At 39.1% G+C, this 57,671-nt stretch carries 52 protein-coding genes and 1 pseudogene (2 of these 53 cut by a window edge); 1 reads left to right on the forward strand and 52 read right to left on the reverse strand.

Going from position 1 to position 57,671, the window contains the following annotated elements; all coding sequences use genetic code 11:
- The 39 genes from HMPREF1504_RS09300 to HMPREF1504_RS09490 form a co-directional block, all read right to left on the reverse strand.
- Nucleotides 1–440 carry the 5' portion of an HAD family hydrolase gene (locus tag HMPREF1504_RS09300; protein ID WP_005376638.1) on the reverse strand. Its footprint begins 82 nt before the window's first position, so the window shows 440 of its 522 coding nt (coding positions 1–440); its start codon is at nt 438–440; its stop codon lies off the left edge, out of view.
- Nucleotides 440–1,411: an SIS domain-containing protein gene (locus HMPREF1504_RS09305; protein ID WP_005376628.1), complete on the reverse strand. Its 972-nt coding sequence runs from the start codon at nt 1,409–1,411 to the stop codon at nt 440–442. Before HMPREF1504_RS09305 ends, HMPREF1504_RS09300 begins: the two co-directional genes overlap by 1 nt.
- A gap of 12 nt (nt 1,412–1,423) precedes the next feature.
- The gene (gene kdsA / locus HMPREF1504_RS09310) at nt 1,424–2,242 is read right to left on the reverse strand and encodes a 3-deoxy-8-phosphooctulonate synthase (protein ID WP_038125217.1); all 819 of its coding nucleotides are present in this window, start codon (nt 2,240–2,242) and stop codon (nt 1,424–1,426) included.
- Nucleotides 2,243–2,974, reverse strand: coding sequence for a 3-deoxy-manno-octulosonate cytidylyltransferase (gene kdsB / locus HMPREF1504_RS09315; RefSeq protein ID WP_038125218.1), 732 nt, complete (start codon nt 2,972–2,974; stop codon nt 2,243–2,245).
- Between the two features lie 44 nt (nt 2,975–3,018).
- Entirely contained in the window at nt 3,019–4,131 is a 1,113-nt protein-coding gene (lpxK, locus tag HMPREF1504_RS09320) for a tetraacyldisaccharide 4'-kinase (RefSeq protein ID WP_038125219.1), read from the reverse strand.
- Nucleotides 4,132–4,170: 39 nt separating this feature from the next.
- On the reverse strand, nt 4,171–5,475 hold the full coding sequence (locus HMPREF1504_RS09325; RefSeq protein ID WP_005376599.1) for a 3-deoxy-D-manno-octulosonic acid transferase: 1,305 nt from the start codon (nt 5,473–5,475) through the stop codon (nt 4,171–4,173).
- A 2-nt stretch (nt 5,476–5,477) separates the two neighbouring features.
- Nucleotides 5,478–7,208 carry a lipid A export permease/ATP-binding protein MsbA gene (msbA, locus tag HMPREF1504_RS09330; protein ID WP_005376614.1) on the reverse strand — a complete coding sequence of 577 codons (1,731 nt, stop codon included), beginning with the start codon at nt 7,206–7,208 and terminating at the stop codon, nt 5,478–5,480.
- On the reverse strand, nt 7,201–8,343 hold the full coding sequence (gene lpxB / locus HMPREF1504_RS09335) for a lipid-A-disaccharide synthase (protein ID WP_038125249.1): 1,143 nt from the start codon (nt 8,341–8,343) through the stop codon (nt 7,201–7,203). Before lpxB ends, msbA begins: the two co-directional genes overlap by 8 nt.
- Nucleotides 8,343–9,179: an LpxI family protein gene (locus tag HMPREF1504_RS09340; RefSeq protein WP_005381836.1), complete on the reverse strand. Its 837-nt coding sequence runs from the start codon at nt 9,177–9,179 to the stop codon at nt 8,343–8,345. The genes lpxB and HMPREF1504_RS09340 overlap by 1 nt, the downstream gene beginning before the upstream one ends.
- A gap of 258 nt (nt 9,180–9,437) precedes the next feature.
- Nucleotides 9,438–10,250 (reverse strand): acyl-ACP--UDP-N-acetylglucosamine O-acyltransferase, encoded by an 813-nt coding sequence (gene lpxA / locus HMPREF1504_RS09345; protein ID WP_005376607.1) that lies wholly within the window; start codon nt 10,248–10,250, stop codon nt 9,438–9,440.
- A gap of 21 nt (nt 10,251–10,271) precedes the next feature.
- Nucleotides 10,272–10,697 (reverse strand): 3-hydroxyacyl-ACP dehydratase FabZ, encoded by a 426-nt coding sequence (fabZ, locus tag HMPREF1504_RS09350; protein ID WP_005376579.1) that lies wholly within the window; start codon nt 10,695–10,697, stop codon nt 10,272–10,274.
- Nucleotides 10,694–11,533, reverse strand: a complete 840-nt coding sequence (gene lpxC, locus HMPREF1504_RS09355; protein ID WP_038125220.1) for a UDP-3-O-acyl-N-acetylglucosamine deacetylase — start codon at nt 11,531–11,533, stop codon at nt 10,694–10,696. Before lpxC ends, fabZ begins: the two co-directional genes overlap by 4 nt.
- Before the next feature lie 179 nt (nt 11,534–11,712).
- Nucleotides 11,713–12,615, reverse strand: coding sequence for a lysophospholipid acyltransferase family protein (locus HMPREF1504_RS09360; RefSeq protein ID WP_038125221.1), 903 nt, complete (start codon nt 12,613–12,615; stop codon nt 11,713–11,715).
- Nucleotides 12,616–12,622: 7 nt separating this feature from the next.
- On the reverse strand, nt 12,623–13,654 hold the full coding sequence (lpxD, locus tag HMPREF1504_RS09365; protein ID WP_005381785.1) for a UDP-3-O-(3-hydroxymyristoyl)glucosamine N-acyltransferase: 1,032 nt from the start codon (nt 13,652–13,654) through the stop codon (nt 12,623–12,625).
- A 29-nt stretch (nt 13,655–13,683) separates the two neighbouring features.
- The gene (locus tag HMPREF1504_RS09370) at nt 13,684–14,214 is read right to left on the reverse strand and encodes a hypothetical protein (protein WP_005381739.1); all 531 of its coding nucleotides are present in this window, start codon (nt 14,212–14,214) and stop codon (nt 13,684–13,686) included.
- Between the two features lie 10 nt (nt 14,215–14,224).
- Entirely contained in the window at nt 14,225–15,193 is a 969-nt protein-coding gene (locus HMPREF1504_RS09375; RefSeq protein WP_038125222.1) for a hypothetical protein, read from the reverse strand.
- A 36-nt stretch (nt 15,194–15,229) separates the two neighbouring features.
- Nucleotides 15,230–15,712 (reverse strand): OmpH family outer membrane protein, encoded by a 483-nt coding sequence (locus HMPREF1504_RS09380; RefSeq protein WP_038125223.1) that lies wholly within the window; start codon nt 15,710–15,712, stop codon nt 15,230–15,232.
- A 108-nt stretch (nt 15,713–15,820) separates the two neighbouring features.
- Nucleotides 15,821–17,998 (reverse strand): outer membrane protein assembly factor, encoded by a 2,178-nt coding sequence (locus tag HMPREF1504_RS09385; protein WP_038125224.1) that lies wholly within the window; start codon nt 17,996–17,998, stop codon nt 15,821–15,823.
- A gap of 156 nt (nt 17,999–18,154) precedes the next feature.
- Nucleotides 18,155–22,444 carry a translocation/assembly module TamB domain-containing protein gene (locus HMPREF1504_RS09390; RefSeq protein ID WP_038125225.1) on the reverse strand — a complete coding sequence of 1,430 codons (4,290 nt, stop codon included), beginning with the start codon at nt 22,442–22,444 and terminating at the stop codon, nt 18,155–18,157.
- A 188-nt stretch (nt 22,445–22,632) separates the two neighbouring features.
- Nucleotides 22,633–24,123 (reverse strand): TolC family protein, encoded by a 1,491-nt coding sequence (locus HMPREF1504_RS09395; protein WP_005381813.1) that lies wholly within the window; start codon nt 24,121–24,123, stop codon nt 22,633–22,635.
- 26 nt (nt 24,124–24,149) lie between these two features.
- A complete protein-coding gene (locus tag HMPREF1504_RS09400; protein ID WP_005381827.1) occupies nt 24,150–25,409 on the reverse strand; it encodes an MlaD family protein in 1,260 nt (419 codons plus the stop codon).
- Nucleotides 25,409–26,167 carry an ABC transporter ATP-binding protein gene (locus tag HMPREF1504_RS09405; RefSeq protein WP_009661471.1) on the reverse strand — a complete coding sequence of 253 codons (759 nt, stop codon included), beginning with the start codon at nt 26,165–26,167 and terminating at the stop codon, nt 25,409–25,411. Before HMPREF1504_RS09405 ends, HMPREF1504_RS09400 begins: the two co-directional genes overlap by 1 nt.
- 24 nt (nt 26,168–26,191) lie before the next feature.
- Complete coding sequence (locus tag HMPREF1504_RS09410; RefSeq protein WP_038125226.1) at nt 26,192–26,953, reverse strand: ABC transporter permease; 762 nt, start codon at nt 26,951–26,953, stop codon at nt 26,192–26,194.
- Nucleotides 26,954–26,989: 36 nt separating this feature from the next.
- A complete protein-coding gene (locus HMPREF1504_RS09415) occupies nt 26,990–29,017 on the reverse strand; it encodes a SpoIVB peptidase S55 domain-containing protein (RefSeq protein ID WP_038125227.1) in 2,028 nt (675 codons plus the stop codon).
- An 11-nt stretch (nt 29,018–29,028) separates the two neighbouring features.
- On the reverse strand, nt 29,029–29,313 hold the full coding sequence (locus tag HMPREF1504_RS09420) for a biotin/lipoyl-containing protein (protein WP_009661435.1): 285 nt from the start codon (nt 29,311–29,313) through the stop codon (nt 29,029–29,031).
- 85 nt (nt 29,314–29,398) lie between these two features.
- Nucleotides 29,399–30,739, reverse strand: coding sequence for a phosphodiester glycosidase family protein (locus HMPREF1504_RS09425; protein ID WP_038125228.1), 1,341 nt, complete (start codon nt 30,737–30,739; stop codon nt 29,399–29,401).
- A gap of 200 nt (nt 30,740–30,939) precedes the next feature.
- Nucleotides 30,940–32,169 carry a rod shape-determining protein gene (locus HMPREF1504_RS09430; protein ID WP_038125229.1) on the reverse strand — a complete coding sequence of 410 codons (1,230 nt, stop codon included), beginning with the start codon at nt 32,167–32,169 and terminating at the stop codon, nt 30,940–30,942.
- A gap of 49 nt (nt 32,170–32,218) precedes the next feature.
- Nucleotides 32,219–33,484 carry a UDP-N-acetylglucosamine 1-carboxyvinyltransferase gene (gene murA / locus HMPREF1504_RS09435; RefSeq protein WP_009661423.1) on the reverse strand — a complete coding sequence of 422 codons (1,266 nt, stop codon included), beginning with the start codon at nt 33,482–33,484 and terminating at the stop codon, nt 32,219–32,221.
- Between the two features lie 182 nt (nt 33,485–33,666).
- On the reverse strand, nt 33,667–34,629 hold the full coding sequence (gene glpX / locus HMPREF1504_RS09440; RefSeq protein WP_005376616.1) for a class II fructose-bisphosphatase: 963 nt from the start codon (nt 34,627–34,629) through the stop codon (nt 33,667–33,669).
- Nucleotides 34,630–34,662: 33 nt separating this feature from the next.
- Nucleotides 34,663–35,307 carry a fructose-6-phosphate aldolase gene (gene fsa, locus HMPREF1504_RS09445; RefSeq protein WP_038125230.1) on the reverse strand — a complete coding sequence of 215 codons (645 nt, stop codon included), beginning with the start codon at nt 35,305–35,307 and terminating at the stop codon, nt 34,663–34,665.
- A 9-nt stretch (nt 35,308–35,316) separates the two neighbouring features.
- Nucleotides 35,317–36,597, reverse strand: a complete 1,281-nt coding sequence (serS, locus tag HMPREF1504_RS09450; RefSeq protein ID WP_038125231.1) for a serine--tRNA ligase — start codon at nt 36,595–36,597, stop codon at nt 35,317–35,319.
- Between the two features lie 72 nt (nt 36,598–36,669).
- Complete coding sequence (locus HMPREF1504_RS09455; RefSeq protein WP_005379813.1) at nt 36,670–37,623, reverse strand: cation diffusion facilitator family transporter; 954 nt, start codon at nt 37,621–37,623, stop codon at nt 36,670–36,672.
- 166 nt (nt 37,624–37,789) lie between these two features.
- The gene (gene potE, locus HMPREF1504_RS09460; RefSeq protein WP_005379822.1) at nt 37,790–39,109 is read right to left on the reverse strand and encodes a putrescine-ornithine antiporter; all 1,320 of its coding nucleotides are present in this window, start codon (nt 39,107–39,109) and stop codon (nt 37,790–37,792) included.
- A gap of 63 nt (nt 39,110–39,172) precedes the next feature.
- On the reverse strand, nt 39,173–41,347 hold the full coding sequence (gene speF, locus HMPREF1504_RS09465) for an ornithine decarboxylase SpeF (RefSeq protein WP_009661457.1): 2,175 nt from the start codon (nt 41,345–41,347) through the stop codon (nt 39,173–39,175).
- Between the two features lie 399 nt (nt 41,348–41,746).
- On the reverse strand, nt 41,747–43,258 hold the full coding sequence (gene lysS / locus HMPREF1504_RS09470; RefSeq protein ID WP_038125232.1) for a lysine--tRNA ligase: 1,512 nt from the start codon (nt 43,256–43,258) through the stop codon (nt 41,747–41,749).
- 29 nt (nt 43,259–43,287) lie between these two features.
- Nucleotides 43,288–43,761, reverse strand: a complete 474-nt coding sequence (gene greA / locus HMPREF1504_RS09475) for a transcription elongation factor GreA (protein WP_005379802.1) — start codon at nt 43,759–43,761, stop codon at nt 43,288–43,290.
- 111 nt (nt 43,762–43,872) lie between these two features.
- The gene (dusB, locus tag HMPREF1504_RS09480; protein WP_038125233.1) at nt 43,873–44,865 is read right to left on the reverse strand and encodes a tRNA dihydrouridine synthase DusB; all 993 of its coding nucleotides are present in this window, start codon (nt 44,863–44,865) and stop codon (nt 43,873–43,875) included.
- Nucleotides 44,866–44,956: 91 nt separating this feature from the next.
- Nucleotides 44,957–45,724, reverse strand: coding sequence for a type III pantothenate kinase (locus HMPREF1504_RS09485; RefSeq protein ID WP_005376623.1), 768 nt, complete (start codon nt 45,722–45,724; stop codon nt 44,957–44,959).
- Nucleotides 45,725–45,733: 9 nt separating this feature from the next.
- Nucleotides 45,734–46,708: a biotin--[acetyl-CoA-carboxylase] ligase gene (locus tag HMPREF1504_RS09490; protein WP_005376606.1), complete on the reverse strand. Its 975-nt coding sequence runs from the start codon at nt 46,706–46,708 to the stop codon at nt 45,734–45,736.
- Nucleotides 46,709–46,923: 215 nt separating this feature from the next.
- Between HMPREF1504_RS09490 and HMPREF1504_RS09495 the strand changes: the two genes are divergently transcribed.
- On the forward strand, nt 46,924–48,267 hold the full coding sequence (locus HMPREF1504_RS09495; protein WP_005379810.1) for a threonine/serine exporter ThrE family protein: 1,344 nt from the start codon (nt 46,924–46,926) through the stop codon (nt 48,265–48,267).
- 75 nt (nt 48,268–48,342) lie between these two features.
- Here the strand turns inward: HMPREF1504_RS09495 and ftsH are convergent, their stop codons facing one another.
- The 13 genes and pseudogenes from ftsH to folE form a co-directional block, all read right to left on the reverse strand.
- Nucleotides 48,343–50,253, reverse strand: coding sequence for an ATP-dependent zinc metalloprotease FtsH (gene ftsH / locus HMPREF1504_RS09500; RefSeq protein ID WP_005379807.1), 1,911 nt, complete (start codon nt 50,251–50,253; stop codon nt 48,343–48,345).
- A 121-nt stretch (nt 50,254–50,374) separates the two neighbouring features.
- A complete protein-coding gene (gene hpt, locus HMPREF1504_RS09505) occupies nt 50,375–50,917 on the reverse strand; it encodes a hypoxanthine phosphoribosyltransferase (protein ID WP_005383106.1) in 543 nt (180 codons plus the stop codon).
- A 24-nt stretch (nt 50,918–50,941) separates the two neighbouring features.
- The gene (tilS, locus tag HMPREF1504_RS09510; protein WP_038125251.1) at nt 50,942–51,904 is read right to left on the reverse strand and encodes a tRNA lysidine(34) synthetase TilS; all 963 of its coding nucleotides are present in this window, start codon (nt 51,902–51,904) and stop codon (nt 50,942–50,944) included.
- A gap of 34 nt (nt 51,905–51,938) precedes the next feature.
- Nucleotides 51,939–52,841: a phosphatase gene (locus HMPREF1504_RS09515; protein ID WP_038125234.1), complete on the reverse strand. Its 903-nt coding sequence runs from the start codon at nt 52,839–52,841 to the stop codon at nt 51,939–51,941.
- Nucleotides 52,842–52,936: 95 nt separating this feature from the next.
- Nucleotides 52,937–53,338 (reverse strand): S1 domain-containing RNA-binding protein, encoded by a 402-nt coding sequence (locus tag HMPREF1504_RS09520; RefSeq protein WP_005379830.1) that lies wholly within the window; start codon nt 53,336–53,338, stop codon nt 52,937–52,939.
- Nucleotides 53,339–53,395: 57 nt separating this feature from the next.
- A complete protein-coding gene (locus HMPREF1504_RS09525; protein ID WP_005379832.1) occupies nt 53,396–53,722 on the reverse strand; it encodes a septum formation initiator family protein in 327 nt (108 codons plus the stop codon).
- A gap of 124 nt (nt 53,723–53,846) precedes the next feature.
- Entirely contained in the window at nt 53,847–54,794 is a 948-nt protein-coding gene (locus tag HMPREF1504_RS09530; protein ID WP_038125235.1) for an L-lactate dehydrogenase, read from the reverse strand.
- 88 nt (nt 54,795–54,882) lie between these two features.
- Nucleotides 54,883–54,981: pseudogene (locus tag HMPREF1504_RS10420) on the reverse strand (GlsB/YeaQ/YmgE family stress response membrane protein); the annotation flags it as partial.
- Nucleotides 54,975–55,781, reverse strand: coding sequence for a hypothetical protein (locus HMPREF1504_RS09535; protein WP_038125236.1), 807 nt, complete (start codon nt 55,779–55,781; stop codon nt 54,975–54,977). The pseudogene HMPREF1504_RS10420 and the gene HMPREF1504_RS09535, both read right to left, overlap by 7 nt.
- 29 nt (nt 55,782–55,810) lie before the next feature.
- Nucleotides 55,811–56,281: a 2-amino-4-hydroxy-6-hydroxymethyldihydropteridine diphosphokinase gene (folK, locus tag HMPREF1504_RS09540; RefSeq protein WP_038125237.1), complete on the reverse strand. Its 471-nt coding sequence runs from the start codon at nt 56,279–56,281 to the stop codon at nt 55,811–55,813.
- Nucleotides 56,281–56,643, reverse strand: coding sequence for a dihydroneopterin aldolase (gene folB / locus HMPREF1504_RS09545; RefSeq protein WP_005379804.1), 363 nt, complete (start codon nt 56,641–56,643; stop codon nt 56,281–56,283). The genes folK and folB overlap by 1 nt, the downstream gene beginning before the upstream one ends.
- Nucleotides 56,644–56,653: 10 nt before the next feature.
- Nucleotides 56,654–57,487: a dihydropteroate synthase gene (gene folP, locus HMPREF1504_RS09550; protein ID WP_038125238.1), complete on the reverse strand. Its 834-nt coding sequence runs from the start codon at nt 57,485–57,487 to the stop codon at nt 56,654–56,656.
- Nucleotides 57,480–57,671, reverse strand: the final stretch of a protein-coding gene (folE, locus tag HMPREF1504_RS09555) for a GTP cyclohydrolase I (RefSeq protein WP_005379821.1). Its footprint extends 372 nt past the window's final position; the window shows 192 of its 564 coding nt (coding positions 373–564); its start codon lies off the right edge, out of view — the gene reads right to left on this strand; the stop codon is at nt 57,480–57,482. The genes folP and folE overlap by 8 nt, the downstream gene beginning before the upstream one ends.

The raw sequence follows: 57,671 nt of genomic DNA on the forward strand, positions 1-57,671 counted from the left end.
ACAGCATCTCGCACGGCACCAGATCCACCATTGTGATTTGATACAAATTGAGCCAATTCCTTAACCTCAGCCGCCGCATCTTGAGGAGCCATCGGCAATCCTACGAGAGATAAAGCCCCTAGGTCATTTAAATCATCACCCATATAAGCTATATGCGCCAACTCAATATGATGGCTTTCACATAGAGAACGTAGAGCCTCCGTTTTATTAGCATGCCCCATCAATAAAGCATCAAATTTTAATTCCTTAGCACGCCGTTCCACCATAGGCGATGTGCGAGCCGTTATAATGCCTAGTGAAATCCCTGCTTTATGAGCAGCGGCTAGACCTAATCCGTCTCTTGCAGAGAAGGCCTTTATTTCTTCACCACTCGATGTATAGATTAATTTTCCATCTGTTAATACACCATCAACATCGAGGATAATCCACTTAATATTCATTACACGATGCCTCGACGAAGTAAGTCTGTAATGTGAACAATCCCCATTGCATGGCCTTCTTCATCTACTACAGGTAGTACTGTAATAGGACGAGGTTGATTTTTTTCCATTACATGAAGTGCTTCAGCAGCCAATTTATCCTTTGTAATAGTACGTGGCATATTCGTCATCATATCTTCAACTGGCCACTCTAAAAAGTTGCTACCAGAATCAAGACCGCGACGCACATCACCATCAGTTACAAGGCCGATTAAGTGACCATCTTCATCGATAACGCTAGTGGCACCAAGTCCTTTTTCCGTCATTACAAACAAAGCATCACGAACGGTTGCCCCTTTGTGTACAACTGGATTATCTTCACCACCATGCATAATATTTTCAACAGTCAACAATAAACGTCTTCCAAGTGAGCCACCTGGATGGAAAACAGCGAAGTTTTCCGGCGTAAAATGATGACGCTCTAGTAAACATACCGCCAAAGCATCGCCCAAGGCCAATGCTACTGTTGTACTTGTAGTTGGTGCCAATCCTAACGGACATGCTTCGCGTTCAACTTGCGCCAATAATACAACATCGGAATTTTTAGCCAATGTAGATTCAGGTTTTCCTACAACGCAAATCAATTTAGCACCTATGCGGCGCAATGAAGGCAAAATACCAATGATTTCACCTGTTTCCCCACTATTAGAAAAGGCAAGTACCACATCATCTTCAGTAATCATACCTAGATCGCCATGAACACCTTCCCCTGGGTGCATAAATAATGCTGGTGTACCTGTACTCGCTAATGTAGCAGCAATCTTACGACCAATATGTCCAGATTTACCCATGCCAGTACATACAACACGACCTTTACATGCAAGAATCATGTTAACAGCATTTACAAAACTTTGATCTAATGTTGTTATTAACTGTTCTATCGCTTGTGCTTCCTCATGAAGCACCTGAGCAGCCTGTTCTAAAATATCCAATACTATCGCCCCTTATCGTTTAACGATTTTATCAATAGCTACTAAGTCTTTTAATAAGTCTTCGAATTGATTTAAATATACCATGTTTGGACCATCGGAAAGCGCTTCTTCAGGATTATCATGTACTTCAAAGAATAAACCATCTACACCACTAGCAACAGCGGCACGTGCCAAATTTGGCACAAATTCTCGATTGCCACTGGATTTTGTACCAGCCCCACCTGGTAATTGCACACTATGAGTAGCATCAAAAATTACTGGATAATCAAAGGAACGCATAATAGGGAATGATCTCATATCTACAACGAGATTATTATAGCCAAAGCTAAAACCACGTTCTGTAAGCATAAGATTTTCATTGCCCGATTCTTTCATTTTATTAAGAACATTCTCCATATCTTTTGGAGCCATGAATTGACCTTTTTTTACATTTACGCATTTGCCCGTTTTAGCAGCACCGTAAACTAGGTCAGTTTGACGACATAAGAATGCAGGAATTTGAAGAATATCCAACACTTCTGCTGCTGGTTCAATTTGCTCAATAGAATGGATGTCGCTAACAACTGGTACATTCAATTCTTTTTTGATGGACGCTAAAATTTTTAGACCTTCTTCTAAGCCTGGACCACGAAAAGAATTGAAGCTAGAGCGATTAGCTTTATCAAAAGAAGCCTTAAATATATAAGGAATGCCTAGGCGTTCACAAATTGCTTTAGCCTCTTTGCCAATTGCCAATGTGCGGTCGTAATCTTCGATTACGCATGGGCCTGCTAATACAAACAGCCCTTTACCGCCACCAATTGTCATATTACCAACGTTTACTGTTTTCATTTATTTCTCCTCTTGCTCGAATATTTCATTTACACGAGCTAAGTCTTCTGGTGTATCAACACCAACAAATCGTTTATCTGTAGTAATGACGCGGATGGAAAATCCATTTTCCAACGCTCTCAATTGCTCTAACGACTCTGTTTGCTCTGCTGCAGTAGGCTCCATCTTTGCATAGTCTAATAAAAATTGACGACGATATGCATAAATGCCAATGTGCTTTAAAGGAGCATTAACAAAATCATGACGTGGATAGGGAATTAAGGAGCGGGAAAAATACATCGCATCATTTCGTTTATTAAGTATAACCTTCACCGCAGAAGGTTCATCATACTCTTCTTTTAATAAAGGGATTGCTACTGTAGCCATTTGTAGATGTGCATCATCTTCAAAAAGTTCTCCTAACTGATCGATTAAATGCGCATCAATCATAGGTTCATCACCTTGTACATTGATGATAACATCTAGGTCGGTATATTGTTGTGCTACTTCAGCTAATCGGTCAGTTCCAGTCGGATGATTGGCATCAGTCATAACAACCGTACCACCAAAAGATTTAACCGCATCATATACGCGTTGATCATCAGTAGCCACAATAACAACTTGTGGTCTCTTCGCCTGTGTAACACGTTCATAAACACGTTGAATCATAGGTTTACCCGCGATATCTGCCAAAGGTTTTCCTGGCAATCTCGTGGAACCAAATCGAGCTGGAATCACACAACCAATATTCACAATAAAACCCCATTTCTTTTATTTGCGTATCTTATTATTATACACTAAATCTCTAAATTTTCTATGAATTCTTGTTTTCCAGAGATGAATTCAATACCTATGGATAGCACTAGAATCGGTATTTTCAAGTCTTCAATTGTATGCAACTGACTTAATTTAACAGCATCTTTTTCAGTAATCATAATCGCCTTAGCTTGATGAGCAAAAGCTTGCTTCCAAATTTCTACCACATCATCATCCGAAAAATCATGATGATCACCAAAACCCATTGTATGTACTACGTCGTAGCCACAGCCTTCCAGCGTCTTCGTAAAGGATTTAGGATTACCGATACCACTTACGGCCATAATAGGTAAATCGCTATCAGTACCAATAGGATGTCCTTCATCACCATTAGCCCATGCCTCAAGTGTATAGACTGCACGTGGTTTATGAATGGTCTCATAAACAGGCTTTTGTGGCGCCATCCGAGCTAATCGTTTTCTAAGTGCTGCAACCAATCCTGGATCAACTTGATCTACTTTTGTAAGCACTATAATATCAGTTCTTGCTAGGCCCTCCATAGGCTCACGTAATAATCCTCTTGGCAATACATGTTCATAGCCAAAAGGATTCGATGCATCGATTAATACGATATCCTTATCTCGATGCAACGCTCGATGTTGAAAACCATCATCCATTACAAGATAATCAGCACCTAACTCTTCAATTGCTATACGTGCCGATTCTATACGATTACGACCAATAATCACACTAGATTTTGGTAGCACTTTCGCTAATAGCCAAGCCTCATCTCCACTTTCCTCAGGCTCTACTAAAATAGATCCATGCTTGGAAATAATTGTATTTTGACTATTATCTTTAGCTCTATAACCACGGCTCAATACAGTTGGATGAAAGCCTTTCTGTCCTAAAATATCACAGATAAGTCTAACCATTGGAGTTTTACCAGTTCCACCAGCTGTTATATTACCAACACTAATTACAGGTACCGATACTTTTACAACACCTTTATTTGCATCAAACTTTGCGTTACGCATAGTAACAGCTTTTTTATACCCCTTACTAAGAAGTGATAACCCAGCCCTGGCTACATCGCCTAAGATAGATTGATCTTCGCCGCTTACAATGCTCTTAAAAATATCTTCACCATTCATAGTAGGCACCTCCTTCCGTATCGATTACACCAATATTTCTTAAGGAATAATATGATGTGATTCAAATAGTTGACGTAATTCTTGCGTATTGCGACGCGTTGCACCACGATTTTCACGGATAATATCTAAGCAATTCTGCCCCATTTCTTTCGCTAATTCAGGGTGTTTACAGAGATGTAAAATCATAGTAGTTAAATCTTTTTGATTTTTAACTTGCTCACATGCATGTCTAGAATGTAAGAGATTAAAAATTTCCTTAAAATTAAACATATGCGGGCCCACAATAATAGGTTTTCCATGAGCAGCTGGTTCTAGAATATTGTGCCCCCCTGTTTTAACAAGAGAACCACCTACGAAAATGATATCGCCTAAGCTGTACAAACGACCAAGTTCCCCTATCGTATCAAGTACTACTACAGGAATTTCCTTATGCACCGGTTCGGTCATATCACTACGACAAATGGCTTCCAAACCATAACGTTTTGCTAAGGTCTGTACATCATGGCCTCTATAAATCTCACGAGGCGCAATAAGTAATCTTGCATTAGGATACTCTACTAAAACCTGTTTAAAAGATTCAAATACGGCTTCATCTTCACCCTTGTGTGTACTGCCTGCCACGATAATAGGATGATTATGACCAAATCCAAATTCGTCTAACAAGGCTTGCTTTTCTTCTTCGGATACTGTTGCATAGGTTTGATCATACTTCATATTACCAGTAACAGTGATTTCATCAGGGTTCGCACCAAGCTGTGCAATATATTCTGCATCAAAATTTGATTGCATACAGAATCGTTCGATAGAGCTCAACATTTCCCGCGTGAAAGCACTAATATAGCGATAGCGTTTCATACTGCGATCGGAAATACGACCATTCACCATCATAACTGGAATCTTTTCAGACTCTGCGATACGCAAGAAATTTGGCCAAATTTCTGTTTCTACTAATAAAATAGCAATCGGTTTAATGATATGCAAAATTTTACGTGTTAAGTACGGTAAATCTAAGGGGAAGAAAATTATGCCTTCAGCTTCCGGTATGATTCGGTGTGCCATCGCATGACCTGTAGCCGTAACGACAGATACAACGACTACCGCTTCTGGAAACTCTCGTTTAATTTCTTTTACAAGAGGACTCGTTGCAACAATCTCCCCAACTGATGCAGCATGAATCCATATCGCACGACGTCCTTCTATTTTTTTTAATAGTGTAGCAGGCATATATCCTGCACTTTGTTTTATACGCTCATAAAAACCATCTTCAAAAGCAAGACGATATAGGATAACCGGAATTAGGCCAATCCAGTAAAATATGAGCAATACATTATATATCCAGTACATGTTTATCCTTTATTAGAGAACTGAACGGAATAAAGATGGTTATATAAACCATTTTCCAAGGCTAATAGTTCTTGGTGAGTTCCCTTCTCTACCAACTTACCTTGATTTAATACAACAATTTGATGTGCATTTTGTACAGTGCTCAAACGATGGGCAATAACAAAGGCTGTACGACCTTCCATCAAGCGGTCTAACGCTTCTTGTACAAGTTTTTCACTTTCTGTATCAAGAGCAGACGTAGCTTCATCGAGAATTAAAATCTTAGGATTCTTCAAGATAGCACGTGCAATTGCAACGCGTTGACGTTGACCACCTGATAACGAACTACCTCGTTCACCTACAATAGTATCGAGACCATCAGGCATCTTATCCACAAACTCTAATACATTTGCCGCCTTAGCCGCTTCGTAAATTTCTTCATCACTCGCATCTAAGCGACCATATAAAATATTCTCTTTAATGGATGCATTAAATAAAACTGTTTCTTGTGGTACTAACCCAATTTGATTACGCAACGATTTAAAGGTTACGTCTTTAATATCTGTACCATCAATTGTTATAGATCCACTCGTAACATCATAAAAACGAGGTAATAGATTGGCTAATGTTGTCTTGCCTGCACCAGACGGACCTACTAAGGCTACGCTTTCACCAGCCTTAACAGACAAGTTAAAATCACATAATGCCATTTTTTCACCATCGTAGGAGAAACTAACGTGATTAAAATCTACATCGCCTTTAATATCAGGCAATTCTATAGCGTTTTCTTTTTCCACTACATCGGCTTTTGTATCTAAAATATCAAACACACGGTCAGCTGCAGCCAACGCTTTTTGGATATTACCATAGACTTGGCTCAAACGCTTAACAGGATTTGATAGGTTAATAGCATAAATCAAGAACGCAATTAAAGAACCAGCTGTAATTGTTCCTGTAACCACGGAATAACCACCATACCATAGGATAACAGCCACCGCAATCGCTGCAGAGAACTCAACCATAGGACTTAATAAGCTAGTCAATTTAGTGGCTTTAATAACGGCATTGAAGTTATTTTGATTTTCTACTTCAAAGCGCTTAACTTCAAAACCTTCGCGAGCAAAAGATTTTACGACGCGAATAGCGGAAATCACCTCTTGCAAAAGAGCTGTAATATCAGCGATACGACCTTGTACATCATGGCCAGCTAAACGCAACTTTTTACCAAATACATTTATGATGATCAGCACCATTGGTACCGTAATAAATGTAACCAGCGTTAACTTCCAATCGATGAGTAACATGGAAACTAAAGAACCAATTAAGGTAACGGACTCTGTAATGAGAGATATTAAGTTATCCACTACTGCTGATTGAAGAGCAGATACGTCATTTGTAAGATTACTCATGATGACGCCAGTTTTACGGCGATCAAAATAGGATAAGGACAATCGTTGTAAATGCTTAAAAATTGCTTCCCGTACATCGATGATAACCCGTTGACCGATATAGGACATATTGTAAGTTTGCCCATATGTGGCAAAGCCACGAATTAAAAATATCAAAATGATGGCCCCAACGATGAGATTGAGCATAAACATATTTTTATCTTGTAATACTTGGTCTACGACGTTTTTGATTAGCCATGGTACTACGAGATACGCTGCAGCTGCTACAATCATGCAAAATACAGCAAATATCATTCGTTTATAATAGGGTCTCACAAAATACAATAAACGTGAGTAACTATTCATTAGTTTTCTCCTTACCTAGGTCATAAATCAATTGAGCCACGCGATTAACAGCACCTGACTCACCTAGTTTTTCTTTAACGCTACGCAATTCGGAGCGCATATGTTGATTAACTTGCAAATCATCTAATAGAGGCAAGACGGTATTCACTATAGCATCTGCAGAAACATCATCTTGCAATAATTCAGGAATGACTTCCTTGCCGGCTACAATATTAGGCAACCCTACATGCGTAAGATTTACGACCATCTTACCGATTCCATATGTAATAGGCGATACCTTATATAATAATACAGTTGGCAACTCCATCATCGCTGTTTCTAGTGTAGCAGTGCCCGATGCAGCTAAACATACATCACAGATTTGCATCAAATCATAGGTGTGGTCTTCCGTAATCGTTACAGGGACATTTCGTTCATTGATGAAAGATTCTAATTCACTGCGATCAATCGTATGTGCACGTGGTAAAAAGAACTGCACATTTTCGTGAGACCGTAATAAGCGTTCCCCACTTTCAAGCATTACATCTAAGAGGGATAACACCTCTTGTTTTCGACTGCCCGGCATCAATAAAACGCGCTTTGCTTCTGGCTTAGCCCCAAAGTAGTCCATCGCCTCCTCCTTAGTCATGGATGGATGCACAATATCTACTAATGGGTGTCCCACAAATTCTACGTCACAATTAAACTTGCGATATGCTTCCGCTTCAAACGGAAAAATAGAGGCCACCTTTGTAACAAATTTCTTAATCGTCTTGCCACGGCTGCTATGCCAAGCCCAAATAGTAGGCGCTATATAGTACAATACAGGGATTCCTAACTGGTGAGCTACTTCAGCCAATTTCATGTTGAATCCCGGATAATCGATACATACAAGTACGTCCGGTTTTTCTTTCATCATAACCCGTTTTAAATAGGTGCGTAATTTAAAGAACTTTGGCAATGATTTTATGATTTCTACGATGCCAATAACGCCGAGATTTTTGATATCATATACGATACGAACGCCAGCTTGTTCCATCAAGGTGCCACCCATACCGAACATTTCTATATTGGAATCTATTTGTGAAAGCGCTTTGGCCACGCTAGCGCCATGTGTGTCTCCAGACGCTTCGCCAGCAGAAAACATAATTTTCATCATAGTTCCTTTCTAGCATCTACAAATGCTTGATCTACAGCACAAATAATAATATTATGGCGATTAGCCATTTCTAGTACATCTTCTTGTTGTACAAATATCGTCTTTTCAGCCTCTACAGCCAAAACATTACAACCACTATCAATCATGGACATTAATGTCTTAATACCTACAGCAGGCACATCAAAGCGAACATCTTGATTTGGTTTTTCAGTCTTAACAACTACGGCCTCACCTCTACCGAGTTCACCGCCGCGCAATATGCATTTATCAGTTCCTTCAATAGCCTCAATAGCCATTGCTGCTTTATGCTTTACTACTACAGTTTGACCAATATCAAGCTTGCCCATCTGTTTAGCCAATTCAAAGCCGAAACAAATATCCTGCCATTGTTCTTCTGTCGGTTGTCGTTTGGTCAATACCCCAACCTTAGGCATGAACGGTTTCAAATACACAGTTTGATCTAGAACAGAAAAACCTTCTCGTTCGATTTCATCAACAATAGCGAGCATAATAGTATCATCTTTACGATTTTTCAATCGTTTAAGGACACCCAAAGTTTTTAAATCAGGGAAGGATAAGCCTTTATATAAAATTTCCTTTGTTACCTTTCCGAGCATAGTAAGCTCAGTAACGCCCTCTTTTTTCAAGGTTTTAAATATTTTGCCTAACTTAGCCACACTAATGTTGTAAAAAGAATCCGCTTCTTTCTCTAATATGGGATCCGTATCAGGCACAACTCCGATGACTACAACTTGATGCCCCAACATATGAGCAGCCCGCATGAACTCAACAGGTAAAACGCCAATACCTGCAATTAAACCTACCTTTGCCACGACTATACCTCCTATGTGAAGCCTTATATGGTCCACAATTTTTCGTCAAATCATTTGTTTTGAGTATAATTTTAAGACATACTCATATACACTATATTGTACTATAAATCACGCCATTTTACTATAATTTCAACGCTTTTCTAGCTATAAACACACTGTATTTTCCTACATTCTTACTCAAAAAGGATGCGTCTAAAAAGAGTATAAAATAAGCACAAAAAAACTCTACATTATATAAACATAATGTAGAGTTTCATATTAATCACGACGGGTACGCATAATGCCACGATCAGCATTGCGTAAAAAGCGTAATAAGTTTTCAATTTCAACGGAAGAATCAAGTTGCATTTCCATCTCTTCAATCGCTCTAGACAAGCTAAAGCCTGAACGATAAATGATGCGGAACGCTTGCTTCAAGCTACGGCGTACCTCTTCCGAAATACCTGCACGAGACAGGCCAACAGAGTTCAATCCGATAACACGAGCTGGTTGACCATCGGCAATAACATAAGGCGGAATATCTTGTACCACCTTAGCCATACCACCAACCATAGCATTACGGCCAATTTTTACAAATTGATGAACACCAGCGAGGCCACCTATAACCACGCGATCTTCAACGATAGCATGACCAGCCAAGCCTGCACAGTTACTCATAATAACATTATTCCCCACAATGCAATTATGAGCTACATGCGTACACGCTTGTAATAAGCAGTTATTGCCAACACGTGTTTCTTCGCCTTCTCCAGTAGCGCGGCTAATGGTAACGAATTCACGGATAACCGTTTCATCACCTACGTAACAATAACTTTTCTCGCCTTTAAATTTTAAATCTTGCGGTTCCAAACCAATGGATGCACCTGGATAGATTTCACAACGTTTACCAATGGTTGTCCAACCACCAATAACTACATTGGCACCAATCTGAGTGCCATCCCCTATTTCTACATTTTCCCCAATGACAGCACCAGGTCCAATGACAACATCTTTGCCCAGTTTAGCATTCGGATGCACTATGGCCGTGTTATGAATGTTGGATTCCGCATTTTCCATGCCTACAACTATCACTACAATCACTCCTTAAGTCTATTATACAAGGGCAAACATGTATTCACCGCTAGCACAAAGTTTATCACCCACATAAGCGCGACCTTCAACCTTGCCCATACGGCCCTTAATTTTTACAATGTCCACTTCCATGCGTACAACATCACCAGGTTTTACAGGATGACGGAAACGTACTTTATCAATGCCTGTAAACATAGGTGTTAATCCACGATTTTCTTCAGGATACAACAAAGCAATGCCACCAACTTGGGCAATTGCTTCTGTTAATAGTACACCAGGCATAACTGGATTTCCAGGGAAATGACCTTGGAAGAACAATTCATTGAATGTAGCATTTTTAATGCCCACAGCACGTTTCATTGGTTCTAATTCAATAATACGATCTACCAATAGCATTGGGTAACGATGTGGTAAAATTTCTAAAATGTCTTCGTGGTTAAGAATCATTGCTGTGTCTCCCTTATTTCTTCCATTATACTATGAGCCAAACGAGAATTGAGTTCATGGCTCGATTTTAACGCAATTACATGTCCCTCAATAGGGCCTAATAAATATAAATCACCCATCACATCGAGGGCTTTATGACGAACTAATTCATCTTCAAACCGAGGAACAGATAAACATGTTGTATCATCATACACAAGAGCATTATCCGTACTGCCCCCCTTTGCCAAGCCCATGGCTTGCAATTGTTCTAATTCTTTTACAAATCCAATGGTTCTAGCTCGGGCAATATGTTCTTGAAAATACTCAGGTGTTACATCAAAATCACATTGTTGCGTACCAAGTAGCGGATGTGGATTAATCGATGTGAATGTAACGCGATATCCATCATAAGGTACGATAAGAATAAATCTATCGCCATCATAAATGGAATGACTACGTTTCACCTTATACACATGTCGTTCAGCTTGTTGTTCTTCAATTCCCGCCTGAAGGATTAAGTCAACAAATACGGCACTACTGCCATCGCCAACAGGTGGCTCAGGAGAGTCCATTTCAACAAAGCAGTTATCAATATTCATAGCACTGAATGCAGCCATTACGTGTTCAACAGTGAAAACCTTTGCTTCACCATGTTCCAAAGTAGTAGCGCGCATAGTGTTCGTCACATTATCAATGTGTGCTCGAACGGAGGGGTTTCCCTCTATATCTGAGCGCACAAACACAATTCCTGTATTTTCAGGTGCTGGCTTAAAAACCATGGTTACAGGTTCCCCGCTATGAAGGCCAATTCCCTTATATGAAACAGCCTGTTTAATTGTTTGTTGGGGCTTACTCATAAGAATGTCCTTTCATAATCTAATTCCATGTCTACTATACACCATACTGTATTATACCCTATTTGCATAGCTGTTACAAGAATATAGGACTATTTATCAACTGACTAGATGTAAAAAATCGGCATTGCAAAGCTTTATTTTAAGACATCTGCAACGCCGATTATACTTTTTATATTTTTTTAATGAAACACATCTGGTGGAGTATCAATCTTGTCACCGTAGTAACGACGAGTCCATTTCCAACGATTATGTAGCCAGAACCAATCTTCTGGATAACGACGAATATAATCCTCAATAAATTCATTGAGCTTAATCGTAGTAATTGCTACATCGCGTTTCTTATCATCTGTTTTTTCTACATATAATGGTGGATGTACTTCAAGTTCATGTTTTCCCGTATAAGGGCTATAGTGCATGGTCACAAAGATGATAGGTACATCTTGCATACGCCCTAATACAGCAGGACCATCTGCTGTTAGTGTTTCATAACCAAAGAATGGTACCAATACACCATTTTCTCCAGGATCCTGATCCATAATCAACCCTAAAAAAGCACCGTTTTTTAAAGCTTTCACCATATCGCGCACACTCGTCTTATACATTACATGTTGATGCATAAGCTCACGATATTCATTGATAAATTTATCTGCATCGCCGTTTTGTTTTAGCGCTACAGAAATTAGAGGGTACCCTTCAGAAGCCAGTACACCTCCAAGTAATTCCCAGTTACCGCTATGAAGGGCAGCCAGAATAGCCCCCTTGCCATCAGCTAAGACTTCATCCAAAATATCCTTATTGGTAAAGTTGACCATATCTTTATAGCCGCCGTCTTTAATTTCAGGGTATCTCAATACATCGATAATCATACGACCAAATCGAGTCGTACTCGCCTTAGCAATTCGCTTTGCTTCAACAGGATCATCAGTGATTTTACAAAACAAAATCTGCCCGATTGCCAACCGTTTTCGTTTAGGAGGCACTGCAAGCCAAGCAATTTCACCAAGTAATGTACCTAATGCATACTGCCAACTATGAGGCAACATACAAATAAAGGCACTAAACAACTTCATAAACCTATACATAAACGTATTAGCTCTCCTTAAGCTGCGCTTTTAAAGCATCGATTTCCTTCTGCAATTGTTTTACAGTTTTTACCATTTCTGGTAATCGATGTTCATAAGCAGACAGTTTTAACCATTCCTTATGAGGACGCATTGGATAACCAGCCATAACAGCATCTGCTGGTACATTACCAGTAATACCAGTTTTACCAGCAAATTTTGCATTGTCACCTATTGTAATATGCCCTGTACAACCGGTTTGTCCTGCAAAAATTACATTATTTCCACATTTCGTACTACCTGCAATTCCCACTTGTGCAATGAGGAAGCAGTTTTCACCAATTTCAACATTATGTCCCAAGTGAACTAGGTTGTCAATTTTTGTCCCTTTTCGAACTAATGTAGATCCCATAGTTGCATTATCGATGGTTGTACAGGATCCAATTTCTACATCATCCTCTAAAATGACATTACCTACTTGTGGAATATGCGTATGTACACCATTTTCAGTAGCAAAACCAAAGCCTTCACCACCGATTACCGCTTTGGCGCGTAATACGACACGATTTCCTAATATACAATTTTCATGGACAACGGCGCCAGTATATATATCACAATCATTACCAACACGAGTATTATGACCAATATAAACATATGGACGAATTGTAACATTATCACCAATCACTGCATTATCATTGATAACACAATAGGCACCAATAGCAACATTATCGCCTAGCTTAACATTCTCACCAATGATTGCAGTAGGATGGATTTCACGTGGTATTACAACAGGTGGATGAAATAATTGTAATACTTGTGCGAAGGCAACCTTTGCATTATCTACAATGATTTGTGTCATCGGTGCATTGGGCGCTTCTTGCTCTAAAATTACAGCACCAGCTTTACATAAGCCAATGTGTTCCACATATTCACCAATAGCAAATGTAATCGATTGAGGTGCCGCTTGTTCAAAGCCACGTGTTTCTGTGATTACTAACGATTCATTACCAACCACCTTACCACCAATAAGTTGAGCAAGCTCCAGTACGGTCTTTTCCACTATTAAGTCCCCCCCAAGTGTTAACTAAACTATTGCGCAGCTTCAGCAGGTTGCGCTTGTTGGGCTTCACCTTGTTGAGCATCACCTTGTTGCGCTTGTTGAGCTTCTTGTTGGTTCGCTTCATTTTCTGCAGCTTTAATATCTTCATCAGATGCTTTGCCCATTTTATTGATTAAATCATCAGTTACATCTACGCCGCCACCAACAACAGCACCTTTAAGCAATACTACATCTAGCTTTTTCTCTTTAGCTAATTCATTAACTTGTTGATCGATATATTGTTTCAACTCTTGATTTTTTGCAGTTGTGAAAGCATTAAAATCTTGTTTTGCATCAGTCGTAACTTGCGCTTTAGATGCTTCATCAGCAGCATCGATTTTGGCTTGAAGTTCTTTACCTTTTGCATTAATTTCTTTGTTAATCTCAATAGATTTCGCAGTTTGTGTCACAACTTTTTGGGAATCTACATAACCAATAGTATTGCTACCACAGCCACCAATAATTGGCAATGCCATAATCATTGTTGCACCTAAAATTAAAGATTTCATTTTCTTATTCATCGTATACTCCTTACTGAACTCGATATGACGCTTTCACAGCATCTGTTATATCTAGCCCTTTGATATTTCCACCATGATCAATCAAAACAAGGTCTAAATGACGTTCTTGAGCAATAATAGCAACGCGCATCCGCACGTCCTCTAAAATGGCCTCATGAAGTGCATTTACCTCTGCCTCTTTATCCGATAATTTCTTTGCCCAACTATCGTTCCACTCTTGAGGAACTGGCAAATTATTCGTCGATACAATCGCTTTAGCTTGATTTTGCATCATTGTATCGCGTTTCTTTGCTAGTTCAGCTTGTACAGATTCGGCATATTGTTTAAGTTCTTGTTCCCCTGCATCACGGATAGGTTTTAATTCTGCATCTACTTTAGCCCGTATAGCATCCATATCAAAATTGGATGGTTTACGTTTAGCCAGCAAGCTTTGAAGTCGGCTTTCCAATTCAGCTTTTTGTGCCTGAGCCGCTTCTTTCTGCGCATCATCGATATAAACACGGCTATCAAAAGCATATAGTTGTAATTGTAGATTTACAATCTCCAAGTCATATCCCTTGTTAGCAACTTTGAGCTCTTTCATGTATTTTTGTACCAGTTCAGCCCGTTTAGCATCTAGCTGTGCATTAAGTTGATTTTGTTTTGTAGCGATTCGCGTTTGTAATTCAATATTTAACGCATCCGACAATGTCGGGTCTAGAGACAAGGATTTAAGTTGTTCATTCTGCAAGTCAGACTTGGTATTCAACGCCTCCTGTTCTAAGGCATATTGAGCTTTAAGCTGTTCCAACTCTGCTTTCGCATTCTTATAATCTTCATAAGACGGATTAAACTCTAGTACATCATCAATTTGTACTACCCCAATAGATGGCCCTTCTGAAGATTGCCGATTAGTAATAAATCCATAGGCTCCATACATCGCAATCAGTGCAGCTGCTAAAAACAGAAATAATCCTATATACCGTTTATTTAGCTTCATACTGCTCACCCTTATCTGATTACCTTTGTATCGTTATTATTTTGCATCAGATGCTAGTTTTTTTAGTACTTGATCAGTAATATCTACACCACCATAAAGAACTGCATCTTTAGGAAGAACTACAGATAAACCCTTAGCATTACCAACAGCTTTAGCTGCTTCCATTGTTTGGTCAGCCATCTGTTTATTCATTTCTTCCATTTTCTTTTCTACATTAGCTTGTGCTTCTTGCTTAATTTTAGCTTTAGTAGCATCATCTTGAGCAGCATCTACCTTTGCTTGCATATCTGCTGCTACTTGACTACGATAATCGGTAAATTCCTTAGCAGCTTTTACATATACAGGGTTTTCAGGATTATCCAAACGGCTCATATCGATTACACCTACATTACTAGTAGCACTAGTACCAGGTGTAGCCATTTGAGTATAGGCTAACGCACCAATACCGATAATAAAAATTGCGGCAATAACAATGGAGAATATTTTCACATTCTTCTTGTTATTCATCATTCTCATCATAATGAACATTCCTCATTTCTGTTAATCTACGCACTATGAGTGCCATAATAGAGATATTGGTGAAAGCCCCCTCTATAGAAGGTGCTTTCACCATAATATGTCTCAATATTAGAATTGTGTACCGAAGCTGAAGTGGAATTTCTTCTTATCCTTGCCAATACCATAGTCGAGTTTAACAGGACCGATTGGTGTAGTGATTCGAACACCGGCACCAACGCCATAGTTAAAGCTCTTAGTATTTTTATACCAAGGAACATTAGGAGCATCCCAAGCATCACCGATATCTGTAAATAATACGCCACTTACCTTTTTCACGATAGGGAAACGGAATTCCAATGTCGCATTATACATATTTTTACCGCGGAATTGATCATCTTCGTAACCACGTAATGTATCTGCGCCACCTAATGTGAACAATTGGCTATATGGTGCATCACCTTGGATGAAACCACCGCGTGCACGGAAGGCCAATACATTTTTGGAACCTACTTTTTTGTATGCACGCATTTCAGCTGTGAATTTATAGAAATCAAAATCACCGCCTAAGCCATGACCAGCCCATTGTGCAGTGTAGGAAATACGACGACCACGAGTTGGTTCATAAATGTTATCGCGGGAGTCATATACCTTTTGCCATGAAATGGAATTGATGCGACCAAAGTTTTTACCTACATAATCCATGCCGGCAAAATCATATGAGCCGTTATTCCATCTATTATTAGGGCCTGCACCAGTACCCGCATCATAACGGAATCCCGAGCTATCGTCATTATCCCATTTGTATTTATCAGAGCGGGATTCAAGTGTTAAATAGTCGCGTGTATATTCGCCTGTTTGACGACCAAAGGAGATATTAAAGCCTTTGGATTTTTTGTTGTATTCTGCTACTTCGCTACCATCGCTATCATAGTCAGTGTATTCATCTTCACGGTTGAAGAAGGAGAATCCAAGAGAAGTACCTCTGTGGTCAATCCAAGGTTTCAAGTAAGAAATTTGGTAGTTTTTATATTTCTTCTTACCACCGATTTCCCAGTGAACTTTAAATTTATCACCTGTACCGCGAAGGTTATCTTCACCAAATTCAACGATACCCATCAAGCCATCGGATTTAGAATAACCTGCACCTAATGTGATTGTACCTGTTTTATGTTCCAATACGTCAATTTCAATAATTACATTGTTAGGATCTTTTTCACCTGGTAACATACGTACATTTACATCATCAAAGAAACCCAAGTTGTACACGCGTTCTACGGAACGACGAACTAAGAACTTGTTGAATGGTTTACCAGTTTTTTGTACGAACTCACGAGTGATAACTTTGTTACGAGTTTTCTTATTACCAGCTGGTACAATATCTTCTACAATGCCTTCCACGATATGGATATGAATCATACCATTGTCATCTACAGCAATACCATCTACATGAGATAACATATAACCATCACGAGCATACGCGGCATTGATACCTTGTACCTTTTGGCCTACATATACGGAGTTCATGATTTGGCCTTCAGGAATTGCCATATATTTAGTTAATACATCGGATGTGTATACAGAGTTACCTTCAAATACAACACCATGTACTACAGGGTTAGTCACAACAGCAAAGTCAATTTTCACGCCTTCCGGAACAGATGTAAAGACAGGGTTCACTTCTGAGAAATAGCCACTGTTACCCAAATTTTGTACATCTTTAAATACACCATCAACGGAAACAGCATCGCCTACCTTTTCAGATAACAATGTCATTAATTGCGCCGCTTGATCTGCAGGAATACCAGAGATAGATAAGCCTGTAATTGTTTTACCTACAAATGGGTTAACAGAATCAGCACTAACAGCAGTAACGTATTGAGCTTCAACAGATGTTACAGCTTGTGCCTGACCGTTTTCTGCAACCTTATCCAAGTCTGTACCTGCTGTAGTTTTGGAAACCATTTTAACTTGTTTATCGTCTGTTTTTAAAGCCCCGTTATTAACGGTAACTGTGCCATCAGAACCTTGCACAACAGTACCATCAGTGGATAATGTAGTGTCACCACGAGCAGCTAAAATTGCCGCATCAGTATTATCTTGTGTATTAGCACCCTTTTCTGTACCCGCATTGTATACAGCTGCTTTAGTCGTTGTATCATCAGTAGTTGCAGTATCTGCTGTAGCAGTTGCATTCATATCTGGTGTATAGCCTGTTTGTACTTCTGCAGCAAACACACTGCCAGTACCCATAACAGCAGTCAACACAGATGCTGCTAGCATACGTTTATAGGCTTTGCTTGTTAACATAAAATCCTCCTAAAATTATCCCTCTTTAAAGAGTATTAAATCTTTATTATTATATCATATAATACTGGGAATTAGTACTACTATAATTCAATTTTATGAAATTAAAATGACTATAATGAAGGTCCTTATTCAGATTCTTCATTATAGTCATCATTGCTAGAACTCTCGTGTCCAACGTCCACCAATATAGGTACTACCTTGTGATGTATGCCAAGCATTAAACTTAACATTTCGCCGTAACGAGTATTCAATACCATATTTATTTTGTTTATTATTGATACCTTGCGTATAGGTAATCATCGTTCTCGGCAAGACATATTTGCCGATTTCGATATTATAATTTCCCGATGTTTCCCTACTAGTAGGTTCATTCGGATCTATGGAGCCTGTCGTAATATTAACACGATCTAAACCCAATGCATTTTGCACTGCATCTTGTACATAACCAAAAGCAAACATTTGTGCACCAGCTACAGCTAATGCATTGGCATCTTCATTGGTAATTGTACTACTATTCGATGGTTCACCACGACCAAAGGTCAACATAGAAATGATTTGCTTACGCGATAAGCTTGGTTCGGATTTAAGCGTTAAATCCATATGGTCCACAGTACCTTTCACGCCAAGATAAATATTATAAGTACCTACATTTGTTTCCGCATCTAGTTGAAGCATAGGCAAATACGTTCCAGATGTAAAAGTTGCAGTCCCCTTTGTAATATCAAAGGTATGGCTTAGATATTTAAACGTACCACTCACCACGTTAAACTGTCCACTAGAGGTAGGATTAAATACAGAGCCCCCAAAATGAACATCTCCACTAATACGCATATTATACAAGGTTCTATCGTAGAGTCGTACATTTTTACCAGCATGTACGTTAACATCAATCCCCAAATCACGCGTGCTTTCACTAGTTTCTAAGGAAAGTGGAATTTTGAACTTCATATTCTCTAGATTTAGATTCCCCATAAGTGTAGGGATTCCCTCTTTTTCAGCTATATAGAGTTCTCCCTTTAATGGACCTGAAATATACTCGTTAGATAAATCTAACCCATCCAATTGAATGGCTGCACGGTAACTAGTCATGGTATGACCTGTCCAATTAACCTTCGCTGCTAAGCCAGCGGTCCCTTTGCCCGCAGATATGCGAGATTGAAAATCTGCTTGTTGACCTGAGAAAATTAAATCCCCATCAATATTCTTAAGCTCATTCCCTACAGTCTTTATCTTTATGGTACCATTTCGAACAGATACTGTACCGTACGCTTCTGGTTGATCAATAGTTCCTGTTACATGAACAACACCTTTTAATGCCCCGGTTGCGTCTTTCACCGTAGGAGTAATCAAAGGGATAACAGCCATATCAGCCTCATTAAAGTCAACAGTCATATCCATCGCTTTAGAATCATTCGCATCTAGATATCCAGTCGTATACAACGCGGCTAAAGGAATCTTGCCATATGCACTTAGCTTATAGTCTTCTTTAACCCCTTGAATACGTTGAACGTTAATAACATGATTTTCCATGGTTGCCAATACAAAGCCTTGATCAATATCGATACCGTTATAAGAACCATTGGCAAGGCTCGCGGACAATTCAACCTTAGGATTTTGTGTAGCCCCTGTCATATTGATAACACCGGTAACGGAACCAGTTGCATTAATATTATCACCAATAAGCGGTAAGAATGGTTCTATATCAACATCGCGAACTGCAATTTGTAAATCTGCATCACCATCTAAATCAACAGTACCACCAGCAGCAATAAGTCCATCATCAACAGGTAATTTTAATGTTCGAATTTTAAACTTACGATTTTCTAGACTGGCATCTATCTTTGCATCGCCCACTACCTTAGTATCAATAGTTACATCCTTAATTGAACCCACCACATTAAGGCTTGGATTGCCATAGGTACCACCTAAATCAACTGTACCACTCAAAGAACCATCTAATTTATCCACCGGTTTTCCCAGTAGGGATAATAGATTGCTTACACGACCATTTGTCACCTGTAATGTACCAAACAATCGCTTATCGCCCACAGTAGACATACCTGCACGGGCCATATAATGGCCACCTTGTTCTTCATCAAATTCAAATTTTTCTAAATTAACAACGGTTTTATCTGCATATAATGTACCAGAAATATTGGTGATACCTTCGCCATTAATGGTTAAGAAGTTAGATGTAACAGATCCATTAAAATTAGGATTGTATAAAGAGCCTCCAATATGCCCCTTAGCTTGTACATAGCCTTTTACATCATAATCAGTATTGACTAATAACCTACCAATATCTATATCTTTACCTTCTAAATCGATATTTAGAGCATCTTCTGACATAGTACCAGCCCCTTGAATGACAGCACCATATCCTTGAATAGTAAACTTAGGTAGTGTAAGAGTCTTATTTTCTAATGTATAATCTGCCTTTGCATCACTAATCAATTTACCATTATAAGAACCGTCATATAAGTGAACATGGCCCTGAACATAAGGATTATCTAAAGTACCACGAATTTCATTTTCAGATTCAAACCACCCAGTAAGCGGAACATCAGAAAACGGCCGAATCAAGTTCTCTATCCGGACAGCTTTAGCACGCGCCCGCATATTAAGTGCATTAGAATTTAAATCAAATGTACCCCCTATAGTAATGGCACCATCTCCATCACCTATAGATGTATTTGTTAATTCTAATATATGATTTTTAATAGTAAAGCCTGCATTAATGGAATTAAAATGAGCCCCACTATAGACAATCTCAGGACTTGTAACACTACCTGTCACAGATGGATTATCTAAATTTCCTGTAATAGAAGCATGGCCTGTAATATTGCCAGATATACTATTACCAACAAGACTTGAAAAATTAGATGCATCTAATGAATCCGCCGACAAGGATAGATTCAATAGATTATTATCAATCGTTCCATATCCACTAAGTTGGCCATTCCCTATCGCCCCCGTAACGGCTATATTTGTCAAGGCGCCTACATTATTAAAGCTTACGCGAGCAGAATCAATAGATATACCACGCACGGATAGACTCGTTCCCACTATATTACCTTCTATGGAGGTAATATCACTATTTTTTCCTTTTACAGAAAATTCTCCATTCACAATACCAGATGCCGGTGTAGATAAATTTTGTGTAAATGGAGCTATTTCTGCATTATGAATCGTACCACCAATGGAAAATTCACCACTATCAATACCGTATTGTCCTTTGGCTTTTACGCTACCATTACCAATGTACAATGAAGCATCGTGAATATCCACTGTGCCATCGGAATAACTAAAATTAGCCTCTCCACTATCGATATGATAGCTATCATACGAGATGGCATCACTCTTTATAGAACCAGATACATAGGGATTAACACTAGTACCGCCGATATGAACACGGGCACCTACGTTACCAGTAATTTGATTTTTGGTGAAAGCCTCTAAAGCTACGGAATCAGCAACAGCATTTAAGTTTAAACCAACCTCATCCCCTAATGTTACCAACCCATTCACCTTAACGGCTTGATCGTTTACATACCAGCCACTATGAGTGATTAAAACAGTATTATTTTGGAAGAAAATCTTACCATTACCCTGTCCAATTTGGTATGTAGTAGACCCGTTTTTATAGGTACCACCAACGCCATCAAAGGCTAAATTACCAGACATAGAATACTTGCCATCACGCCCCGTAATCTGCGCTTTTACATCATGTAATATACCAGATGTTATAGAGAAATTTTTATTGGATGGAACCATATTCATAATGCCTGATATATCAACAGACTCGGCTCGAACAAACAAATCAAAATCATCCATTTTATTCATGTCGATAGAGCCATTAACAGCGATTGAATGGTCATCTAAAAGTCCATTTAATGCCCCTTTTGTCATACCATCAACATTTAAGGCTATATTTCCATCTAGATTGGATAGCCTATGTACATTACCATCTTTAAATCGAACAGCACCTGTAGCATCATTAATGACGATATTGCCATCAAATGATTTCTTATCATTTTTTGAGGATGACTCCAATAAAGAATTTACATTCCAAGATTCATCAGCTAGTTGCCACACATGGACGTCCGGTTTTTCTAAAGTAATGGTAGAAACGATGGCTGCACCACTTGAATTCCCCATCAAAATAGATGGAGCAGATGTCCATTTCATTGATACATTCATAGTCGGAACGGCCGCTACCAAATGGTCATTTTCATCCCTTAATGATACATTTTGCAGTACTACATCCCCATTCCAAGCGATGTGCATAGAATCATACTGAATTGTACCTCTAACTGTATTATGTAGTTGTTCCTGTACCATGGGCGCCACATATCGCTCTGCAATTGGATTGATGGAAGTAGCTATTCCAGCTACACCCAATCCTAAAACTGCTGCACCAATTAGGCACCATTTTTTCCTTGTCATAGGAAACCCCACACCTAAAAAAATTACGCTTATTTATACATCAATATTACCATACTCTATGATATTTCAATAGTATATGATGTATAAATTTTATGAAATCAAAATGTAATACAGTTCATTCAACGATAAAAAAATGACGACCGCCGAAGCAATCGTCATTTTAAATAGAGTGTATATTATCTCTATGATTATTTTTTTGCAGGTGTAGCTGTCGCTAATGCTGCTAATTGTTCTACAGCACCACTATTAGCAATAATACTTGCCCCTTGACCTACAGGAGTATCCAAAGGGATACCTGTTGCTTGTTCAAGAGCAGAAATACTTACATTGTAATTATATAAAGCATCTACATAATTATTGCGAGATTCAGTCAATTTAGTTTCTGCATCGAGTACATCAAGGTTTGTACCTACGCCAGCGCGGTAACGAAGTGTTGCAATACGGAAGTTTTCTTGACCTTGATGTACTGCCGTTTGCGTACTTTGAATTGTTTGTTCTGCAGAACGCAAGTTAAGGTATGCTTGTTGCACAGCAAGATTTACCTTATCAACAGCTGCTAAATTAGCTTCCTTAGCCTTTTCTAATGTATCTTGAGCAACCTTAATTTTATTTTGTGTTTGGCCCCCATCCCACAAACTCCATGTAGCGGATGCGCCAATATGCCAAGATTTACTGCTTGTACCAAAGTAGCCATCTGGATCAGCATAGCCACGGCCAGCTTCGACACCTACTGTTGGTAAATAACCAGCTTTCTCAGCTTTTAAACCCTCTTCAGCTTGTTTTACAGCCATCGCAGATTGTACAAGAGCAGAACGATGAAGCATAGCATACGCTTTTGCTTGTTCTAATGTAACAGCATATGGTTTGTATTGCAAATCATGTTCTGCTGTTGTAATAGACGTTTGTGTTGGATATGCAATCACCAAATTCAAGTTTGCTTCCGCTAAATTCGCTGCATTTTGCGCTTTTACAAGGTTTGTTTGAGAGTCAGCCAAATTAGTATCCGCAGCCAATACATCAGAATTAGCTACAAGACCTACATTATATTGAGCCTTTACATTATCCACATGACCTTGGTAATCCTTAACAGCTTGGTTTGCTACGTCTACCTTGTTACGATACATAATCAATGTGTAGTATCCATTGATAGCATCATATTTAGCTTGTTGTAAAGCTTCTTCATAAGCAGCACCACTACCTTCACGAGCAAAGCGAGACTTATCAATATTAGCATCTAACTCAGGGCTAAATACAGGGGCCTTAATAGTGAAGCTATGTTGACCAGTCTTACTAGTAACAGTTCTCCCCGTCATAGTATTGGCACCGTGATTACGAGCACCTTGCCATGCATAGGATACATTAGGATTTTTTCCTGCTGCTGTAGCACTTACTGTGGCTTTTGCAGCTTGATAATCCCACAAGGATTGTTTTGCAGTACGGTTATTAGCCAGTGCAAGAGAAACTGTGCTATCTTCATTTAGGTTCAATGCGACTTCATATTGTTGTGCATCTTGAGAAGCTTTTTGAGCTAATTGTTGTTGAGTTAATTGAATAGCTTCTTTTTGAAGTTTTGTGAGTTTATCACCATTATTGACAGATGTAGAAACAACGTCACTTGCGAATGCACCTGTTGTAGCCATCGATAATATTATGGCTAAAGAAAAGGCCTTCTTATTCATACGTATACCTCCACACGATATGTGTTTTAAAAGACTTGTTTAATACCAAAGTAGGTGCCTCCATTTGAAGAACCAAATGGGCGTGTCATTTGCACAACACCGTACGTATTATTATGTAAGCGTATATCAGAACGTAGTCGATATTTAGGATGATTCAAATCATACATAGCTGCAGAAACACCAAAAGACCCACGTGGATTATAGTCAATGCCAAATCCGAGCTTGCTTTCAAAAATACCACCGCGTACTAACCATTTATTTGCGATAAATTTACCGCCATTCAAATCAAAATCGGTATCATCACCAATATTAGAAAGTCCAAATTCACCCATGCCTTTATCTGTGTAAACGCGAGCACGACCATTGATACGGACCTCTTCTTGATTTGTATTATAAAGTAAATCCACAGAAGGTTCTACTTTAATAGATGACTTTTTTTCAGAACCATTAGCCTCCGAGGAACCATTAACGGTTTCAGATGCATATGGTTTGCCACCTAACAATTTATTGACACGAGCAGAAATTTGCTCCGTATTATGCAATGTTGCTTTAATATTTTCTTGTGCTTTTGGATCCGTTACGGTTCCTTCCATGGAACGCGCCATGTGATCAACACGATCCGTAGTTTGTTTAATATTCGTCAAGATAGCACGCATGTCATTACCAGCATTACCATCGGCATTAAATTGTTGAGCAGCTTGATTTAGCTGAGCCGTCACATCTGCCATATTTTGTGTAACCGCTACCGCATTGTCAGCCATGACAGCCGTAGATTGCAACGAATGTTTTAATGCGTCTTGTGTTTTAGGGTCGCCAATAATATTATTAATGGATTGCAACATTTGTTCTGTACCAGCCATTAATTTTTGAGCACTTTGCATGGCTTTATCCATCGCATCGACCCCTTCACCTTTAACGGAATCACCATCATGTAAATATACGGTTGATTTGCCAGGTGAAATTTGAATAAATTTATCCCCTAAGAATCCATCAGATCCTAAGGTAAATGTTGAATCGCTTGGTATTTGAGTTTTATCATCGACTTTCATCTTCACCAAAACACCAGATGGTGTAATTTCAATATCAGAAACCGTACCAATTGCGACACCAGAAAATTTAACCTGATTACCATTTTTTAACCCATTAACTTGAGCAAAATCACCGGTAATCGTCATCTGAGGTTTTGCAAATACGTCTATACGCCCCACAAATATGATGCCCAGCACGAACAACACAACACCTACAATTGTGAAAGCCCCTACTTTAGCTTCCGTCGTCCACTTCATTATCTGTCTCTCCTTGTTCCGATATCGATAGCCTCCGCCTCACCATGAATAAATTGTTGTACTTTAGGATTAGGTGAGTTTTTAAAATCCTCTGTTTTAGATACTTCTATAAATTTTCCCTTATCAAGTAATGCAATTCTGTCAGCCACATAAAAAGCAGATTGCATATCATGAGTTACTACGATAGATGTACAGCCCAACCGTTCTTGCATACCTCGGATGAGCATGCTAATCGTTCCCGATGTAATGGGGTCTAGACCAGACGAAGGTTCATCGTATAAGATGAGCGTCGGATCAAGAGCGATAGCCCGAGCAAGACTAACCCGTTTCTTCATCCCCCCAGATAACTCATTAGGCATGTAAGACTCATATCCGCTCAACCCAACCCAACCGAGTCGCTCATCAACAATATGTTGAATTTTATCATCACTTAGATTGGTATGTTCCCTTAGTCCAAAGGCGACATTCTCCCCCACTGACATAGAGTCAAATAATGCGGAGTATTGAAATACCATGCCCATCTTTTGACGTACCTTATTAAATTCTTCTTCAGATAATGTAGTAATATCTACACCATCAACAATAATTTGGCCTGATGTGGGGCGTTGTAAACCTATAATCAAGCGTAATAGCGTACTTTTACCACTACCACTACCACCCAAAATAACAAGCGTCTCCCCATCTTCAATGGTCAGATTAACAGAATCTAATATTACACGCGTGTCATAGGCTACAACCACATCACGTAATTCAATCATAAAGTCCTCGTTCGAGATAATCGATTAAAAGAGTAGAGTTGATAAAAAATAATTTAATACAAATACTAAGATAATACTTGTTACTACAGAACTAGTAGTGGAGAAACCAACAGCTTCAGCCCCCATCTTGGTATGCATTCCCTTATAGCACCCTACAAGAGCGATGACAGCACCAAAAACACTAGATTTAATTAACCCTAATGTAAAATCAGAAATGGTTGAAAACATTTGTATCGAATCTAAATAGGTGGCTGGTGCTAACCCCTTAATAGTAGTAGCTACAAAATAACCACCTGCAATACCAATGACAACGCCATAAAATGCGAGGATTGGTACCATAATCATGCAGGCTACAACGCGAGGTACAACGAGATAGCCGATTGGATTTACAGCCATAACGCGTAATGCATCGATTTGCTCTGTAACCTTCATCGTACCAATTTCAGCCGTAATAGCAGCCCCTACACGGCCTGCTAATACAACGCCTACAAGAATAGGTCCTAATTCACGGCCCATCGCAACGGCCATGAGTCCGCCTACCGTACCTTGTGCACCATAGGTAATTAACACATCTGTTATTTGTAATGTCATTACACCACCTGCAAATAATAGTGTCAGACTAATAATCGGTAGTGAGTCTACGCCAAGATGAGCCATCTGTTGCAGCACGTGCCATGCATTGAGCATTTTTAATTGTTTTATGGTCTGCCATACAAGTAGCATGGCAGTACCCACATTCGATAAGCCGGCCATTACATTGCGACCTATCGTCTCAAGCCAATTCACAACAGTCCCCCTTACTATTTGCTTATATTTCAAATTTTACTCTACTTGATCATTTGAAGGTTTATCATTAGATGGTTTCTCATTCGAAGGTGCATCACCTGCTGGTTTATCCTTGGATGGTTTTTCCTTAGATGGTTTATTAACAGACTTGTCTTTTTTATTTTGAGATGCTTTGGAATCTTTTTTATTACCTTGATCTTCTAATTCCAATTTATGTTCCATCTTAACCTGTTCTTTAGCTTCTTTAGCACGTTTAGCTAATGCTTTGTCACGGTCTTTAACACTCATAACTTGGATTGTAAATTGACCGTCCCCTTGAACAATATACTCTGTGTCGATAGCAGTTTTTTCATTTTTCTTTTCATCATCTTTGCCATCGCTAAGGTCTTCACTACCTTTTTTCTTTTTAAGATCTCCAGGGCTAGGTTTATCTTCTACACCTTGAAGTTTTGCCTTTTTCACAGAGCTTGTAGAAGCCTCTTCATTTACAAGACTAACGCCATCTTCTAAGATTTCTACAACAATTTGATTATTCGTATCAGTCTTTTGTAATTCATCAAACAAATCGTTAAAGTCTTTGTAAACTTTTAAACGGCGTAGAACTTCATCAGTCAAATTATATTTTTGTTTTTCCAATACATAAGGCAATGGGATTTCGCCACCACCACGAACCTCTAAGGTGTATTTACCTAAAGGTTGGTCTTTAGGTACTGTGAAGAATACCTCTTTATTGACTTTTTCCCCACGATATGGTTCCAATGTAACGTCAACTACGATTGTATCCCCTGGAGATACAACTGTCGATGATGCAGCTGCATCTACAAGTTTTGCCGTTTTCTTATCTTGTGTTACCTCTGTTTCCACATTGATATCCGCAATTTCATAGTTAATAAAGCGATTGTTCATCAATACATCGATAACATTGTAAAATTCATCAACCGTTTTTTCACTAATAGATTCAGAACTGTAGAACATATTGGTTCGCGTTAATGATTTTTGTTCACCATTACGTGGTGAAATCGTATAGGTAATTTTAGCAGTACCGGCACCACTGCGATCTAATGTCTTATTCAACATATTATACAGTGCTGTAGCCGCCAATGTAGGTGTCATATCCTTATCTTCAATAACCTTTACATTAGACTGCTTATCACGGCCCATATCGATATCTTTTAAATGAAAGCGAACTGGAATCCCACTAGAAATAGTACCAGAGACACCGGCAATACCTGCGCCACGGTCCTCAGTAACGGTACCGATTTCACGTCCCATAGAACCTAGTTTAAAGGCGGATTCATAACTTTTAACAACCGTAAAAATATTGGCATTATGCATAAAATAATTAGCGGAACCATGTTTCAAGAACGGATGCCCGAAGGCCACCATTTGTTTGCCATCAACATAGGTAACGGTACCAATAGCACCGAGTTTTAAATCGCCATCAACCAATAACGCTGCTACAGAACCACCAGCCTCTAACGGCTTTGCAATATCATCACTACTAGAACTAGCTGTATCATAGGTTTCGTAATTGTATTGTGGTAATTTTGATTTAAAATACTCCATAGATGTACTATCAAATCCATAGGCCATCAAAGGAGTTTTCATTGGAATTAATTGTTTGTCTGACCAAGTATTTGTCAAATTCTTTTCATACGGTATATTCCATAATTTCACCATATCTTCGATAGGCGTTATCATGCCAATCGTGCCATCAGCAAAGCCCCAACCATATGCTACGGCACCTACAAGTTTCCCATTAATATATACAGGACTACCACTCATACCATGCGCAATGCCACCGGTCTGTTCCATAACAGGGCCAGAAAACTTTGCAAGAATTAAATGTCCAGATGGGCCTTTATCCTTCATAACGCCCAATACCTTAACATTAAAATTCGATATCGTATCCCCTACTATTACTGTTTTTGCTATACCTTCCATACCAGTCTGTACATCTTGAACAGGCATAAAATCAACTGCCTGTGCCGATGATAGAGCACTACAGAAGAAAAGCGCCAGTATCGTTTTTCTATACCGACGCCAAGAATGAGAAAACTTCATTCCTATCTCCTTTATTTGCTTTCTACAGTGACAACGACTTGATCACGAGAAATATCTGAACCTACTGTAACATCAACTGCAGTCACAGTGCCATTCACCGTGGATTTAGCTGCCGCCATAGGGCCTGCCAATGTTTCTACAGTCACCAATGTTTGACCTTCTGTAACAGAAGTGCCAACAGCAACAGTAGAAGCAACTTTACCTGTTAATACACTTTGGTATGATACAGGGGCCGCCATTACAGAAGTAATACCTAATGCTGTTAAAGCAGCTAAGGCTAAAAGTGTCTTTTTCATAACGATCCCTCCTTTTACAATAGAATACATAAAGATATTATACTAAATCTCTAGCTTTTTTTCAAACAAAATTGTATGCAACTCATTACTTGATTATAAGTATTTTTTCATAAGTACTAGGCGTTTCATTACCTTTGTGAGTATAATGGCCATCAACCTCTACATCAACACTGCCTTGATTAGATAATTCAAATCCATTGATAGCCCCTAAAGAGGTCAATAGATTAGCCCCTTCTTCTAGTGTAACACCTACAGAAGAAGCATTATGTTTATCTACAGTGGCTACAACGAGCTTTTCATCCTTTGTTGTGCCGATGAAACTTCGACTACGATTCGCAGAATTTTTAGGGCCCACATAACTACCATTATGTAAAACCAGTGTGCCCCCTTCAACCATAGCGCCACCAGCAGTTTCTACCTTCGCAAGTTCCTGACGTGGTTGTAATACAACAGGCGTGCCCACTTTTAAAGATTTTAATGAAGCTATGGCCGCACCATGAGCAGACAATACAAATTGATTGTTCCCTAATGCGGAATTGCCATTTCCCACCTTAAGAACCTTCCCATTACTTACTGTCACTTCATAACCGAATTCATTTGTATTTGTACTTTCACCAAAACTAGATGTATATAGCGTAAGAGCATTATTTCTACGTGGACCATTTACAGTGGTAATCACCAACGTAGATTTAGGTGTCTTAGCCTGCAACAATGGTTTCTTCTCTTCTATAAAATACCCTCTACTTGGCGTATAGCGAAGAACGCCAATGGATTGAATGCGATTTAAATCTACCTCACCAGATGCACTAACCGAATACGGTTTATCAAAGCTCTTTCCCGGAACGGATAAACCGACAGCAGCAATGTGTTGCTGTGAAATCGAGGACAAAGGCTTTCCACCGGGCACACTTGCTACCACCATTGGTGCATCATTGCTAACTGTCATCGCATAAGCGCGAATTAATCCCTCGTTAACTGCTGTTTTTATGTTAGCAGTCTGAATCGATGCACCTACACTTTTCGTTGTCTTCTGACTGTAATCTGAAAATAAATCAACAACCACACGATTGGGATTTGATAGGGTGAAAGCATGGTAATTAATCGATTGATTGGCAGATAGTCTCACTTGTAAACCATCATTAGTAGGTTGAAAGGACATACCTTTCAACACACCGATCTTATGTGTTGTACGTTCTGCGGCATTGGAAATTTTATTAGTTGTATTGGCTAAGTTCAAGGTAACCGTATTTTGGTTTGCGTTATATGACTTAGTCCAGGATAAAGGTAATTCAGTCATATCAAAAACAATACGGCTTGCACCATCATAATCGGATACTCGCACGGCTGTCAAATCACCGGCACAAACAGTAACAGTAGTTGTTACCATAATAGATGCTATTATAGCGGCTGTTTTAAGGCGTATCATCATCGAACTCCTTTACAATATATAGAGTTTATAAATTCTGTATGTTAACGTATTCTGTTATAAATCAGAACTAGATATAACAACTCAAATTAGATTATACTTTATTATTAATTTTATACAATCTATTCACTTGTAGTATACACTATTTCTCGCAATAATACAAAAAGCTGAGACGGTTTCCCACCTCAGCTTTTCTAATTCTATTGTAAGTCTTCTAATGTATCTCGCAATGATGACATTTCATCTAATGTTTTTGCTACCCCTTTAATTACCGCATACCTTGGTAATTCGACTAAATAAGCAGCTATGCCAACAGATCGAGAAATAACACGGTCAAGCCCACTAATCAACGCCCCACCACCGGTGAGAATAATACCATGATCGCCTATAGCAGCCACCAATTCAGGTGGCGTTTTTTCCAATATAGACTTGATTGCCTCAAGAATACTCATAACTTGAGACTCTAATGCACGCTGTATTTCTAGCGAATGTAATGTAACTATCTTAGGCAAACCGCTAATAACATCACGCCCCCGAATTTCTACCTCTCGCTCTTCAGAACGCCGGTCTACAGTGCCTGCAGATATCTTTATTTCTTCCGCCGTTAGAGGACCAATGACAAGCTTTTTCTTGCGCCGTACATATTGAATAATAGCCTCATTAAAAGAATCTCCGCCAATACGCAACGATTCACTCACTACGACACCTGTATCACAAAGGACGGCAATATCCGTAGTGCCACCGCCTATATCTACGACCATAGCACCAACCTTATCCGCTTCATTTAAATTTGTGCCCATAGCCGCTGCTAAAGGCTCTTCAATAAGAACCGTCTTCTTAGCCCCAGTTCGTAGTAATGCTTCAAGAATAGCACGTTTTTCAACGGGAGTAATCCCCGATGGAACGCAAACAACGATACGTGTTTTCATGAGACGAGATGCAGGAACAACAGAACGAATAAAATACTTGAGCATAAATTCTGTCATGTCATAATCCGCTATTACACCTGCTTGCACCGGTCGTATGACCTCAATCCCCGTCGGTGTTCGCCCAATCATGCGACGTGCGCTTTCACCTACTGCTAATACATCGCCAGTCCGAGTATCTTTCGCTACACAAGCAGGTTCATCTAGAACAAGTCCTTTGCCCTTGACATAGATTAAAACATTGGCTGTACCTAAATCGATACCCAAATCAAATGTAAGGGAACGACCAAATTTAAACACCGTTTCTCCTACATTCTGAGGGGATACAATACGCTTCAATGTCATAGCTGGAGTGGTCTTTGCTATAGGCTTAGTCCGTTTTTGACGGCGTTCTTTGCGACGTAATTCCGTTACCTTGACCATAGCAGCTCGTGAAGTGCGCTCTACAACCGACTCTTTTTTAGCTTTTCCATCATTATCTTGACTGCGACGCAAAGCCGGCACTTGTTTACGCCGGCTTCGTTTCTTTGTATTCTGTTTTGGCCTTTTGTTCTTATTCGTCAACCCGAACAATATCGGCACCTAACCTTTTCAATTTACCCACTAAATCATCATAACCGCGATCGATATGATGTAAACGACCTATTTCTGTTGTACCTTCCGCAGCTAAGCCTGCACAAACTAAAGCCGCCCCAGCACGTAAATCAGTTGCATTCACAACAGCGCCATGTAAGGATTGCATCCCTTCTACGATAGCTTGTCGATTATCAATATCTATATGAGCCCCCATCTTACGCAATTCAGCAACATGCATAAAACGATTTTCAAATACAGTTTCCGTTACTGTACTTGTGCCTTCCGCAATAGTAGTAAACGCCATGAATTGAGCTTGCATATCTGTAGGGAATCCAGGATATGGTAATGTTTTAATATCTACAGCTTTTAAGCCTTTGCCTGTGCTAATAACACGAATACCGTCAATATCTTCTTCTACGGTAACGCCTGCTTCTTTCAATTTAGCCACTACGGGTTTCAAATGTTCAGGTAATGCATTTTCTACGAATACATCACCGCCAGCCATAGCCGCAGCAATTAAATATGTACCAGCTTCAATACGATCTGGAATAACGGTATGGATAGCACCATGCAAGGATTCTACACCTTCAATACGAATCACATTCGTACCCGCACCGCGAATATTGGCCCCCATCGCATTCAAGAATGTAGCTAAATCAACGATTTCTGGTTCTTCTGCAGCATTTTCAATAACTGTTTTACCCTTAGCCATAGAAGCAGCCATGATTACATTTTCAGTAGCCCCTACACTTGGGAAATCCAAGTAAATTTGAGTGCCTTGTAAGCCCTCTGGAGCATGTGCATATACATAATCTTCTGTGATTTCAATTTTTGCACCCAATGCTTCAAACGCTTTTAAATGTAAATCGATAGGGCGCGCACCAATAGCACAACCACCAGGCATAGAAATCTTAGCTTCCCCTTTGCGAGCCAATAATGGTCCCATCACAAGGAAGGATGCTCTCATTTTGCGTACCAATTCATAAGGAGCTTCGGTAGCCGTCAACATGGATGCATCGAAGATAATTTCATCATCAGCTTCGTTTCGTGTAATCTTAACGCCCAAAGACTCAATAACTTGGGAGATGGTACCAACATCCTCTAAATTTGGAATTTCCAATAATTTACTCGGTGTTGATGCTAATAAAGTAGCTGCAATAATAGGCAACACCGCATTTTTCGCACTACTAACGCGCACGCGACCATTCAGCTGATTACCGCCTTTAATAACGAGCTTTTCCAAAAGAATTCCTCCTACATTTCTTATATCAAAATGGTTATGTTCATGTATAACCATATTCGTCACACTGTTATATACTAACGATTATTATACTATTTTTTAGGCTTTCTCATCAAGTAAAAACCCCTAAGATTATCAATCTAATCTTAGGGGTCTACACAGACTATTTACTGAAAGCAAAGAAATTAACGAGCTTTCAATGTTGTTAATTTTTCATCTCTATGAATCGTATCTAGGAATCGTACAGTGCCTGTTTTAGAGCGCATTACAATAGTATGCGTACGAGCACCGCCTGGGAAGTATTGAATAGGATTCAATAAGTTACCACGTGTAATCGCTGTAGCAGCAAAGATTACATCGTCAGTACGAACTAAATCATCAAGTGTCAATACTTGGTTAACATCTTTGACACCCATTTCATGACAACGACGAATTTCTTCTTCATTTCCTGGTTTCAAACGGGCTTGCATATCGCCACCTGCACATTTAAGTGCTGCTGCGGCTAATACGCCTTCTGGTGCACCACCAGTACCGACAACCATATGTACGCCAGAACCTTCGATACAGCATTCCATTGCAGGGTTAACATCACCATCAGAAATAAGCATAATACGAGCTCCTAAATCACGAGCTTCCTTCATTAAACCATAATGACGTTCACGATCTAGCATTACCAAGTTGATTTCATCAACCTTACGGCCCATCTTTGCAGCTACGTTTTGAATATTTTCTGTCAAAGATTTTGTAATATCAATAGCGCCAGCACCACGAGGACCTACACAAATCTTTTCCATGTACATGTCTGGTGCATGTAACAAGCCACCCTTTTCAGCAATCGCCATAACAGCAATAGCACCATTTTGGCCTTTGGCAATCAAATTCGTTCCTTCGATTGGATCTACTGCAATATCTACTTCTGGACCGCCTGCACCAACATGTTCACCAATATATAACATAGGAGCTTCGTCAATTTCACCTTCACCGATAACAACGGTACCGGAAATACGGACCGAGTCAAATGCTTGACGCATTGCATCAACTGCTAAGCCATCGGCTTCGTCTTTTTGACCACGACCTAACAAACGACCACTACGAAGTGCAGCTGCTTCGACTACACGAGCAAATTCTAAAGATAAAGTACGATCCATTTTAGGGCCTCCTTAAAAAGATGTTTATATTACTTATTGATTAGCTTGTTTCCAATCAGCCATGAATTTTTCTAAACCTGCATCGGTCAATGGATGTTTCATAGCTTGTAACAACACTTTATATGGCACTGTTGCAATATGGGCACCAGCTTTCGCACATTGTAAAATATGCAATGGTGTACGTACGCTAGCAGCGATAATTTCAGTATTAATACCGTGAATAGCAAAGATATCCGCAATGTCTTGAATTAAGGTCAATCCATCCATGCTAATATCGTCGATACGCCCTACAAAAGGGCTCACATATGTAGCACCAGCGCGAGCCGCCAATAATGCTTGATTAGCAGAAAAAATCAATGTTACATTTGTCTTAATGCCTTCTTTTGAAAGCACTGCAACGGCTTTCAAGCCTTCTGGAGTCATTGGAATTTTAACAACCACATTAGATCCCAGTTTTACAAGCTCATGTGCTTCTTCAATCATACCCGGTGCATCACTAGCAATGACCTCTGCACTCACAGGGCCATCTACAAGATCCGCGATTTCTTTAATTACTTGTTTTAAATCGCGTTTAGCTTTCACAATTAGGGATGGGTTTGTCGTTACCCCGTCGATAAAGCCATAAGAGTAAGCATCTTTAATTTCACTAAATTCGGCTGTATCTATAAAGAATTTCATGGGACCTCCTTATTTGGCAGGCGTAATTTTTTCTACGCCACCCATGTATGGAACCAACACCTTAGGAATCACAACGGAACCATCTGGTTGTTGATTATTTTCCAAAATTGCCGCTACGGTACGACCTACTGCAAGGCCAGAACCATTCAATGTATGAACGAATTCAGGTTTGCCTTTAGGACCACGACGGAATTTAATATTTGCACGACGAGCTTGGAAGTCCGTCATATTGGAGCAAGAAGAAATTTCTCTATATTTATTTTGTGCAGGCATCCATACTTCTACGTCATACGTTTTAGCAGAACCAAAGCCGATATCACCAGTACACAATGTAATAACACGGAATGGCAATTCTAATAGACGTAATACCTCTTCTGCATTATCTGTCAATTTTTCTAATTCATTCCAAGAATCTTCTGGTTTTGAAAGTTTTACCATTTCTACCTTATTAAATTGATGTTGACGAATCAAGCCACGTGTATCACGGCCAGCTGAACCTGCTTCAGCACGGAAACAGGCAGTAAATGCAGTGTAATATTTAGGCAATTCATCTTCACTCAAGATTTCACCGCTGTGATAATTTGTTAATGTAACCTCAGCAGTAGGAATCAAAAAGTATTCTGTATTCTCAACGTGGTACATATCTTCAGCAAATTTAGGCAATTGACCTGTACCTGTCAACGTTTCACGAGTTACCATATATGGTGTCATCATTTCTGTATAGCCTTGCTTATCAACATGAAGATCAACCATGAAGTTAATAAGAGCACGTTCTAAACGAGCACCTAAGCCCTTATATACGGTAAAGCGAGCACCGGACATTTTTACAGCACGGTTAAAATCAAGAATATCTAATTCTTCGCCGATATCCCAATGCGCTTTTGGTTCAAAATTAAATTGACGTGGTTCGCCCCATTTGCGTTGTTCTACATTTTCATCTTCATCAGCACCAACAGGAACAGATGCATCACACATATTTGGCAACATCAACGCAGCATTGCGCAAAGATTCTTCTACTTCGCGAATGCGACCATCTAATTCAGAAATTTCATCACCAACGCGTTTCATTTCTGCAATTTTATCATCTGCATTTTCTTTATTGCGTTTTAATTGGCTGATTTTTTCTGTTACAGAATTACGTAATGCCTTTAATTCTTCAACCTTTTGAATCAATTGTTTTCGTTCATCATACGCAGCAACAAAGGTATCAAGATCACCCTTTGTATGACGATTATCCAAATTTTGTTTTACTAATTCGAGATTTTCTCGGACAAATTTCAAATCTAACATAGTATCAGCCTCTTCTATTATGTCGTACAATTTAGTATTTTAATACATTTAAGTATACCATAAAATATAGCATTATTCATCATCTTCTTCATCGAGAAGATAATCCTTAGCCATCCATTTACGTGTGGCAGTGAAGGAAATAGTGACCCATTTCTCTGTGGGATTACCGCCGATTTCTTCATCTATTTCATTTCGAATACGATCAAGTTCTGCTATTGTTTGATAAGGAAACTTCTTTGGCACTAGAATATCAATCTCTATGATGCGCGAGTTACCATAAGCCTGTACACTCGTCACATAATCCTTAAATGAATATTTTTCCATAAAACGATCCATGATTTCTTGTACCTCATCATGCAAGGATGAAGGCGCCCATCCCAAGATTTGTTTTGTAGAAGGTACAATAATCTTAATAACAGATGGTGTCATTTGCAATGCTAGTACAATCAAAACGATAGGGTCAATATATACCGCCCAATAACTGTATGATGTATCCTCTAACAAGATAGCAGCTATAAAGCTGATGAGGATGGCTGCCTCAAGCCACGCGTCAACAGACCAGCTCACATTATCAAACTTGATTAGATTCGATTGTAAACTTTTATTAATGCGATGTACATAAAAATAATATGCTGTATCGGCTATAGTAAAGAAAATAGCATAGTAAATAGCTATACCGAAATCAACATGGCGACCACCATTTAGTAAATCCCCTATACCACTAATCAATGCGTATAATACAATCAATAGGATAAAAAATCCTTCCACAACGAGCACAAGAGGCTCAAATTGCCAATATCCAAACTGGAACCGTTTACTTGTTTCGCGCGCTACCAATTTGGCCGTCATAAGCATCATAATCTTAATGATTACATCGATGAATGAAAATATACCATCTAATAATACGGCACTAGAACCAGTAATTACACCCATAATAGTACCACTAACGGCCACCAACGACATTAATGCAACGGATTGCTTTAGTAATCGTTGTTCTATGGAACGCCTTGCAGCTAATATATCCATAATTACCCCCTTTTATACCTATATTATTTTATTATACCCTAATATTGAGTATTTTTAAAATTACACAAAATAGCCCCCCACTATTAGAATTCTATACTTCTAATAGCAGAGGACTATTCAAAGGAGATAGTATCGCCAAAGTTCTTATAACAATAGCTTAATGGTACTATTTACCAATATTATGTTCTAAATCAAAACGATCGGATACGAAACCGTATAATGTCCAACCTGCAAAGGTTACAATAGAACCGTATGTCATAGCTTCAAAACCAGATGCATACAATGCATATAAGCTATATAAGGAACCGATAAAGGCGATGAATGTCGTACCTTTAAGTTCACTACCAGCACGTTTTGCAGCTTTCATCAATACGATAACGGCACCCATGGATAATAGATAAGGAATAATATTCGTTACAACGGCCAAGTTAACCAATGTTTCGAATTGTTCACTTAAGGAAGGACTAATTGTCATCAAACTCATAAAAGATTGCAAGATAGTAATTGTTACCATACCAACTACTGGCGCATCTTTAGATGTAATTTTACTGAACAATTTAGGGAAGTAACCTTCGTCAGCAGCGCCTTTAAATACGTTCGCAATCGTGAACTGCCAACCAAGCAAGGAACCGAAGCAAGACATAACCATAAGGCCCATAACGATCTTACCAACTGTACCATTGAACATGGATGCGAACGCTAGACCGAATGGTGCGTTACTATTAACGAGTTCGCTAGCTGGTACGATACCAAACATCATATTAGTAGAAACGATATAAATCGCAGCAGCGCCTAATGTGCCACCAAGAACGGCTTTTGGTACATTCTTTTCTGGATTATCTACAGCATCAGCATTAGCACATGCGGATTCTAGGCCAAGGAAAGCCCACAATGTCATGGCGATGGAGTTTGTAGCCGCTTCGCCAAATGGCATGTTGTTGACATTCCAGTTTGCCACATACATATCTGCGGAGAAATATGCCCAACCTACAGTACTAATTACAAGTACTGGTGCAATAACGCCCCATACAGTAAAGCTAGATACACGACCTGTAATACTAGCACCACCAAAGTTCAATACTGTTGCAAGCCATAACGTGAAAATTGTATAAATACCAGTCATTAATGGTGTTAATGTTGCATCAGCAAAGGTTGCTGCATACCCTACAGCGGAAATAGCAATTGCAATATTAGCAATCAAAAGAGATACACCATAGGTATAGTTTGCCATAAAGTTCCCTGCTTTACCGAAGGAATATTCAGCATAACCACCCATGCCGCCACCTTTGCGTCCATACATACCACATTTAGCAAATGCGTATGCCAAACACATGGAGCCTACGGCTGTGATCAACCAAGATACGATTGAAAGAGCACCTACCTGTGCCAACTTTGTTGGCAACATGATAATACCGGAGCCCATCATATTTACAGCTGTTAAAATTGTCAGCTGCAATACGGACATTTTATTTTTGCCTGTACTCATAGTTTTACCACCTTTTTATTGATTGTGGCGCCGTCAGAGAAGCTCTGACGGCACACAATAATGTTATTTTTCAAATTCTTTTTTCAATACATAGCCATAAGCTTTTTTAGTTCCATCTGGTTGTGGTGTAATGTATACGCCTTGGATTTCAGGAGCAAAGCCAGGTAACTTATTGATGCCTTCTTGCAATGCTAAGAAGTAATCACAAGCTGTTTTGGACCAGCGTTCGCCAGGTTGTACACACAATACTCCAGGAGGATATGGAAGAGCGCCTTCAAGAGCAATGCGACCTTCAGCTTCATCCAATGGTACGAGCTCACCTTTACCACGTTGGAATTCAAAGTTCGCTTCTTGAGGATTCATTACATATTCTGGAAGGTAGTCATGTAAGAATAAGCGTTCTTGCAATGTACTAACTTGTCTATCCTTGTAGAAATCATGCATTTCTTGGCATAATTGACGGATATGATAGCCTTTATATTTGTCGATATTAGCATAGTAAATCGATGGTAAAACATCTTGCATAGGTGCATCAGCTTCAATTAATTCTTCAAAGCGAATCAATTGTGCCACTAAATCGTCCATCTTAGTTTTGGATTCTGCTGGTGTCATCAAGAATAAAATAGTATTCAAGTCACATTTTTCAGGAATGATACCATTTTCACGTAAGTAGTTTGCAAGAATATTGGCATGAATACCGAAGTCTTCGTATTCACCAGTTTCTACGTTGATACCAGGTGTAATCAATTGGAACTTGCAAGGATCGATAAAGTATTGACCTTTACCATAACCTTTGAAGGAGTGCCATTTAGCATTTGGTTCAAATGCGAAGTAGTCCACATCTTGAGCCATTTCTTTAGTATCCCCATCTTCCCATTTCTTACCATGTACAACAGGAGGTACTAATGGACGAAGATATTTACAATGTTTCAATACAGATTTACGAGCATCAATAACTGTTTCTACACAGTCAATCCATAGTTTTTTACCAGCTTCGCCTTCATGCATCTTAGCATTTACGTCAAGTGCTGCAAATAATGGATAGAATGGAGATGTAGACGCATGCATCATAAATGCATTGTTAAGACGTTTATGGTTTACATAACGATCTTGACCTTTAACGTGTTTATCTTTTTTGTGGATTTGAGATGTTTGAGAGAAACCAGCTTGTTGTTTATGAACGGATTGAGTTACCAATACACCTGGGTCATTAGGGCCTAATTCCAAGAGCAATGGACTGCAGTCTTTCATCATAGGGATAAATTGTTCGTAACCAACCCATGCGGAGTCGAAGAAGATGTAATCACAAAGGTGACCGATTTTATCAACAACTTGACGCGCATTATAGATAGTACCATCGTATGTACCTAATTGGATAACTGCTAAGCGGATAGGACGTTCTGCTTTTGCTTTTTCAGGATCTTTTTCAGCAATCAATTCACGAATGTATTTTTCGTCGAAGCAGTGTTCCAAAATACCACCGATAGAACCGAATGGATTACGCGCTGTTTCAAGGTATACAGGAGTTGCACCAGCCATTACAAGAGCACCATGGCAAATGGATTTATGGTTGTTACGATCATATAGAATGATATCGCCAGGTGTTAATAGGGCATTCAATACAACCTTATTAGATGAAGATGTACCATTTAATACGAAATATGTTTTATCTGCATTATATACTTGCGCCGCATGTTGTTGAGCCGCACATGCTGGACCTTCATGGATTAAAAGGTCGCCTAACGCAACGTCCGCATTACAAAGGTCAGAACGGAACACATTTTCGCCGTAGAAATCGTAGAATGCACGGCCAGCTGGATGTTTACAATAGAATTGACCACCTTGGTGACCTGGACAGTCAAATTGAGAGTTACCTTCTTCTACATAATCAGCCAACGCTCTAAAGAATGGAGGCAACATAGATTCTTCATATTTGTCAGCAGCAGCTTCGATTTGACGTTTATATAAGTCGAAGTTTGTACTAGAACCATCAATTACACGTTCCACTTTCCCCATGAATTGATCGATATCAACAGAATTATCAAAAACAACTAAGAATACAGGGATGCCAAAAGATTTTACAGTTTCATTATCTAAGATAGCTGTATCACTTTCACTAATAACGATGGCTCCTATATCAGTAAAATCGGTTTGACTTAAATCTACACTTTCATGGCCGTCTAAAGGTCCAAAGTAATATTGTGCCTTATGAGAAAATGCAACCTTCATGTGTTTCATAATACGTTCCTCCTAAAGTAAGAGTTGTAATTAAAATTAATGGAACTTATGTACATAAATATAAGATGTATACCCCTTTAGTAATTGATAGCTATCTCATTTAGTTAGGTGTATTCTTTATCTTTATGTATATTCTAACATTTATACAATTTAATTTATAGCGTTTAATAATACGAATTACACATGCACACATAGCAATTATGAGTTTTACGCAAGATGAATATTATATTAAATTATAGAATATAGTTGTATAAACTTTTTCATATGTTGATAACCATTATTAATATGTAAAGTAATATATACCAACCACTTCATGCATATCTACTTACTGGCACACAAAAAAAAGGCTGTAATAGAACACAGTTTCACCGCATTCTATTACAGCCTTTAATTTAAAAATTATTCAGTTATTTCTTCTTGAACTTGAGATGTTTCAGGTTTCATTAATGGGAACAACAATACATCGCGAATAGATGCAGAGTCTGTCAAGAACATAACAAGACGGTCGATACCAACGCCCAAACCTGCTGTTGGTGGTAAACCGTATTCAAGAGCATTGACGAAGTCTTCATCCATACGGTGAGCTTCATCATCACCAGCTTCACGTTCTTTCAATTGATCCAAGAAACGTTGTTTTTGGTCAATTGGGTCATTTAACTCGGAGAAGCCATTTGCCAATTCACGGCCATAGATAAACGCTTCAAAACGTTCTGTAGCCAATGGATTTTCACGACTTGCTTTGGCAAGTGGAGAAATTTCTTTTGGATGACCATACACGATAGTTGGTTGAATCAAGTTTTCTTCTACATAATCTTCGAAGCAAGCATTCAAGATTTTACCAATACCATCATTATTTGTGTATTCTACATTCAAACGATCTGCAATAGCACGCGCTTCTTCTACAGTAGTTACTGCATCAAAGTCTTCGCCAGTGTATTTTTTTACACCTTCTGCCATTGTGATGCGGTTCCAAGGTGGAGTTAAATTGATTTCAGTACCTTGGTATGTAATTTCTTGTGTACCTAGTACTTCTTGAGCACAGTAGGATACAAGATTTTCTGTTAAACGAATTGCATCTTCTACATCACCATATGCTTGGTAGGATTCGATGGTTGTGAATTCTGGGTTATGACGATTATCGATACCTTCATTACGGAAACAACGGTTCATTTCGAATACGCGTTCCATACCGCCAACAATTAAACGTTTTAAGTATAATTCAGGTGCAATACGCATATAGATATCAATATCAAGCGCATTATGATGCGTAATGAATGGACGAGCAGCAGCACCACCTGGAATTGGATGCATCATAGGTGTTTCCACTTCCATGAAGCCATCGTTCATCATGTATTCGCGAATCTTCGCAACGATTTTAGAACGTTTAACAAATGTATCCCGTACTTCTGGATTTACGATTAAATCTACATAACGTTGACGATAACGAAGTTCAGTATCCTTTAAACCATGCCATTTTTCAGGTAATGGACGCAATGCTTTGGATAACAATGTCAATTTGTCGACTTTAATCGTAACTTCACCACTGTGAGTTCTAAATACATGGCCTTCAAGGCCTACAATATCGCCAATATCAAGCATTTTTACATATTTGTAATTATCTTCGCCCAATACATCTTTACGAAAATACACTTGGATATCACCAGACAAATCGCGAATATTGGCAAATGCTGTTTTACCATGGGAACGCATCGTCATCAAACGACCTGCGATGACTACAGGTTGGTCTTCGTAGTTCAAGAAGTCATTTTTAATATCTTTTGCATGATCTTTAACAACAAACCGTTGGCCGAATGGATAAATACCATCAGCTTCGTATTCAGCCAATTTGTCGCGGCGAATTTGCATTTGATCATTTAATTCTTCTTGTAAATTTTTAATTTCTTCACTCATGTTATCGCCTCTTTTGTTAAAATGAAAAATTATTGAATTGCTAACACTTTGAATGTAACAGGACCATCTGGTGTGGATACCTCTACTTCATCGCCCTTACGTTTACCCAAAATAGCTTTACCTACAGGTGATTCGTTGGAAATACGATTGTTGAAAGGATCTGCTTCGGAAGAACCAACAATAACATATTCCAATTCATCATTGTACATTGTATCTAATACGGTAACCTTGCTACCTACGGATACTACATCACCCTTAATGGATTCATCAATGATTTTTGCTGTATTAATTTTATTTTCTAACTCAGAAATATAACCTTCAATGAAAGCTTGTTCATTTTTAGCATCATCATATTCAGAGTTTTCGCTGATATCGCCGTATTCAATAGCTGTTTTAATACGTTGTGACACCTCAATGCGGCGCACAGATTTATAATATGCTAATTCATCCTCAAGTTTTTTCAAACCTTCGGCTGTAAGTAATGTTTCTTTTACGTCTGCCATGGATTCTCCTAATCTTTCTACATATAAATAATAGAAAAAGTGTCATAGTCGATGACACCTTATCTTTCATCTTTAATTTTTAATCAATTATACTAAGAACCCCTGTATTTGTCAATGTGAGCCCCAGTTTTCCAATACATCTCTATAGGTTGAAAGCTCTGTTTTAAAGCTTTCAACAGTGTGAATTGTATTCACACGATTACGCCAATAAGCTGCTTCAGGCATTCCCCTCATATACCATCCCGCATGTGTTCGGATTTCTCTTACCCCTAGAGCCGCCCCTTTATACCGACAGAGTAGTTCAAAATGTTTGAGCAACATATCTAGTCGCTCTAAATAGGTAGGTTCTGGCCTTAATTCACCTGTCGTTAAATAGTGATTAGTGCGCTCAAAAATCCATGGATTGCCTTGTGCACCACGACCAATCATAACCGCATCACAACCTGTTTCTTGCATCATACGAAGTGCATCTTCAGGAGTCCATACATCACCATTCCCTATTACGGGGATTGATAAGGAATCTTTAACCGCTTTTATATAGGACCAATCAGCTCGCCCCATATACATCTGTTCCCGTGTGCGCCCATGAACAGCAACAGCTGCAACACCAGTACTTTCGATACGTTTGGCAAAGTCGACCACATTGATATGATCATCGTCCCAACCGATACGCATTTTGACCGTCACCGGCACATCAACAGCTTTTACTGCGGCTTCTGCTACGCGAGCCGCCAAGTCAGGTGTTTTCATCAACGCCGAACCGTCACCGCTAGAGACGACCTTTTTAACAGGGCACCCCATGTTGATATCTACAATATCTGCACCAGCAGCTGCTACCACCTTTGCACCCAATGCTATTGCTTCTGGATTGGAACCAAAAATTTGCATCGATACAGGATGCTCGACCGCTTCCATACGCAATAACTCATGCGTGCGCTCATTTTTATATTTGATACCCATAGCACTGACCATTTCGGTACAAACCATGGAGGCACCATGTTCTTTGGCCAATAGTCGATATGCTATATCGCTAACCCCTGCCATAGGAGCTAAAATAGCCATACCTTGGATAGGTACATTGCCAATGGTCCATGTTTCTATCATTATAATTCACCTAATAAAACAGGTACAGCCTAAGCCGTACCTGTTGTTATACATTCATACTATAATTACAACCAACTCTATTATAGTACCATTATTTATTTCGTTCGTAAATAAGACGGAGACCTTCCAATGTAAGCATTGGCTCTACATGGTCGATACAATCGGTAGCACTGCTGATGAGCTGTGCCAAGCCACCTGTTGCCACCACAGTTACATCACCACCCATTTCAGCTTTCATACGTGTCACTAGGCCCTCTACCTGTCCTACATAGCCATAGAACATACCGGATTGCATAGATGATACCGTATTACGATTAATAACCTGACCTGGGTCCTTTACCTCAATACGAGGCAATTTTGCAGCGCGTTGGAACAGAGCCTCTGCTGAAATCGTTACGCCTGGCGTAATAACGCCACCAATATAATCACCATTTCCAAGGACTGCACAATAAGTTGTAGCAGTGCCAAAATCAATGATAATCAATGGCCCCTTATATACAGCATTGGCCGCTACGGCATTGACGATGCGATCAGCACCTACCTCACGAGGATTATCATATTTAATAGCGATACCTGTTTTTGTGCCAGGACCTACAATGATAGGATTTACATTAAAGTAACGCAAGCATACACGTTCTAATGTTGGCATCAATGGCGGTACTACAGAGGAAATAATGATAGCCTTGATATCCTTTGCGTTAACCTTGCGATCATGAAAAAACAAATTCATCATCAACATGCCATATTCGTCCGTGGTACGCACACGATCTGTAGAAATTCTCCAGTGTCCTACTAAATTTTTCTTATCGTAAACACCGAGAACAATATTCGTGTTTCCCACATCAATTACTAATAACATGCATTCCTCCTATTTTCGCGGACGTATAGAAACATCGCCTGCAACAATTCGTTTAACTTCTCCATTAGTCGTTTTCACCAATAAATTTCCATCGTCATCGATATCAGTTGCCACACCTTCATATGTATTCCCCGGTGCTCTAACCTCAATTTCTTGATTCAAAGTAACGCTCAACTTACGCCATTCATTTAGGGTATCCTCAAATCCACTATCTAGCACATCGTAATATTGGTGTTCTAATTCTTCTAAGATGATTTTGAAAGCTTCTGTCCGTTCAATATCAACGCCTTCCATTAAGAGAGATGTGGCGATTTGTTTTATTTCTTCCGGTAGCTCTTCTTGTTTCGTCTTAACATTGACCCCTATGCCCATAACGATATAGGAAATTTCCTCCATCGATCCAGACATTTCCGTCAATATACCAACAAGCTTACGACCATTTACCAAAATATCATTCGGCCATTTAATACCTGCATCAGCAAGCCCCATTTTGTGAAACGCCTTGGTAAGCGCCACAGCAGCCATCAACGTACATTTAGGAGCCTCCGCAGGGGGGAAATCAGGTCGGAGAATAAGGCTAAACCACAAGCCTTTTCCAAAGGGAGAATACCAACCACGAGACAAGCGACCACGACCAGCAGCCTGTTCCTCTGTAACGACTACGGTGCCTTCCTCAGCGCCTTGTTGCGCCAATCTACGAGCTTCTAAATTCGTTGATTCAGTTGTATCCATATATACATATCGTTTACCAAAAATATCGGTATTCAATATTTGTTTCATTGCTAATGGGCTTAACAAATCCGGTTCCTCCAACAAACGATAACCACGCTTTGTATAGGACTCAATTTTATAGCCCTTTTGTCTTAGTGCTTTTATATGCTTCCAAATGGCAGTTCGTGATACATGACATGCTTCAGACATATCTTGACCTGAAACAAAGTCACCTTGATTCTGTCTTAAGAATTCTAGTACTTCATCACGCATGATAAGGCCCCTTTCTCCTGTCGGTTTACAATTCGATTGTACAAGTGGGCCCTTGAAAAAGCAAGTGTTATTTATCAATTTAATAAATAATCATTCAAAAAAATGCAAAAAATCTAGATTTTTATACCCCATTAGGTAGACAAATAGATTAATGAATGATATTACAGGCCATTAATAGTATAATGAGTAAAGGATGATGAAATTAAGGAGTATCAATGAAACAATTTACATTAGAAGAAAAAAATGAGGTCCTAGAGACCCCCTTTATCCATATTCATCGAAAATTGGATGTATTATTAAATATCGCTAAACTCCTAATGGAATGTGGTGCTGACACGGTACGTATGGTATCTGAGATTCAACAAGCTGCTACATTTATGGGGATTCCACACAATTATTTAAATATCCACATTAGTTATACAACGATTATGATTAATATATTTCATGAAGAACGCTCTATAACAGTGTTTCGAAAAACGCCGATTCATATACCGAATATGGCTATGATTAATGCCGTATCAAAACTAACTTGGAGAGCTTTTGAACGCCATTATTCTTTAACTACCTATGAACGTTTAGTTGGAAAACTACAACAAACGATTCCCGTCTATCCAGTCTGGGCAAAAGGCATTGCTTGCGCATTAGGCTCTGCTGGTTTAGCTTACTTATACAGTGCGGATATTATTGCATTAGTAGTAACATTCATCTGTTCATTATGTGGCTATTTTATGAGGGTCGTATCTCAGCGCCTTGGATTTAATGAATATTTAGGCAACGCTATCTGCGCCTTTACGGCCATGTTTATTGCCTATGGTTTCTATACCTTCATCGAGTTAGGATCACTGGTATATGTCCTCGTCTGTTGTACACTCTTCATGATTCCAGGTGTGCCACTTATCAATTCGGTTATCGATACTATAAACAACCACATTTTATCCGGCATAACACGAGCTATTAGAACCTTACTCATCGTGGGCAGCATGACACTCGGCATGGCGATGGCGCTTTACTTCAGTCCATTGCCGGCATTTAACTTTGTGGATATTAAGCCTCATATTTTTTCTATAGCACAGATTATTGGTTCCTTTGTTTCCGCCGCCTCATTTGCTGTACTATTTAATTCACCAGCTCGACTATTACCCTATATCGGGCTAGGCGGTGTCGTTTGCGTAGCAATTCGTAATCTAATGCTTTTAGAATATGGATTTGCCTTACCCGGTGCTACATTCATTGGTGCAGCCGTAATGAGCGTCATCTTTGTCAAACTCTCCACATGGCTACGAACATCTGGTCCGGTACTAGTCGTACCATCAGCTATCGCACTGATGCCCGGCATTTTGCTCTATCGTTTTCTATTTGATATATTACACATAAATTCACTAAACGAATCAGGTCTATTGTATATGGCACAAAACGGGACTACTGGCATTCTATCTATTGTAGGTATCGCAGTCGGTGTGGCTGTGCCAAATGTACTAGCCCAACGATACCTTCAAAAACGTAAGATTCAACGCACTCAAGAATTGATGGCTACGAGACATGCCTGTGATGGACAATAAAAGGATTTGTCATAACAGAAACATTTCACATACAGTAAAAGGGGCTACCTAAAGGTAGCCCCTTTTAATTATGTATTAAGATTGTACATCAGATTCTGTAGAGCTTGTCTTAGTTTCTTCAGTAGCATTAGGCATGGAAATCACCGCATCCATATGACTTGCTGTAGGCGCTTCTGTTTCATCAGGAGCCTTAGTAGTACCATATTTATGAAGGTTTTCAACAGCCTTAGCATCAATAGTTTCTTCTTCTAATAAAGCCTTTGCCATATTGTGTAAGAAATCCATGTTATCTGTTAAAAGTTGTTCTACATCGCGATATGCTTCATCTACAATATGATGAATTTCAACATCGATCTTACTTGCAACTTCTTCACTATAGTTGCGTTCATGACCAATATTTTTGCCGAGGAATACTTGCTCTTGTTGTTCACCAAATACAATTGGTCCCAACGTATCGCTCATCCCCCAACGAGTAACCATAGAACGTGCCGTATTCGTTACACTTTGTAAATCACCAGATGCGCCCGTACTGATATCGCCAAGTACAAGAGCCTCTGCAATACGACCACCAAGTGCTACGCGTATGTCCGCCAATAGTTGTGCTTTAGTCTTATAATCATGTTCCTCTTTAGGTAACATCATTGTATAACCACCAGCATAACCGCGTGGAATAATCGTTACTTTATGAACAGGGTTTGCATGTGGCAATAAATGAGCCACGATAGCATGACCAGATTCATGATAAGCGGTCAATTTGCGATCCTTTTCGCTCACAATGTGACTGCGGCGTTCAGGGCCCATGCTAACCTTTTCACTGGCTTCTTCCAATTCAGCCATGGTGATAACCTTTTTATTTAAGCGCGCAGCTAACAATGCAGCTTCGTTTAACAAATTGCTCAAATCAGCACCAGTAAAGCCAGGTGTCTTTTTCGCAATCGTTTTTAAGTCTACATCATCTGCTAAAGGTTTATTACGTGCATGAACCTTAAGGATTGCTTCACGACCATGAAGATCTGGACGTCCAACAACAACTTGTCTATCAAAGCGACCTGGACGCAATAATGCTGGGTCCAAGATATCTGGTCGATTAGTCGCTGCAAGGGTAATGATGCCTTCATTGGCACCAAAGCCATCCATTTCAACGAGTAATTGGTTTAGCGTTTGTTCACGTTCATCGTGACCGCCACCAAGACCAGCACCACGTTGACGACCTACCGCATCAATTTCATCGATAAAAATGATACAAGGCGCATTTTTCTTCGCTTGGCCAAATAAATCACGCACACGAGATGCACCGACACCGACAAACATTTCTACGAAATCGGAACCGGAAATGGTAAAGAATGGAACACCGGCTTCACCGGCTACAGCCTTAGCTAATAAGGTTTTACCTGTGCCTGGAGGTCCTGCTAACAAGACACCTTTCGGAATGGTTGCACCAATACTTGTAAATTTACCTGGGTCCTTCAAGAATTCAACAACCTCTGTCAATTCTTGTTTTGCCTCTTCGGCACCAGCTACATCGCTAAATTTAACCTTTACATTACCATCGCCCATCATCTTAGCACGACTTTTGCCAAAGTTCATTACGCGACCGCCACCACCTTGGGTTTGTTGCATAATAAAGAAGAACACAACCACAAGGATGATAATAGGAATCGCGGAACCTAATAAACTAACCCACCAAGAAGGTTGTTCAGGTGGTGCAGCAGTAATTTCAACACCATTATCTGTCAACGTTTTGATCAACGTATCATCAGATGGTGCATAGGATACAAAATCTGTACCATTTTTTAGTTTTCCTTTGATTCCATGGTCATTTGTAATCGTTACAGATTCAACCTTTTTTTGTTGTACCTGTTGAACAAAACCGGTATAACTCATTTCGGCCTTATTAGTATTCTGCCCTGCAAGGGAATCTATAGCGAAAACGGCAATTGCAATGATAAGTAAGTAAAGGACGAGTTTTTTACTAAATTGACTCAAAAAATTACTCCTTTCACATGTAATGTATAACCTAATAATGCATAATGATATGCATTATTATATTATACCATATAAGGCGAACAAATACTCGCCATTATTTAGTTATAAATATATTACACCCTTATTGGTAAACAGATTCTTTCAAAATACCAATATATGGTAATTGACGATATTGCTCTGCATAATCAAGGCCATAACCAACAACAAAATAATCTGGAACTGTAAAGCCTACATAATCGACATCTACATCCATTTTACGGCGTTCCGGTTTATTAAGAAGGGCAGCAAGTCGAACACTCTTAGCGCCACGAGCCTTCAAATTATCCAATAAATAATGAAGAGTTGTGCCCGTATCTACGATATCTTCTACAACGAGTACATTTTTACCTTCTACGGAGCGATCTAAATCTTTTAAAATACGGACCACACCAGTACTTGTTGTACCATCACCGTAACTAGAGCAAGAAATAAAATCGAATGATACATCTACTGAATCATCGATGGTGCGAGCTAAATCGGTATAGAAAACAATAGCACCTTTCAAAACGCCGACTAATACAACAGATTCATTAGCATAATCTTTGCTAATCTCAGCACCTAACTCACGAATGCGAGTTGCTAATTGTTCTTGAGAGTATAAAATTTCTTTTACATCTTGATGCATATATAAGACCTCCCGGATCTATATCTAATGTTTGCAATACACATGTATTGTATCACATTGCGCGTTAATTGTAACTTTTTGAATGGTGAAAGTTTTAGCTTCCCCCGTACGTATGATATGGGCCAATTGTTCTTGATGCGCTAGGGATAGTGAAACACTGGGTATCATCAATTGCCACAATCGCCGTTGCATAGCGAGCGGTAATGCACGCATACGACGCCTTGATACCTGAAATCCATTATCTACAGATTGTACTAATTGTATAAACAAGCGCTGGCTTTCACCATTAAGATACGCCTCATCAACTTGAGCAATATCACCCAATCTACATAAGGCATCTACTACATTAGGATTAATGGTTTGTAGCGTAGGAATTACCTCATGACGAATACGATTTCTATTATATTTCACATCTTCATTAGATGCATCCACACAATATTCAATATCCTGTAAACGAGCATATTCTAATATTTCATCTTTTGTAACCGACAATAGCGGTCTAACTATAGGAACAGTGTAATCATGACTTATCACAGACATGCCGGTAATACCTTTGATACCAGACCCGCGCAATATGTGTGCTAAAATGGTTTCCCCTTGATCATCCTTATGATGAGCAGTGACAATATAATCATAATGTTCACGGTCAGCTAATTCATTGAACCACTTATAGCGCTCACATCGGCCAACAGTCTCTAACGACTCCTTTCGCTCCCCGGCTATAGTAGGAATATCCTTTTTAACACCCCAAAATGGCAAATTGTTCTTATTACAATAGGATGCAACCATTTGCAATTCACTTAGGCTTTCTCTGCGAATAGAATGATCCATAGTAGTAACGCCAATAGTCCACCGTGCTTTTCTATGTACCTTTACATATTGCAAAACATTTAATAAGACCATAGAATCTGGGCCCCCTGAACAAGCAACTAAGATTCGTGCCTCATGAGGAAATAAACTAAAATCTTTTAAGGTCTTATTAACCATTCTATGGAGTTGTTTGATTTGTTTAGGCGTCGATTTACTGTGCTGTCTCATCATAACTTGTAATCAATTCTTGTTGTAATGCTTCCATACCATCTTGTTCACTTACAAAAATATGAGGCACCTCATAAGCATCCATAAATGATGTTAGTATTTCTGCACCACTTACAATAATATCTGCACGCCCAGGCTGTAGTCCTGGTACATGTAAACGCTCATCACGGCTCATATAGCGCAGTTGTAAGATAATGCCTTCTATACATTCTCTAGAAAGCTTATGACCTTGAATTTTATGGCCATCATATTCTGTCATTTTTAAATCAATAGCCGCTAAGGTTGTAATAGTACCTCCGATACCAATGAAATCACCGAACGTACCTTCTATCATCATAGGGTCCCATAAAAACCGTGTTTCTTCCCATACTCGTTGAGGGCCTTCATCCGAAAGAGGTCTAAGGCGTACCGCACCAACCGGATAGGAGCGACTCCAATAGATGCTATCTTTAGAACCGAGCGCCAACTCAGTACTACCACCGCCAATATCAATGGTTGCATAATGTAATCCGTCAGCTAAACGATCTTGTAAAGCGCCTTTAAATCCATAAACTGCTTCTTCATCACCACTTAAGATACGATACGTCATGGAGCAATATGTCATGGCTTGCTCCATAAACGCAATGCCATTTGATGCTTCTCGAACGGCACTCGTTGCAAATGCAAGACAATGGTCTACACCATAATCTTTCGCTAGAGTGGCTATTTCAGAAAAGGCTTTATAAGATGCATCCATCGATTCTTTCGTTAACAATCCATCTTCATTTCGTTTGCCTAATCGCGTTGTCCATAACCGCTTTGGTTCGTTATGCCATTGACCATCTATATAAGTTCCTAGTAATAATCGAATAGAATTAGAACCTACATCGATAATAGCAGCTTTCATAGTCGCCCCTCCTTATTATCCCTCTATGAATTACCCACTATAATTGCAATTTTAAAGTATATGCACAAAGAGATGGCCGAAACCATCTCTTTATTTTAATCGCGACGACCGCCACGGCCACCACGTTTACCTTCTGTATTACGTTTTAAATCATGTAATCGCTCGTTGCTATCACGCAAGAATGATTTCATCTTTGCCTCAAAAGACTCTGCACTTTGTCGACTTTGTACACGGCGCTCTGGACGGCGTTCCTCTACTTGTGGTTTTTCTTGAGTTTGACGAATGGAAAGACCAATTTTACTACCATCTACAGATAAGACCTTTACCTTCACTGCATCTTGTACTTTTAGTACATCGTTAATATCCTCTACATAGCCATGAGCTACTTCTGAAATATGAACTAAACCTGTTTGTTTATCACCTAAATCGATAAAAGCACCAAACTTTGTAATACCGGAAACTGTACCGTTTAAAACGCTACCAACTTCGATTGCCATGCAACCTCCTAATAAAACCTCAAAATATAAACTAAAACTACACTAATGATGACAAGATTATTTTACATATGGCACTTCACCTGGTTTAACGAGGCCTAATTGCTCACGTGCTACATTTTCAATATTCTTAGGATCTTGTAGCTTTGCTTTTTCTTGTTCTAATTCATCATTTCTTTGTTGCAATTCTTGCAATTGTTGTTCAATATGTTGTTTTTCTTGATATATAGCTACTAAGCGATATGCTTGTCCGAGTAAAAGCATAACCATTACTGCAACTGCAATGCGTTTCACCCACATAATGACAATCTTACGATCTTCAGCGCGTCGATTTCGTTGCACCCGTCTACGCTTTATCGGTTTTTCACGATGTTCAGATTGTTTCATGCAGAGCCCCCAAAAATAGTATTAACTATATACATAATAACAAATTATACCACAGAACCCCTAGGAAATTATAGGTAGAAAATTGTATAAAAGTAGATTTATTTTGAAATATATTTAAGGTACATTACATAGTTTCTGCTTTTTTTGCATATTCTCTAATAACCGCACAGGATTTCTTAAATAAAGCCAATTCATCCTCTGTCATTTGTAATTCAAGAACATCTTCTATGCCATCCTTGCCAATAACAGCAGGTGTGGATGCAAAAACGCCTGTTTCCCCGTATTGACCATCTAAATAACAAGAGCATGGCAATACTTTTTTCTCATCATGGAATACAGAGCGAATTAACTCTGTGGTGGCACTTGCTATACCAAATTCCGTAGAGCCTTTGCCTGCCAACACATGATATCCACCAATTTTAACATCATCTAACACTTGTTTATGATCTAGTTCTGGAAATCTATGAGGCAATTCTTTTTGCAATTCTACTAACGGCTTGCCTTGTACATACACATGGGACCATGGCACCATAGCACTTGCGCCATGCTCACCCATGCAATAAGCAGTAATAGTTCGATTGCTAATATCGAATATATGAGCTAATTCTTTTTGCAATCTTGCAGAATCTAGCGCTGTACCTGACGAAATAATGCGCTTTGGATTCCAATCTAAATGTTTACATAAATACGTAGCCACTACATCTGCTGGATTAGATATAGAAATAATAAAGCCCTTAAATCCAGATGCTTTAATGCGAGGAATAACATCCTTTAGTACTGCGATTGTATCACCAAGGCTTTCTAGGCGATCTTGATATAAATTAGGTAGTGGACCCGCACTAAAAACAAGAATATCACAATCACCACACTCTTCAATCGGACCAGATGTAGCCGTTACACGATGAGGGATATAACTAACCGCATCATTAACATCCATAGCCTGTGCTTTAGCTTTCTTCTCATCAATATCCATCATATATAACTCATCAACTTCGCCTTGCAAAGCTAAAGAAAAGGCTACATGCGAGCCTACATGTCCAGTTCCGATAATACCTACTTTACGTAATTTCATAAGGGCCTCCTCAATACCTTTTGGTTTATAAATAATTGAAAGGACTATTATAGCCACTTACTATAATAGTCCTTTTTTAAATATATTGTTAGTCCCTTCCAAAAAAGAAACTCACTACAGCAATAACGATAACTGCACCTACAATGGATGGAATTAAGGCCATACCCGCAAGACTTTGAGCTAATGTACGTCAGATAATTCTAAAGGAAATAGATTCTGCCCTTGTACATCAATTTTATTTTTCTCTACATATTGTTTACGCATATTCCATAAAATAGTCAAATCATCTGGATCTATTTTATTTAATGCATAGATTCGTATAAATTGAGAACCATAATAGCCTTTCAAGCTATCTGGAATCCCTTTCGTTCCTTCTCCCAGAATACGAGTATTAAAATATCCCTGAATTTCTTGTTTCGATTGATCAATAATGATAAATCCTGAACCATCCAATATATATATTTTAGCATCTCTTTGTTTAAGCGACTTTACATTATTCGTGATAAAAAACGATGTATCTAAATCGATGAGTGATGACTCATAACCTGATTGATAGTAAGGCTCTATATAATGAGCCCCCTTATCCGTAGCATTTAGCATATCCATAAAGTTATGCTGTTCTTCAGCTGTAAAATCCCGAAAACTACTTATATTCTCAACATGGCGCACGCCTTTTTGATAGTTTTTTAGTTGTCCCGGATCAATATGTGTTCCCTTAAATTGAACAGTATTAAGGCGAATGGTATTATCCCTTACATTATAAATACCATAACCTTCATAGCCTAAAAAATATACGTTGTCACCGATTTGCTTCATCGCCAATAGTCGCTTCGATATAATAGCATCATTCGATGTAACCATTAATGTATGCTGTTCTGGATCAACTTTCACAGACTTTACATCATTATTAACCATTGACATTGCCCAATAGGACAACCCCATTAAAAGAATGGCAACAATGATAAAGCCCAGTCGTTTTGCATTCATCTTAACCCCTTATGAATACACATCTCATATTATATCTTTAATGTTCGAATCCTATCATCTAGGGATTCTCCATTATATGTAAACTCTTTATCTAGCTCCAGCAAGGGCTCCAAAACAAATAGTCTATCCCAAAAATAGGGATGAGGAATCACTAATCGAGCATCATTGATATACATACACGCACCATCATCCGATAGGGCATATACAATATCCAAATCAAGTGTTCTCGGTCCCCAATGAATATCCCTCTTACGTTGAGCCTCACACTCTAATGACTGTAAGACATCGAGTAAATCGTGAGGTTCTAATGAGCTAGATACACGCCAAACAGCGTTTAAAAACACATCTTGTTCTGTATAGCCCCAAGGTTCTGTCTCCATAACGGAGGAACTAGTAATCCTATGAACTTGAGGATGTAGTGAAAGCGAATCATATGCGCCCATAATAAACTGACGGCGATCTCCTATATTAGAACCTACACTAATATAGTATGTATACATTAAATTTGACCTCGAGTCGTTACAACTTCTACATAATCTAATACACCAGCTATCGGCACAGACGGTTTTCGTACGGCTACACTAAGGCCGATAATACCTTGAAAGTGTTGATACAATGTATCGGCAATCAATGCTCCTATATGTTCTAAGAGATTACAACTTTCACCAGTCATAATGGAAGCTACCATGTCGTAAACCTCAACATAGTTGATAGAATCCTCTAACACATCTGTTTGACCTGGTTTTGTTAAATCAGTCTTGATTTCAACATCTACGTAGAATCGTTGACCTTGTGATTTTTCAGAATCTAAATTACCATGATACCCATAAAAAGCCATATTCTTTAATATGATTTTATCCATAGTAAACTCCTTATTCGCCCCGCAACAATCCGTCTGCTACAGCTAGAGCTCGTTTATGCATCAATACATTATGCACGCGAACCATATCAATCCCTTGGAATACCCCTGTAATACAAGCAGCAACAGTCCCTTCATCGCGTTCTTCTGGAGGTAAACCACCGAGCATTGAACCTATAAAGCGTTTTCGACTAGGTGCCAATAACACCGGATATTCATAAGCTGTAATTTCGCCTAAACGTTGTAATACCTCAATGTTTTGTTCCTCGGTTTTGCCAAATCCAATACCTGGGTCGAGCCAAATATTTTGTGGTTGTACACCTTCTTTTAACGCTTTATCAACAGCCGAGAAAAAATAAGCTTTCATATCTTCAATGATGTCATCATAATTTGTATCATTGCTATTATGCATAATGATGACTGGTACACGATATTTTGCTGCTACAGCTGCCATATCAGGATCATAATGCAATCCCCATATATCATTTAGAATATGCGCCCCTTTAGCGAATGCATAATCTGCAGTTTTTGCATGGTATGTATCAATGGACACCGGAACAGAAGATGCTTCTAATACAGGATCCAGTAGTACGCTAAGGCGTTCAATTTCTTCATCCGCACTCAATGGAGTGCATCCAGGGCGTGTAGATTCAACACCTAAATCGATGACATCAGCTCCATCTTGAATCATTTGTTTAGTCCATGTAACTGCTGCTTCTGGTGTATTATGCAATCCGCCATCAGAAAAAGAATCTGGTGTGCCATTCAAGATTCCCATAATTAATGTATGGTCAAATAAGCGTAATGATTTTCCATCACTCCAAGTATATTGTCTACGTTTATACATTTGTGCCTCCTAACATAGCCAATGCTTCATCTCGCAAAGAGCCAGCCTCTCTTAATAGGCCTCTACTTTCTATAGTAACAACTTGCGAGCCTTGTTGCAAAGTCCCCTTCATCAACATACATAATTGTGTTGCTTTAAGACGTACAAAAACACCTTCTGCTGATAAATCACGTTCTATAGCATC

Origin of the sequence: Veillonella sp. ICM51a (assembly GCF_000524355.1) — a bacterium.
GTDB lineage: Bacteria > Bacillota > Negativicutes > Veillonellales > Veillonellaceae > Veillonella > Veillonella atypica.

Bases quoted from the DNA above. Each gene is read 5' to 3' on its own strand.
- fabZ (WP_005376579.1), bottom strand. From the start codon at position 10,697: ATGATTCTTAACCACGAAGACATTTTAGAAATTTTACCACATCGTTAC.
- HMPREF1504_RS09515 (WP_038125234.1), bottom strand. From the start codon at position 52,841: ATGAAAGCTGCTATTATCGATGTAGGTTCTAATTCTATTCGATTATTA.
- hpt (WP_005383106.1), bottom strand. From the start codon at position 50,917: ATGCATCAAGATGTAAAAGAAATTTTATACTCTCAAGAACAATTAGCA.
- HMPREF1504_RS09495 (WP_005379810.1), top strand. From the start codon at position 46,924: ATGAAACAATTTACATTAGAAGAAAAAAATGAGGTCCTAGAGACCCCC.
- HMPREF1504_RS09400 (WP_005381827.1), bottom strand. From the start codon at position 25,409: ATGAAGTGGACGACGGAAGCTAAAGTAGGGGCTTTCACAATTGTAGGT.
- HMPREF1504_RS09395 (WP_005381813.1), bottom strand. From the start codon at position 24,123: ATGAATAAGAAGGCCTTTTCTTTAGCCATAATATTATCGATGGCTACA.
- HMPREF1504_RS09380 (WP_038125223.1), bottom strand. From the start codon at position 15,712: ATGATGAGAATGATGAATAACAAGAAGAATGTGAAAATATTCTCCATT.
- HMPREF1504_RS09390 (WP_038125225.1), bottom strand. From the start codon at position 22,444: ATGACAAGGAAAAAATGGTGCCTAATTGGTGCAGCAGTTTTAGGATTG.
- lpxC (WP_038125220.1), bottom strand. From the start codon at position 11,533: ATGAGTAAGCCCCAACAAACAATTAAACAGGCTGTTTCATATAAGGGA.
- HMPREF1504_RS09525 (WP_005379832.1), bottom strand. From the start codon at position 53,722: ATGAAACAATCTGAACATCGTGAAAAACCGATAAAGCGTAGACGGGTG.
- kdsA (WP_038125217.1), bottom strand. From the start codon at position 2,242: ATGAAAACAGTAAACGTTGGTAATATGACAATTGGTGGCGGTAAAGGG.
- lysS (WP_038125232.1), bottom strand. From the start codon at position 43,258: ATGAGTGAAGAAATTAAAAATTTACAAGAAGAATTAAATGATCAAATG.
- HMPREF1504_RS09485 (WP_005376623.1), bottom strand. From the start codon at position 45,724: ATGTTATTAGTAATTGATGTGGGAAACACGAATATTGTTCTCGGTGTT.
- HMPREF1504_RS09360 (WP_038125221.1), bottom strand. From the start codon at position 12,615: ATGTATAGGTTTATGAAGTTGTTTAGTGCCTTTATTTGTATGTTGCCT.
- folK (WP_038125237.1), bottom strand. From the start codon at position 56,281: ATGTATACATACTATATTAGTGTAGGTTCTAATATAGGAGATCGCCGT.
- msbA (WP_005376614.1), bottom strand. From the start codon at position 7,208: ATGAATAGTTACTCACGTTTATTGTATTTTGTGAGACCCTATTATAAA.
- tilS (WP_038125251.1), bottom strand. From the start codon at position 51,904: ATGGTTAATAAGACCTTAAAAGATTTTAGTTTATTTCCTCATGAGGCA.
- fsa (WP_038125230.1), bottom strand. From the start codon at position 35,307: ATGAAATTCTTTATAGATACAGCCGAATTTAGTGAAATTAAAGATGCT.
- greA (WP_005379802.1), bottom strand. From the start codon at position 43,761: ATGGCAGACGTAAAAGAAACATTACTTACAGCCGAAGGTTTGAAAAAA.
- HMPREF1504_RS09420 (WP_009661435.1), bottom strand. From the start codon at position 29,313: ATGAAAAAGACACTTTTAGCCTTAGCTGCTTTAACAGCATTAGGTATT.
- folB (WP_005379804.1), bottom strand. From the start codon at position 56,643: ATGGATAAAATCATATTAAAGAATATGGCTTTTTATGGGTATCATGGT.
- HMPREF1504_RS09535 (WP_038125236.1), bottom strand. From the start codon at position 55,781: ATGAATGCAAAACGACTGGGCTTTATCATTGTTGCCATTCTTTTAATG.
- HMPREF1504_RS09530 (WP_038125235.1), bottom strand. From the start codon at position 54,794: ATGAAATTACGTAAAGTAGGTATTATCGGAACTGGACATGTAGGCTCG.
- HMPREF1504_RS09375 (WP_038125222.1), bottom strand. From the start codon at position 15,193: ATGAAGCTAAATAAACGGTATATAGGATTATTTCTGTTTTTAGCAGCT.
- HMPREF1504_RS09415 (WP_038125227.1), bottom strand. From the start codon at position 29,017: ATGAAGTTTTCTCATTCTTGGCGTCGGTATAGAAAAACGATACTGGCG.
- HMPREF1504_RS09370 (WP_005381739.1), bottom strand. From the start codon at position 14,214: ATGAATAAGAAAATGAAATCTTTAATTTTAGGTGCAACAATGATTATG.
- serS (WP_038125231.1), bottom strand. From the start codon at position 36,597: ATGTTAGATTTGAAATTTGTCCGAGAAAATCTCGAATTAGTAAAACAA.
- HMPREF1504_RS09455 (WP_005379813.1), bottom strand. From the start codon at position 37,623: ATGGATATATTAGCTGCAAGGCGTTCCATAGAACAACGATTACTAAAG.
- HMPREF1504_RS09325 (WP_005376599.1), bottom strand. From the start codon at position 5,475: ATGTACTGGATATATAATGTATTGCTCATATTTTACTGGATTGGCCTA.
- HMPREF1504_RS09490 (WP_005376606.1), bottom strand. From the start codon at position 46,708: ATGCGTGATGAAGTACTAGAATTCTTAAGACAGAATCAAGGTGACTTT.
- lpxB (WP_038125249.1), bottom strand. From the start codon at position 8,343: ATGAAAATTATGTTTTCTGCTGGCGAAGCGTCTGGAGACACACATGGC.
- folP (WP_038125238.1), bottom strand. From the start codon at position 57,487: ATGTATAAACGTAGACAATATACTTGGAGTGATGGAAAATCATTACGC.
- glpX (WP_005376616.1), bottom strand. From the start codon at position 34,629: ATGGATCGTACTTTATCTTTAGAATTTGCTCGTGTAGTCGAAGCAGCT.
- dusB (WP_038125233.1), bottom strand. From the start codon at position 44,865: ATGATAGAAACATGGACCATTGGCAATGTACCTATCCAAGGTATGGCT.
- HMPREF1504_RS09405 (WP_009661471.1), bottom strand. From the start codon at position 26,167: ATGATTGAATTACGTGATGTGGTTGTAGCCTATGACACGCGTGTAATA.
- potE (WP_005379822.1), bottom strand. From the start codon at position 39,109: ATGAGTACAGGCAAAAATAAAATGTCCGTATTGCAGCTGACAATTTTA.
- speF (WP_009661457.1), bottom strand. From the start codon at position 41,347: ATGAAACACATGAAGGTTGCATTTTCTCATAAGGCACAATATTACTTT.
- HMPREF1504_RS09520 (WP_005379830.1), bottom strand. From the start codon at position 53,338: ATGGCAATCGAAGTTGGTAGCGTTTTAAACGGTACAGTTTCCGGTATT.
- HMPREF1504_RS09385 (WP_038125224.1), bottom strand. From the start codon at position 17,998: ATGTTAACAAGCAAAGCCTATAAACGTATGCTAGCAGCATCTGTGTTG.
- lpxK (WP_038125219.1), bottom strand. From the start codon at position 4,131: ATGAATGGTGAAGATATTTTTAAGAGCATTGTAAGCGGCGAAGATCAA.
- HMPREF1504_RS09425 (WP_038125228.1), bottom strand. From the start codon at position 30,739: ATGATACGCCTTAAAACAGCCGCTATAATAGCATCTATTATGGTAACA.